Here is a 51,533-nt window from a genome sequence, read left to right on the forward strand (position 1 = left end):
ATCGCCGCCGCCGCGCAGTTCGACGCGGCCGTCGCGATGTGTGAGCTGCCACAGCGGCTGGCCGAAATAGTGCAGCGGCTCGGCCTCGACGACGTCGCCATCGAAGCGCGGCAAGGAGAAGTCGCCCGGCGTCAGAGGCTTGCCGCTGAAAACCTGTTGCTGCTCCGGTGAGGGTGAACGCGGCGGATTGAGCTTGCCCGGGTTCATCGACAACAGGCCGCTGATCACCCAGGTGAGCGTCACCATTCCGAACGCCAGCCCGCCAATGTGGTGCCAGCGCATCAGTCCCTTGTATGGAATCGACGACTTGCCCGGCCTGGGCCGCCGCTTCCAGCGCAGCAGGCCGATCCAGAGGCCGGACAGGGCCAGCACGCCGCCGGCGGCGGAGAGGATATCGACCATCCACGCCCAGGCATCCGGGTAGCGGCGGATCGCCGTCGGGTATAGCCAATGCGTGACGGCGGCCGGGTAATTGAGCCAGCGCTCGACGCGCACGCTGTCGCGCACCACTTCGCCGGTGCTCGAAGATACGTACAGCTCGGTGCCGGCCGCGTCATCGAGCGCGAACAGGTGCAGTGGCCGGTGCGCATTGAGGCTGGACGACACCGCCCACTGATCGGTCTGCAAGGTCTGCAGATAGCGTGGCTGCGGTGCACCGCCATAAGCGCGTGCTGCGAAGTCAGCGGCGATTGCGCCGGCTTCGTCGACGCCTACGCGTGGCAGTACCGCACCGCTACGGGCATCGACGACCCGCGGTTGCGCCTGGCCGTGCGCCTGCACCCGATACAGCGGCCGGCCGAGCCGCATCAGCGGCGTGACAGCGCCAACCTCGACGGCCGCGTCGCCGTTCTCGACAGCCAGCGTCTGGTTACGGGACGGGCTGCCGACCGTGTCGAAGTCGGCGGCGCGCAGCCGCGCCACGGCTGCTCCCGGATGCAGCGTCGCCGCGTGGAAATCCAGTGCCGGCAGGCCCGCCAGCCGCTCCTGCCGCGTCAGCTGCGGAAACTCCACGTACATCATGAATACGCCGCTGAAGAACCACAGCGCGAAGAACGCGCACAGCACGATTCCAGCCCAGCGATGTAACAGGTACAGCGGGCGCTTCCATTTCAGCTGCATCGCCGGGTTCCGGGACGTTTAGAACTCGATCCGCATGCCGAGCTCGGCCGAGCGCGGATCGGCGAGGCGGACCATCAGGCCGCCGCCGGACGCCCATTCGGCGTACTGCTCGTCGGTGAGGTTGCGGCCGCGCAGCGTGACGCTCAGGCGGTTCCAGCGGCGCGTGACGGCGGCGTCGACGGCGGTATACGCGTCGAGTTGGATGCCGTTGTTGTTGTTGGCCTCGCGCTCGCCGACATAGCGCAGGCCGGCCTGCGCGCTCCAGTCCTGCCAGGTCCGCAGCAGGTACAGGCCGGCGACCAGCTTCGGCACGTTCGGCGGCGTGTTGCCATCGCGCGCGATCACGCCGGTGCCAAGGTTTTCGTTGAAGTCCCTGAACTCCGCCGTCCAGGTCGGCGCGACGTTGGCGTCGATCTGCCAGCCCGGCAGCGGCTGGACGCTCAGCGCCAGCTCGGCGCCCTGCGAGACCTGCGCGCCGATCTGCGAGTTGATGCGCGTGCCGTCGACGATCGCCGAGGTCAGCAGATCGTTCTTCTCGATGTCGTACAGCGCGAGGGTCAGGTTGGCGCGGCCGTCCCACAGCGTCGCCTTGGCGCCGGCCTCGTACTGCCGGCCCTTCTGCAGGCTGAAATCGTCCTGTGCCGCCGTCAGACTGACCAGCTGCGAGACCGGCTGCGCCGCCCTGCTGTAGCTGACATACAGATTGAGCTGCGGCGTCACCGACCACACCGAGCCGATGCGGCCGGTCAGCGGTTCGTAGCGCTTGTCGTAGGGTTCGGCGCCGAGATACGAGCGGCGTTCGACCTCGATATGGTCGTAGCGCAGACCGCCGACCAGTGTCAGCGTGTCGGCCAGCGAAAGCACGTCCTCGACGTAGACCGCGTTGCTCTTGGTGACGATGTTGACGGTCTTGATCGCGCGCACCGAGGGGCCGAAGCCCTGATCGAAACCGGTCAGCGGAACGCTCGCCGGCGTCGGCGACGCCGGCACGTCCGGCTGGCCGCTGTTGCGATCCTGATCGTTGTGATCATGGAGGCCGCCGATCAGGAATTTGTTGGGCCGGCCGAAAAGCGTGCCGCTCCAGGTCAGGTCGAGTCGATTGCCGAGCTGCAGATCGTCGCGGTAGATCAGGAAGAAGCTGGCGCGGTCAACCATCTGCGTGGTCGGGTTCCACACCGTGCTTTCGGTGTTGCGCCAATCCAGCCGCTGCGTGGCTGCATAGGTCTCATTGCGCAGCGTCCACTGCGACGACAGCCGCGTCTCGCCGATGATCCGCCAGAAGCTGTTGCTGCCGTCGGCGAAGTTGTCCCAGTTGTTGTAGTTGAGGCGCCGTGTGCCGGGGGCAATGCGCGCGTTGACCAGGCGGTCGGTCGCGGTGCTGGCCTTGCGTACAGCTTCGACGCCGTCCTGGCCGATCACCGCGTCGTAGACCAGCGGCGTGCCGTAGTAACTCCTGGTGCTGTCATCGAGCACGGTGCCCGTGACGCGCACGCGGGTGTCTTCGTTGTACTGCCAGCGCAGCTCGCCGGCGATCGCGTCGTAGCGCGAGTCGCTGTTCTCGACGTAGCCGCCGCGCCGCGAGGTCGAGGCGTCGGCGCGGAAGTACAGTTTCTGCACGCCGGTCTGGCCGCCCGCACCGACCGCTGCGCGGTAGCTGTCCCAGGAACCCGCGCTGATCTGCGCTTCGCCTTGATGTTCGTCGGGTGCCTGCTTGGATACATAGTTGACTGCGCCGCCAACTGCACCTTCGCCGTACAGCAGGGAAGCCGGTCCTTTGAGCACTTCGATGCGGTCAAACAGAAACGCGTCGAGCGGACGCGCCGATTGCGAGGCTGTGTTCTGGCGAATGCCGTCGCGCATCACGGTAATGTCGTTGCCGGTGAAGCCGCGCGTGGCGTAATTCGGAATCGAGCCTACCGACGTTCCGCCGCTCATGCCGACCGCCGATTCGATCGCTTCGAGCGCGGTGCGCGCACCGCGAATTTCAATCGTCTCGTGCGTCACGACCGAGACACTGGCCGGCAATTCACGCGCTGACAGTCCCAGCCGCGAGCCGGTGTAGAGGTTTTCGTCGAGAGACAGGCTATCGGACTCGGTGAGCCGTCCTTCTACGACGATGGTCTCCAGCTGTGTGGGCTGGTTGGCTCCATCTTCACTCTGTGTTTGCCCCATCGCCATCGGGGCTGCGACGCAAGTCAGAAAGGCGGCTGCGGACGCGAGCCTCATGATCAAATGCATGGACGTACAAATCTCTATACTCATATGTAGTAAATGTTATAACATAACAATCTCTCCTCAGGCCACACTGCGTGGAATTGATCGATCACGTCGAGAAATCACTCATGCCAATGACTTGGGTGTTATTGCGCGGCCTCATGCGTGACCAGCGGCACTGGGGTGAATTTCCGCAGCTCTTGGAGCAGCAACTGGTTAATAGCCGCGTCGTCACGCTCGATTTTCCGGGCAACGGTGCTTTGCATACCGAGCGCAGCCTGGAGACCATAGAGGAAATGGCGCACTGGTGTGGGACGCAATTGCGGGAGCGCAACGTGCCGCCGCCGTACTGCGTGTTGGCGAATTCACTTGGTGCAATGGTGGCCGTGGCTTGGGCTGTCGCACAGCCTGCGGACTTGGCCGCAGCGGTGCTCATCAACACCAGCATGCGTCCCTACGGCGCTGCTCATCAAAGAATGCGGCCGGCTGCCTGGCCGACACTGCTGCGCGTGGCGTTCGGGTCACCCGATGCGCGCACGACTGAAAGCGCCATTCTGCGCTTGACCAGCTTTCGCCAAGCGGAGAACGCACAATTGCTGGAACAGTGGGTCGCCTGGCGCGAGGCGGCACCCGTCAGCCGCGCCAATGCACTACGCCAGTTGATCGCGGCAGCCCGCTTCCATGGGCCACCTGTTGCACCCAGGTCACCAGTGCTGTTGCTTGCTGGCGTGAGGGACCGGCTGGTCGATCCACGCTGCAGCCAGCGCATGGCGCAGGCATGGAACACAACTCTTGTCCTGCACGCGGACGCTGGACACGATCTGCCGCTCGATGATCCGCATTGGGTGATTCAGCAAGTTCAGGCTTGGCTGGCGCGTCAACCCCTGCTCCTGCAAGCAGCCGCAAAGGCTCACCGGTAGTTGCTGCCGCGGGGTTGGGTTCCGCAATGACGGTCTCGCAGATACCTTGCCGGCTCGGACGGTGCCGCTATCGGCCAGAACGTTTCGGTGCGCGTTTCTCGGAGTTTTTCGCTGCTTGCGAATGACGCCGAATAATGTAACTGTATAACGTATCTACATTACCAACGCCAAGCGCAATGGACTCACTGTCACTTTCGGGCATATCTCTGATGCTGCTGCTCGGCCTTCGCCATGGCCTGGATCCGGATCACATCGCGCTGATTGATGGACTCACCTTGCGGGCGCACCAGCAACGCCCTTCCATGGCTCCCTGGGTCGGCACCTGGTTTGCGCTGGGGCATGGCCTCGTGGTGACGCTGATCGCAGTGGCGGTCAGTCTGGGTGCCGGGCGCATCGATCTGCCTGCCGCGGTCACCGGTATCGCCGAGTGGGTTCCGGTGGCCCTGCTGTTCGCGGTGGGCACCGGCAATCTGCGGTCGCTGCTGCGCGACGCCGACTATCAGCCCGCCGGCTGGCGCACGCGCCTGATTCCACCGCCCCTGCGCGGTAGCACCAGCCCGCTCGGTATCTTCCTGATCGGAGCGCTCTTCGCCGCGATATTCGACACCATCACCCAAGCCGCCGCCTGGGGCTACGTGGCCACGCAGCAGGGCGGCGTGATGGCCGCGCTGGCCATTGGCCTGACCTTCACGCTCGGCATGCTGGTGACGGACACCTTGGACGCGCGCCTCCTATGCCGTCTGCTGCGCGACCCACGGCCGGAGGTGGCGCGCCGCCGACGCCGTGCGCTGGGCTGGGTAATCGTGCTGATGGCCTACGCGGTGGTGCTGTACGCCCTGCTCAGCCGGCTCACGCCGGCGCTGCAACTCTCCGACGCTGTCTACACGGCGTTGGGGGTGGCGATGGTGGCCCTGCTCGCCGGTCTGATCGTGATCGCCACGCTACGTGAAACCCGCTCGCAACCCACTCCGGAATCCGCACCATGACCCGTCCCGAACCGATCCCCGTCACCGTCCTCACCGGCTTTCTCGGCAGTGGTAAGACCACGCTGCTCAACCTCATCCTCACCGAGCAGCACGGCCAGCGCATTGCCGTCATCGAGAACGAGTTCGGCGAGATCGGTATCGATCACGAACTGGTCATCAACGCCGACGAAGAAATCTTCGAGATGAACAACGGTTGCATCTGCTGCACCGTGCGCGGCGATCTGATCCGCATTCTCGGCAATCTGGTCAAACGCCGCGACAAGTTCGACCGCATCATCGTCGAGACCACCGGCATGGCCGACCCCGGCCCGGTGGCGCAGACCTTCTTCGTCGACGAAGACCTGAAGCGCCAGTTCACGCTCGATGGCGTGGTGACACTGGTGGACGCCAGGCATGCGGCACTGCATCTGGACGACTCCGAAGAATGCCGTCAGCAGATCGCCTTCGGCGACGTCATCCTGATCAACAAGACGGACCTATCCACCCCGAAAGAACTCGATGCGCTGGAAGCGCGCGTACGCGGCATGAATGCCCTGGCCAAAGTCCTGCGCACGGAGAATGCAGCGGTGCCCCTGGATGTGATTCTCGATGTCGGCGGCTTCGACCTGGAGCAGGCGCTCAAGCAGAAGCCGACGTTCCTCGAACCCGAATACCCCTTCGAGTGGGGCGGCATCTTTGACTTGCGCAGCGGTGAAGTCCTCGTGCTGAACGACGGGCCGGATGCGGCAATGAAGATGGCCTTGGTCCCGGTCGCCGAAGCAGGAACGGAGGCGCTTGCGCAGGCCGCCGAGCAGGCGCTGCGCCTGTATTCGCACAAGCTCGCGCCTGGCGACGAGAGCGTGGAACTGGACGGCCTGGGCCAAGTACAGAATCTGCTGCTGGCGCTGCCGGGTCGCAAGCGCGTGCCGCTGCGTCCCACGCAACTGGGCCTGCATGCGCTGTTCACCCAGCATCTGCCAGAGGAGTTCGATGCGCAGTTTGAAGACGCCGCCGGGAAGACGCTGCCGGCGCTACTGGAGCACACCTACGCCGCCGGTCACAGCCACGACGACAGCATCGGCTCGGTAGGTATCCGCGCCGAGGGCGTGGTCAATCCCTCTATTTTCAGCACCTGGCTTCGCGCCCTGCTCGGGACTTACGGCAACGATATCTTTCGTAGCAAGGGCATCCTCAACTACGCCGGTGCCTCGCGCCGCTATGTGTTCCAGGGTGTACACATGCTGGTGGATGGCGGACTCGAACGCGAATGGCCGCCGGGGCCGCGCGAGAACCAGCTGGTGTTCATCGGCCGCAAGCTGGACCGCGCGCTGCTGGAAAGCGGCTTTCGCCAATGTCTGCTTTGACTTCCACCGCAGCCGGCCTGTCCCCGATCTGGGAGGTGCAGCTTGCCGAGCACCCGGTCGCGTTGTGCGTGGCGCGCGACGGCACGCGCGTGGTGGCAGGCGGTCTGGGCGGCGAGTTGCTGAGCCTGGACGCTGCGAGCGGACAGCTGCGAGCCCGCTGGAACGCGCACCCGTCTGGATTGTGCTGCGCGGCATTCGGTGCCGGGGTTCTGGCGAGCGGTGGTCAGGACGGTTGCTTGCGCTTGTGGAACGCGGACGGTGTATCGGCTGCCGAAACGCGTATCGATGGGCGCTGGCTTGAGCAGCTGGGCTGGTCCGTGGACGGCGCGCACCTGGCGGCGGCGGCCGGCCGCACCGTCGTGCTCTGTAACGCGAGCGGCGTCGAGCGGCATCGCTATATCCACGCCTCCCCAGTGCGGGCACTGGCGTTTTCGGCCAATGGCGGCTTTCTGGCCGTGGGTGGCGGTGGCGGTGTGAGCCTGCTGCGCACTCGGGACGGACAGCTCGATCGTCGTTACGACAACCGCTCGCCGCTGCTGTCGCTGGCCTTCTCGCCGGACGGCCGCATCCTCGCCAGCGGCACCGGCGACAACGAGGTCCGCTTCTGGCGGCTGGGCTCCGGCGAGTCCTCGCAGATGTCCGGCTTCAAGGGGCCGCCGTTCAGGCCGATGGCGCTGGCCTGGAACGGCCACACGCTGGCCAGCGGCGGAGATCAGTCCATCGCGCTGTGGAAATTCAGCGGCAAGGGCCCCGAAGGACGGCAGCCCGAGATGCTGCATGGCCATTGGGGTCTGGTCACCCACCTCCAGTACAGCGCGGACGGCGCCTGGCTCGCCAGCAGCGGGCGCGACGGCACCCTGATGCTGACCGAAGTCGCCAGGCCGGCCGCGCCGCGCCTCGGCGCCGAGCTAGAGGACGAGGCCTGCGCGCTCGCCTGGCATCCCCGCAAACCGCTGGTCTACGTTGCGGATGCCAGCGGTCGCGTCGCCGCGTATGCCGCGCATCGCTGAAAACACGGTTATGAACGTCGACATCGACACCGCCTCAACCCGGCTCCCCGTCGTGCTGCTCACCGGCTTTCTGGGTGCCGGCAAGAGCACGCTGCTGAACTTCGTCCTGCGTCATCCGCAAATGACGGGAACTGCCGTCGTCATCAACGAGTACGGCAGCGTCGGAATCGATCATCACCTGGTGGAATCCGCATCGGACGATATGGAACTGATCGCCGACGGTTGCCTGTGCTGTACTGCGCGCGGCCAGTTGGCGGACGCGCTGATGAGCCTGTTCAAGCGCGCGCAGCAACGTCAGTTCACGCTCAAGCGCGTGATCGTGGAGACCACCGGCCTGGCTGAGCCCGGATCGATCCTGCAGCAGTTTCTGAAACACCCGCAGCTCGCCGAACGCTTCGTGGTGGACACCGTCGTCACCCTGGTCGATGCGCTCAATGCGCCGGCGACGCTGGATACCCATGACATTGCCGTGCAGCAGATCACCGGGGCCGATGTCTTGCTGGTGACCAAGACCGATCTCGTCGCGAGCGACGACGCGCAGGCGCTCGAACAACGCCTCGCCACGATGAATCCGGATGCCGTGATCGAGCGCGTAAGGTCCGGCGCGGCACAGCCCAGTCAACTGTTCGCCGGCCTGCATCGGCGCGCGTCTTCGGGTGCAGGTCTCGGCGCACTGTTCGCCGATGCCGACCGGATTCGCTTCACGCCGATGAAAACGCCACTGGGCCGACTGATCGCCCCGGCGGCGGCGACGCGCACGCCGGCGGATCAGGAGATTCAGACGTTCAGCCTGATCTTCGACGAGCCGCTGCCGGCGGGCAGCTTCTACAGTTGGCTGGATTTCGTCCGCACACTCTGCGGCCCGACGCTGCTGCGCATGAAGGGGCTGGTGAACCTGAAAGGACAGGACGTGCCAACGGTAATCCACGGCGTGCAGAAAACCTTTCATCCCGTCCAGCAATTGCCGTCCTGGCCCAGCGACGATCAGCGCACACGGATCGTCTTCATCACCCGCGGCTGGGGCCAGGACGTCGTGGCCTCGACCATGGACTGGCTGCGTGCACGATTGCCGCAGGCCCAAGCAGCCGGCAATGACGCCTAGAACCTCCGTCGCGCTGCTGGTTGTCATCGGCATCGCCGCGGGCGCGCAGGCCACAGCGGCGGAGCAGCCGGCGACACGGGCCACTCCGGCGCCGGATACGGACCCGGTACCGGCACCACAGCCCCGGCGCTTCGACAGCTTCGACGGAAGCCTGCCGGACGGTGACGGACCGCTGATGTACCGGGGCCCCTGGGCCGGGCGCATGGGTCGTGGTGGCTGCTGTCACGAAACGCGGGACGGCCAAATCTACTGTCACGGAGTCCGATCGTGAGCGCGCCGGTGCTCGACATCCCGTCGCTCGAATTTGCCTACGGCGAGCACGTCGTCTTGCGGATGGGCGATCTGGCGCTGCAGGCAGGGGACGCCTGCGCCGTGCTGGGGCCGTCGGGTTGCGGCAAGACCACCCTGCTGCACCTCGTCGCCGGGCTGCTGCGTCCCACGCAGGGTTCGGTCACGGTCTGCGGCCAGCGCCTAGCGGATCTCGATCACGCCGCTTGTGACCGCTTTCGCGGACGTCATCTCGGCATCATTTTTCAGCGTCTCCACCTGCTGCCAGCACTGAGCGTGCTCGACAACCTCCTGCTCGCCCAGCACCTCGCGCGAGTGCCGCGCGATGCCAACGCCGCAAGGGTACTGCTGACGGAGTTGGGTATCGAAGCGCTGGCGCGCGCAAAACCATCGATGCTCAGTCAGGGACAGGCGCAGCGTGTGGCCATCGCCCGCGCGCTGGTGCATCGTCCGCGCCTGCTGCTGGCGGACGAACCCACGTCCAGCCTCGATGAGGCCAACGCGCAACGGGCGATCGAACTGCTGCGTGCGCAAGCGGCATCGGCCGGTGCGGCGCTGCTCGTCGTCACGCACGATCAGCGCATCCGCGGTCAGCTCGGCCGCGAACTGACCTTGGCCCCACCATGAACCTGCCGAAGCTGGCATTCGCCAACCTGCGCGCCTCGCCGCTGACCTCGCTAGTCAACGTGCTGCTGCTCGGCCTGGGTACGGCGAGCATCGTGCTGCTGATGCTGATCGGCGATCAGTTCGCCTCCACGCTGGCGCGCGATGCGCGCGGCATCGATCTGGTGCTGGGCGCCAAGGGCAGTCCGGTGCAGCTCGTCCTGTCCAGCGTGTATCACGCCGACATCCCCACCGGGAATATTCCGCAGGCCGAGGCGGATCGCTGGGCCGCCGACCCGAGAGTGGAGAAGGCCATTCCGCTGTCGCTGGGCGACAGCTTCAGGGGCTTTCGAATTGTCGGTACCACGCCCGATTACGCGGCGCTCTATCAAGCGCAGCTCGGCGATGGCCGCTACTGGAACGCGCCGATGGAAGCGGTCGCCGGCGCCGCCGTCGCGCGCGAGGCCAAGCTGGCGCCCGGTTCGATCCTCGCCGGCGCCCATGGCCTGGTCGGCGGCGGGCATGAGCATGCGGGTCATCCGTACCATGTCGTCGGCGTGCTCGCCCCTACCGGCACGGTGCTGGACCGGCTGATCCTGACCTCGCTGGACAGCGTGTGGAAGCTGCATGAGGAGGAGCACCACGAGCATGAACATGAGGGCGAGGATCACGACGCGGGTCACCATGAAGATCACGACGAGGACCGCGAGCACGAAGAAGCCAGCTCCGGCGACCGCGAGATCACGGCCATGCTGCTGAGCTACACCTCGCCGCTGGCCGCCACCTCGCTGCCGCGCCAGATCAACATGGAATCCAGGCTGCAAGCCGCGGCGCCGGCCTTCGAGCTCAGCCGGCTGCTGCAACTCGTCGGTCTGGGCCTGGACGGCCTGCGTGCGTTTGCCGCGGTGCTGATCCTCACGGCGGGCCTGTCGGTGTTCGCCGCGCTGTATGGCGCGCTCAAGGCGCGTCGCTTCGACCTGGCAATGCTGCGCTGCCTGGGTGCGACGCGCTTCGAACTGTTGCTGAGCCTGTTGCTGGAAGGCCTGATGCTGGCCGCGCTCGGCGCCTTGCTGGGCTTCGCGCTGGGCCACGGCGCCATGGAACTGCTGGGCCGCTGGCTGCATTCGGCGCGCGGCGTTTCCGCCAGCGGCTGGGTCTGGCTGAGTTCCGAAACCCTGCTGCTGATCGGCCTGCTGATCGTGGGCTTGCTGGCATCCGCACTGCCCGCGTGGCAGGCCTATCGCGCCGACGTCGCGCGCACGCTGGCGCAGGGATGAGGCGTATGTCGCGAATCGCAACGCTGCTGTTGTGGTGCCCGCTGGTATTGGCCGGCTGTGATCGCAACAAGGAGGCGCCTGCACTGGTAGCGGCCCAGGCCGAACCGACACCCCGCACCGCGACGCTGGACAATCCCGGGACGCTCACGGACGCCGAACTCGCCGTGCAAGCGCCGATCGATTTGTCGGGCACCCCCTATGCGGACAGCGAGCCGGCAGAACCGCCACCCCAGCCCATCGCCGCCGACAAGGCCACCGCCGTGCGTCTGGAATTCATGTCGGAGACCGGCTATCTCGACGAGCAGAGGCGCTACGTGGTGGACCTGCTGGAACGCGATCTGGCCTACATGACCGTGCAGGTGCAGACGCCGGACGGTCGGCCGGTGATCGGTGCCAAGCCCAAGCTCGAAATCGTCGGGAGCTCCAAACTCACGGCGGTCGATGCCGGCGAGACCACCGACGACAGCGGCATGATGTCTTTCGGCATCGTCGGCGGAAAAATGGGCTCGGACCGCGTCACGGTGAGCTACCGCGATCAGCGTCTGGAGATGTTGGTCAACGTCATCAGCCTCAAGGCGGCGGGCTATCCCGGCCTGGACGAGGTCAGCGGCGCGCTGCGCTGGGAAAATCTGATGCAGGCACGGTTGCGCTTCACCGATGACCGGGTGCAGGCGGATTTTCCGCAGGACATTGCGGCCCAGAACGGCAAGACGGTGAAGCTCGTCGGGTTCATGATGCCGCTGGAGCCCGAGCAAAAACAGAAGCACTTCCTGCTCACCTCCAATCCGCCGAGCTGTTTCTTTCACATTCCCGGCGGCCCGGCCGGTGCCGTCGAAGTATTTGCACCCAAAGGCGTCACCGCGTCCTGGGACCCCATCACTCTCGAAGGTCGCTTCGAGACCGTCATTCGCAACGAGGAGATCGGTGTGATCTATCGACTACGCGACGCACGGCAAGTCAAACCATGACGCGCCGAAATCCGCTGGCAACGGTATCCTTTGGCCATGCCTATCCAGACTGCCGACAAGAAAAGTCGACATGCCGACTTGCCCGCTCAGGCCCGCCGGCTGGCCGAGAAACTGAGCGCCGATGCCGGCGAGCGGCTGACGCCCGCGCGTCTGAACGCCTACGCGGAACTGGTCGCCCAGGGGCGGCCCGTCTCCGCTTACGAACTGATGGCGCTGCTGGAAAAGCGGGAGAAGCGCAGGCTCGCGCCGCTGACCGTGTACCGCCAGCTTGAATTTCTGACCCGCATCGGCCTGGTCCACAAGCTGGCCTCGGCACAGGCCTTCCTCGCCTGCGATCACCCCGACCATCCCCACGATGGGCTCTACCTCGTGTGTTCCACCTGCGGCCATGCCGACGAGCTTGAGTCCACGGCGCTGACGCAGTTGCTCGGCAAGGCCGCCAGCAGCCGCGGGTTCAAATCGAACCGTCGCATCGTCGAACTTGAAGGCACTTGCAAGAACTGCGCTGACGATCCGCCGAAGTCCTGATCCTTGCGCTATGTCCAACTCGACCAGGGCGTACAGAGATTGGGCGTGGCGTGCGGGATGTTCGGAGATCGAGAACAGGAGTTGCCAGCCCAGATTGGGCAGGTCCGGGCCGCGTGCGGCTGGTGGTTGGAGTCAGCGCCCCATGGGCGGCGCTCCAAATGGCTTTGTCGTTGACTTCTTCGATGAAGATGTAATGTTATAACATTTATATATTAAAGACACGATCATCAATCATTGCGTGCTGACCGCTGGCGCCAACTTTCGAGGGAGATCGCTCATGCAGTACGACGTGATTGTTGTGAGTGGCAACGACGCTGGTCTCGCAGCCGCGACACGGGGCGCTGCCCACCACACATTGATCTTTGGCCGCCCCTAGTCCTATTACAGGGTGCGCGACATGGAAATGCGTCATCTACGTTACTTCATCGCCGTGGCGGAGGAACTGCACTTCGCCCGTGCAGCCGAGCGTCTGCACATAGAGCAATCGCCGCTATCTCGCGCCATCAAAGAACTGGAAGAAGATCTCGGCGTTCGTCTGTTCGACAGGACGACCCGCAGCACGCGATTGACGCGCGCTGGAAGACTTCTACTTGAGCATGTGCCACGCGTCTTCGCGGCTCTGGAGCAGGCACGCGCCAGCGTGAGGGCTGCGGCTGCCGGGTATCAGAATCAATTGCGCGTCGCCTTGTCCGACGGCATCACGCCGCCGCGTTTCACCACTTTATTGGCGCAATGCCGGCAGGACGAACCGGAAGTCGATATCCGGTTGTATGAGGTGTCGTTGTCGCAGCAGATCAGAGGACTGCATGATGACCTCTATGACGTGGGCTTCGCACAGTCCGCCGAGGTCGGTAACGGTATCCTCGCCGAACCGGCCTGGAACGATCCGCTGGTAGTTGCCGTACCCGCACGGCATCCATTGCTGACGTACAAGTGCATTCCGTTGGACGAAGTGCTGCACTATCCCTTGGTGATGTGCGATCCGAAACTATGCGAGGGCTATGCCCGGCAGATCGCGCGGGTTCTTCGTGCCGTGGATGCGGAACCGCTTGTCGCGGAGGAAGTGGCGTCGCTGGACCTGATGCTGGCACTGGTGGCGGCGGGATACGCTCTGGCGCTGGTGGGATCGTCGCAAATCGCTGCCTGCCGGAACGCTGATGTTATCGGCCGACCTCTGGCGGGACGTTCGCCGATGCTGACCACCTACCTGCTGCGGCGCGATGTCGAGCCATCCGAGACCTTGAGCCGCTTCATTGATCGGGTCAGTCCGATCAGCGCGGAAGTCCCTTCGACATGGGCCTCCTCGCATATCCCTGACATCACGAACGAGATCAATTCATGAGAATACTCGCCACGCTATTGCTCACGCTGATGATGACTGCTTGTGGTGAATCGGCGCCAAAGGATACCGTCGAGTCGCTAGTCGCCAATCCCGAACGCCTGAAGGAATTGCGCGAACAGTGCCGCGCCGACCGCACCAAGCTCGGCGACGATGTCTGCAAGGCGGTGGCAGAGGCTACGCGCCGTCGCTTCATGGGAGACGGCCACGTACCCTATACGCCGCCGAAGGAAGCGCCAAAGTTCTGAATCGGCACTTCGCGTAAGAGAATTCCATCCGATTGCTCCGCACGCCGCAACGCGCTTTCGCTTGCAGAAATTCTCCCGCTTTCGCCTCTGCGGGAAGTCTTGTTTTTTCCTTCTGAATTGTGCCGATAACAGTCTTTGACCGGCACTGATCTCGCACCGACTCTGACTTGCGCGGCACTCGTTTCGCCGCGTGATGTACAGGAGCGATTCGGAGGCCAGGATGCAGGCGACGGGCGTGCTGTTGGGTCAGGTGCTGACGGTATTCGGCATCGTGGTCGCCGGCGTGTGGGGTGCCACACAATGGACCGCCGCCGCTCTGGGCTATCAGCCACGCCTAGGCTCGCCGTGGTTCGATCTGTTCGGTACGCCGGTGTATCACCCGTGGCGGCTGTTCGAGTGGTGGTTCTTCTTCGACGCGTACGCGCCTGACATCTTCACCACGGGCGGCGCCATCGCCGGTTCCAGCGGCATGGTCGCCGTGGTGGTCGCCATTGCCATGTCAGTGTGGCGCTCGCGGCAGTCGCGCCTGGTCACGACCTACGGCTCAGCACGCTGGGCCGGTGCTTCTGAAATCCGCAAGGCCGGGCTCACCGATCCGGCCGGTGTCTTCCTCGGCCGGATCGAGCGCCAGTACCTGCGGCATGAAGGACCGGAACACGTATTGACGTTCGCGCCGACACGCTCAGGCAAGGGCGTCGGTCTCGTGGTGCCCACACTGCTGTCATGGCCGGCGTCCGCCGTGATCCACGACATCAAGGGTGAGAACTGGAATATCACGGCCGGCTGGCGCTCGCGCTTCTCTCACTGCTTGCTGTTCAACCCCACCGACGCGAAGTCGGCCGCGTACAACCCGCTGCTCGAAGTACGTCGCGGTACGCATGAAGTGCGCGACGTGCAGAACATCGCCGACATCCTGGTCGATCCCGAAGGGGCTCTGGAGCGACGCAATCATTGGGAGAAGACTTCGCACGCGCTGCTGGTCGGCGCGATCCTGCACGTGCTCTACGCGGGCGGCGACAAGACGCTGCGCGGCGTCGCCAACTTCCTGTCCGATCCGGCGTGTCCCTTCGAGGTTACGCTGCATCGGATGATGAGCACGCGGCATCTGGGTGATGCGCCGCATCACGTCGTTGCATCCGCCGCACGCGAAGTCTTGAACAAGAGCGACAACGAGCGCTCGGGCGTGTTGTCCACAGCGATGAGCTTTCTCGGTCTGTACCGAGACCCCACGGTGGCCGAAGTGACCTCGCGCTGCGACTGGCGCATCGCCGATCTGATTTCCGCCGCGCATCCGGTGTCGCTGTATCTCGTTGTGCCGCCTTCAGACATCAGCAGAACGAAACCGCTGATCCGGCTGATCCTCAACCAGATCGGACGGCGCCTCACCGAATCGCTCGACGGCAGCGACGGCGTGGAGCGCAAGCACAGGCTGCTGCTGATGCTCGACGAGTTTCCTGCGCTCGGGCGCCTCGACTTCTTCGAGAGCGCCCTGGCGTTCATGGCGGGCTACGGCCTGCGTGCCTTCCTCATTTCGCAGTCGCTCAACCAGATCGACAAAGCCTACGGGCAGAACCATTCGATTCTGGACAACTGTCATGTGCGCGTGACCTTCGCGACCAATGACGAGCGCACCGCCAAGCGAATTTCCGAAACGCTGGGCACGGCGACCGAGCTGCGAGCGCAGCGCAACTACGCGGGCCATCGGCTCGCGCCTTGGCTCGGACATCTGATGGTGTCGCGGCAGGAGACTGCGCGGCCGTTGCTCACGCCCGGCGAGGTGATGCAGCTTCCGCCGGACGAGGCCGTGGTGATGATCTCCGGCCATCCGCCGATCAAGGCGAAGAAGCTACGCTACTACGCCGACGCCAACTTCAAGCACCGCGTCCTGCCGCCACCCGCTCTGTCGCTGGACCGCTACGCCGATGCGCCGGCCTCGCGTACGGACGACTGGAGCGCATTGGCGATTCCCGCCATTCCTGCCACCGCTGCGTGCCTCGGCGATGCCGACGACGGCGGTCCGCGGCGGCAGCCCGAGCTGTCCGAGTCCGTCGCCTACATGTCCGAGCCGGAGCACGCGCCCAGCGACTTGGCGCTGCTCGATGACGACGACATGCCGTTGCCTCTGCCGTCCCAGCTCGATCCGCGCTTGCAGCGCGCGGCGCGGCTGGCCGCCCTCGATCCCGACGATGGAATCCCGCTGTGAGTCTCCGTTCACGCTACCGCTTGAACCTGTTCATCGAGCACGACCACGCCCGGCGTCTGGACGAGCTGGCGGCAAAGAAAGGCGTCTCGAAGTCCTCCATCGTCGCCGCGGCACTCGCGTCCTGGCTGTCGCCGGACGCGGGTGACCAGCGCGAGGCGGCAATGGCCAAGCGCCTGGATCGCTTGTCGCGCCAATTCGAGAGACTGGAACGCGACCAGAACATCCTGATCGAGACCGTGGCGCTGTACGTGCGCTACTACCTCACCGTCAGCACGCCGCTGCCCGAGGCGCATCAGGAAGCCGCGAAAGCGCAGGGCAAGGCTCGCTTCGAGAAATTCATCGAACAGCTTGGCCGCCATCTGCTGCTCGGGCGCAGCCTGGTGCGCGATGTGATCGAGGAGATCCAGCCCGACACGCGGCGCTTGGATGATGCGGTACTGGCCGAGGCGCAGGAACAGGAGCGTCCCTCGTGAGCGCCGCTCCGCAATCATCGGCGTCCACCTCGCTGGATCGCCGCATCCGTATGTTGCGCACGGCGATGGGACCGCAGATCGCCGCGGCGCTGGAAGATCCGGACGTGGTGGAGATCATGCTCAACCCGGACGGCGCCTTGTGGATCGATCGCCTATCGACCGGGCGCGCCGTCACCGGCGAGTCGCTGTCTGCCGCTGATGGCGAACGCATCATCCGGTTGGTTGCGGCGCACGTCGGCACCGAGGTGCATCGTCAGCGGCCGCTGCTGACTGCCGAGCTGCCCGAAACCGGCGAACGCTTCGAGGGCATCCTGCCGCCGGCCGCGCCGGGCCCGGCCTTCGCCCTGCGCAAGCGCGCCGTCGGCGTGATCGGCCTGACCGACTACGTTAGCGACGGCATCCTGAGCACGGAACAAGCCGAGTTCCTGCGCCGCGCGGTGCGCGAGCGCCAGAACATCCTGATTGCCGGCGGCACCAGCACCGGCAAGACGACGCTCGCCAACGCGCTGCTGACCGAGATCGCCGCGACCAACGATCGCGTGCTGGTGCTGGAAGACACGGTGGAATTGCAGTGCGCGGCGCGCGACCACGTACCGCTGCGCACCCGCGCCGGTGTCGTGTCGATGACCGAGCTGGTGCGCGCCACGATGCGCCTGCGACCCGACCGCGTGATCGTCGGCGAGGTGCGCGGCGGCGAGGCGCTGGACCTCATCAAGGTCTGGGGCACCGGACATCCCGGCGGCATCGCCACGCTGCACGCGAGTTCCGCACATGGCGCGCTGCTGCGCCTGGAGCAACTGATTCTCGAAGTGGCCCTGATGCCGCCGCGAGCGCTGATCGCCGAGGCGGTGAACGTCATCGTCTTCATCGCCGGCCGTGGGCGTGCCCGCCATGTCCAGACCGTCGCCCGCGTCATCGGCTTCGATGGCAATGGCTACCGGCTCGACGACGCGGTCGCTTCGATTCCGTCCCCGACCACCCGCAACTCTGGAGAACCGCCATGACACATCCCGGCATTACGACCTTCCGCATGTCCGTAAATCCGCATCTGCGCCATGCGCTGCGAGTGTTCATGCCCGCCGCGCTGATGCTCTGCATCGTTTCGACGGCTCAGGCGGCCGGCTCCAGCATGCCCTGGGAAGAGCCGCTGCAAGCCATTCTCGATTCGATCCAGGGGCCGGTGGCGCGCATCATTGCAGTGATTGTCATCATAGCGACCGGCCTGGCGCTAGCCTTCGGCGATACCTCAGGCGGCTTCCGCAAGCTGATCCAGATTGTGTTCGGCCTGTCGATCGCGTTCGCGGCGTCCTCGTTCTTCCTGTCGTTCTTCAGCTTCTCCGGCGGGGCCGTCGTATGAGCGCACCGGATGACTTCGCCGCCGGGTTCGAGGTGCCGCTGCATCGTTCGCTGACCGAACCCATCCTGCTGGGCGGCGCGCCGCGCACCGTGGCGATTGCCAACGGCACGCTCGCCGCCGCCGTGGGTCTGGGCCTGCAACTGTGGATTCCTGGCTTGGTGCTGTGGATCGTTGGCCACTCGCTCGCGGTATGGGGTGCGCGGCTGGACCCGCAGTTCATGCAGGTGTTCGCGCGCCACATCAAGCACCGGCCGCTGCTGGACGTGTGAGGGCGATGCGATGTTGAACCTCACCGAATACCGCCAGCGTCCCGCACTGCTCGCCGACTGGCTGCCCTGGGCCGGGCTGGTCGCGCCCGGCGTAGTGCTCAACAAGGACGGTTCGTTCCAGCGCACCGCGCGCTTTCGTGGACCGGACCTGGACAGCGCGACGCAGGGCGAGCTGATCGCCACGTCAGCACGCTTGAACAACGCGCTGCGCCGCCTGGGATCGGGCTGGGCCTTGTTCGTAGAGGCCGAGCGGCGGGCCGCCGCCGGCTATCCGCAGTCCGAGTTTCCGGAAGCCTTGTCCTGGCTGGTGGACGAGGAGCGGCGCGCGGCCTTCGAGGAAGACCAGAGCCATTTCGAGAGCGGCTATCACCTGACGCTGGTGTACCTGCCGCCGGCAGAGTCGCGCGCGCGTGCCGCCAAGCTGATCTACGAGAACACGTCGCGGCGTGGAGTGGACTGGCGCGAGCGTCTGAATGCCTGCGTTGCGGAGACCGACCGGGTGTTCGACCTGCTCGACGGCGTGATGCCGGAGATTGCCTGGCTCGACGATGGCGAGACGCTGACCTATCTGCACGGCTGCATTTCCACGCGCCACTACCGCGTCAGCGTGCCCGAGGTGCCGTTCCATCTCGATGCGCTGCTGCCCGATGCGCCACTGGTCGGCGGCCTGGCGCCGATGCTGGGCAACCAGCACTTACGCGTGGCGACGGTACGCGGCTTCCCGACGCCGACGTGGCCGGGACTGCTCGATGACCTCAACCGCCTGGGCTTCGCTTACCGCTGGTCCACGCGCTTCATCTGCATGGACAAGGCGGAAGCCGAGAAAGAACTCGGGCGGCTGCGCCGGCAGTGGTTCGCCAAGCGCAAGAACGTGGTGGCGCTCTTGCGCGAAACCATCTTCCAGCAGGAATCGCCGCTGGTGGATACCGACGCCAGCAACAAGGCGAGCGACGCCGATGCGGCCCTGCAGGAGCTCGGCAGCGATCAGGTCGCCTACGGCTACGTGACCACGACCGTCACGGTGATGGACACCGATGCCAGCGCGGCCAACGAGAAGCTGCGCGGGGTGGAGCGCGTGATCCAGGGCCGTGGCTTCGTCACGATTCCGGAAACGCTCAATGCCGTGGAGGCGTGGCTGTCCTCCGTTCCGGGCAACGCCTACGCCAACGTGCGCCAGCCGAGCATTTCGACGCTGAACCTCGCGCACCTGATGCCGGTGTCGGCGGTGTGGGCCGGCCAGGAGCGCAACGCGCATCTCGACGGCCCGCCGCTGATCGTTACGCGCACCGATGGCGCGACGCCGTTCCGGCTGGTCACGCACATCGGCGACGTGGGCAACACGCTGGTGGTCGGCCCCATCGGCATGGGCAAGTCGGTGCTGCTGGCAACGATGGCCTTGCAGTTCCGCCGCTACGCCGGTTCGCGCATCTTCGCCTTCGACATGGGCCGCTCGATCCGCGCCGCCATCCTTGGGCTGGGTGGCGAGCACTACGATCTGGGCAGCGACGACGACATCGCCTTTCAGCCGCTCGCGCGCATCGACCATGAGGGCTACCGCACCTGGGCCGCCGAATGGATCGAAGGTCGCCTGATCCACGAGGGCGTCGCCGTCGGCCCGGCCGAGAAAGAGGTGGTCTGGTCGGCACTGGCGAGCCTCGCCAGTGCGCCGGTCGAACAGCGCACGATGACCGGGCTGTCGGTGCTGTTGCAATCGAACACGCTGCGCCAGGCGCTGGCGCCTTACGTGCTCGGCGGCACGCACGGCAGGCTGCTGGATGCCGACTACGATCGTTTGGGTGCGGCCGACGTGCAGGGCTTCGAGATGGAGGAGCTGATGCACAGCAAGGCTGCGGTGCTGGCCGTGCTGCGCTACCTGTTCGCGCGCTTCGAAGAGCGGCTGGATGGTGCGCCGACGCTGTTGATCCTCGACGAAGCCTGGCTGTTCCTCGACGACCCGGTGTTCGCGGCGCGCATTCGCCAGTGGCTGAAGACGCTGCGCAAGAAGAACGTCAGCGTCATCTTCGCCACGCAGTCGCTCGCCGACGTGAAGGATTCCGCCATCGCGCCGGCGATCATCGAGAGTTGCGTGAGCCGCATCTTCCTGCCCAACCCGCAGGCCACCGAGCCGCAGATTCGCACGATCTACGAAGGCTTCGGCTTGAACAGCCGGCAGATCGAGATCGTCGCGCAGGCCATTCCGAAGCGCGACTACTACTACCAGTCGCGGCTGGGCAATCGCCTGTTCGATCTCGACCTGGGGCCGGTCGCGTTGGCTTTCGCCGGCGCTTCGACGCCGCAGGACCAGCGCGACATCGATCGCGTGCTGCGGGATGCCGGCCGCTCCGATTTTGCAGCCGCCTGGCTGCGCCATCGCGGTCTCGACTGGGCCGCGCAGTTGATCGACCGCCACTCACTCGCAGGAGAAATGCCATGAAGCGCAAGTCTCGTCTCAAACCCAGGATCAGGGCGCTCGCCGCCGCGACTGCGATGGCCTTCGGCATCGCGCAGCCCGCGCATGCGCTGTTCGGTGTCGGCGATGTCGTGCTCGATCCAACCAACCTCGTGCAGAACACGCTGACCGCCGCGCGCACGCTGGAGCAGATCAACAACCAGGTGCGGCAACTCCAGAACGAGGCGCAGATGCTCATCAACCAGGCGCGCAACCTGACGAGCCTTCCGTTCAACGTGGTCAGCCGCCTGCGCTCGACGCTGGCGACCACCGAGCGCCTGATCGCCGAGGCGCAGGGGCTGGCCTACGACGTGGCGAGCATGGACCAGGAATTCGCACGGCTGTATCCGCACGAGTACGCCGCAACCATCGGTGGTGATCGCATGGCGCAGGATGCGCGCGAGCGCTGGAAGCACACGCTCGACGGCCTGCACACTGCGATGCGGATGCAGGCGCAGGTGTCGCAGAACCTCGGCGATGATGAAGGCGTGCTGGCCGATCTGATCGGCCAGAGCCAGTCGGCCACCGGCGCACTGCAAGCCATGCAGGCGACGAATCAGTTGCTCGCCTTGCAGGCCAAACAGGCGATACAGGCGCAGCAACTCCAGTTGACTCAGGATCGCGCGGCGTCGCTGGAGCTGGCGCGTCAGGCAGCGGCGACCGAGCGTGCCCGCGAGGTGCGGCGGCGCTTCCTTGGCGAAGGCACGCCATACACGCCGCAGGCCGTACAGTTCTACGGCCACTGAGGCGCACGCCATGAATGACGTGGCGGTGATCGACCGCTTCCTCAATGTCTTCTCTGCCTATATCGACTCAGGCTTCGGCCTGCTCGGTGGCGAGGTTGCGTTCCTCACCGCCACGTTGGTGGTGATCGACATGACCATCGCTGGCCTGTACTGGGCGATGGGCCATGCCGCGGGCCAGGGCGATGACGTGATCGCCAAGCTGCTGCGCAAGGTGCTGTACGTCGGTGCCTTCGCCTACATCATCGGCAACTTCAACTGGCTGGCCAGCATCGTATTCCGCTCCTTCGCAGGACTGGGGCTGATGGCGTCGGGTTCGGCGATCACACCGGCCGAGTTCCTGCAACCGGGCCGGCTCGCCAAGGTCGGCATCGACGCGGGCGCACCGATCCTCGAACAGATCGGCGACATGGCGGGCTTCCCCGAAGTGTTCGTGAACATCGACGCCATCGTGGTGCTGTTCATCGCCTGGCTCGTGGTGATCGTCAGTTTCTTCGTGCTGGCGGTGCAGCTTTTCGTGACGCTGATTGAGTTCAAGCTGACCACGCTCGCCGGCTTCGTGCTGGTGCCGTTCGCGCTGTGGAACAAGACCGCGTTCCTCGCCGAGAAGGTGCTGGGCAACGTGGTGTCGTCCGGCATCAAGGTACTGGTGCTGGCGGTGATCGTCGGCATTGGCACGGGCCTGTTCGCCGAATTTCAGGTCGCGCCCGCAGAGCCTTCGATCGACTTCGCGCTGGTCATCATGCTGGCGTCCCTGGCTTTGCTGGCGCTCGGGATCTTCGGGCCAGGCATTGCGACGGGGCTGGTGTCCGGCTCGCCGCAGCTCGGCGCGGGCGCCGCGGCGGGAACGGTTCTCGGTGTCGCCGGTGCAGCGGTCGCCACGGGCGCGGTGGTGGCTGGCGCAGGCAGCGCCGTCGCGGCCGGTGCGCGCATGGCACCGGGTGCAGCGCGCATGGCGGTCGGCGGCGCGCGCTCGATGGCGTCCACCGCCAGCAGCGCGAAGTCGGCGTTCGATGCGGGTTCCGCTGCCGCTGGCGGCGGTCTCGAAGGCGCCGCCGCAGGTCTGGGCAACGTCGCCAGGACCGGCGCGCAGTCGGTCGGGCAGAAGGTCGCCGCCGGTGCTCGCTCGCTGAAGGCGCGCGCGGCCGCTGCTGTTGATCCTGATGCGGCCGCACCCGCGAGCGGCGCTGCCGGCCAGGGTGGCGCGGGCGCCGCGTCCGCCAGCGCGGCGCAACCCGCCTGGGCCAAGCGTCTGCATCGTCGTCAGCAACTCACCCATGCCGCCACCACCGTCGCCCACACGCTGCGCGGTGGCGACGGCGGTGGCTCCGGCAGCGGCCCGAGCCTGGGCGATTCCTCGAATCCATAAGGAGAACCCGCCATGCGATTCAAGCGACCACAGGTGCGCTATTCCGACACGCCCCAGCCAGCCACGCCGTACCAGGCGGCCGCGCAAGCCTGGGACGAACGCATCGGCTCGGCCCGCGTGCAGGCGAAGAACTGGCGGCTGATGGCCTTCGGCTGTCTGTCGCTGGCCTTGCTGATGGCTGCGGGCCTCGTCTGGCGTTCCGGGCAGTCTCTGGTGACGCCCTACGTGGTGGAGGTGGATGTTGCGGGCGAAGTGCGTGCCGTGGGCGAAGCTGCAACGCCCTACCGGCCGACCGATGCGCAGATCGCCTATCACCTGGCGCGCTTCATCACGCTGGTGCGCTCGCTGTCGATCGACCCCATCGTCGTGCGCCAGAACTGGCTCGACGCCTACGACTACAGCACCGACCGCGGCGCGGCGACGCTCAACGAGTACGCACGCGCGAACGATCCGTTCGCGCGCATCGGCCAGAACTCCATCGCCGTGGAAGTGACGAGCGTGGTGCGTGCCAGCGACAGCAGCTTCCAACTGCGCTGGATCGAGCGCCACTACGTGAACGGTTCGCTGTCAGCGACGGAGCGCTGGACCGCCGTGCTGTCCGTCGTGCTGCAAGCACCCCGCAACGAGGAGCGCTTGCGGCGCAACCCGCTGGGCATCTACGTCAACGGTCTCTCATGGAGCCGTGAACTCGACGCGACTCAAGGAGCAAAACCATGAAAGCAGTTTTCCGCATTTACGGATTAGCGGTGATCCTGATCGGCGTTTGCGGATGCGCGTCGCACGGTACGCCGCCGCCCGCGATCACGCTGAACGAGCCGGGGCCTGCCGAACCGATCCCGGAAGTGCCAAAGCCCATCAAAGTGATCGAAATCCCCAAGCCCTTGCCGCTGCCGTGCCAGCTCAAGTCTCTGGCGCCGGTACCGCGTCAAATGCCGGAACCCGCCGATCCTGGGCATAGGGTCGCGTCCGCGAACGAAGCCGCGCGCATGGAGCCGACGCGCGATGGGTACGTCAACGCCATCCAGGTGTGGCCGTACTCGGACGGCGCCCTCTATCAGGTCTACACCAGCCCTGGTCACGTCACCGTGATTGCCTTGCAGGCGGGCGAAGAGTTGCTGACGGTCTCAGCCGGCGACACCCTGCGATGGATCGTCGGTGATACCAGCAGCGGTAGCGGTGCGGATCGAAGGGCCAGCGTTCTGGTGAAGCCGGCCCGGACCGATCTGAATACCAATCTGGTCATCACGACGAACAAACGCACCTACCTGCTCGAACTGCGTTCGACGGAACAGACGTGGATGGCTTCGGTGTCCTGGACCTATCCGCAGGACCAACTGCTTTCACTGCGGAAAACGGCATCCGTGACACAGGCGCTCGCCCCAGCACCGTCGGAATCCGGACTGGTGCTGGAAGACTTGCGCTTCCGCTACGCGATCCGCGGCGACGATCCACCGTGGAAGCCGCTGCGCGCCTTCGACGACGGCCAGCGCGTCTACATCCAGTTTCCGCGGCAAATCGCCCAGGGCGAACTGCCGCCGCTATTCGTGATCGGCCAGCAAGGCGATGCCCAGCTCGTGAACTATCGCTATCGCGCGCCGTACTACGTCGTCGATCGCCTGTTCGGTGCAGCGGAACTGCGGCTTGGCGGCAAGGGGGCTTCGGTGGTGCGCATCGAGCGTGTCGATAGCCCTTCGCGGTGGCAGGGATCATGAACGCGGCCGCCGCCCCCAAGGCGAACCCGGAGACGCTGACGCTCCGCGCTTCGCCTCGCCCGGTGACGCGTCTCAATCGGCGCATGCTCGCCGTGATCGCCGGCGCACTGGCGACGGCTGTTCTGGGCGCGACGCTGTGGTCGCTGCAAGCCCCGAAGCGCTCGCGTGCAACGTCGGCGAGCGAGCTTTACAACGTCGATCGCGTGACGCGATCGGAAAACCTTACGCGATTGCCGGCGGACTATTCGCAGTTGCCCGTGCCGCCGGAACGTGAAGAAGTGGAGGATTGGCCGCCGATTCTCGGAGAACCGCTGCCCGGCGATCTTGGCGGGCCGATCGTCCGCGCACAGCGCTCAGGCGGAATGGATTCCTATGGCTACGCCGATCCGGCGGAGACCGAGCGTTTGAACGCGGAGCGTGATGCAGAGGCGGCCGCGAAGTCATCGGTGTTCTTCCGCAGCGGACAGCAGGCTGTCGCGAGAGCGGATGCCGCGCCGGCGGAAGCGATGCCGGCATCGCAGGGTTTCGGTAATGCTGCCTTCGAGCCGGCAGGGCCGGCGCTGGTCGCCGCGCAGCCCGCCGACCCGATAGCAATACAGAACCGCCAGGATCAGAAGCAGGGTTTCATGGAGCGCGCAGGTGACACGACGACGCGCAACCCTGCCAGCGTTCAGCTCCCGACTTCTCCGTACCAGGTCATGGCGGGCACCATCATTCCGGCGGCGCTCGTGACCGGCATCAATTCCGACCTTCCGGGCCAGATCATCGCCAACGTCACCGAGGCCGTGTACGACACGGCGACCGGGCAGCACCTGCTGATCCCGCAGGGCTCGCGCTTGATCGGCCGGTACGACAGCCAGATCGCGTTCGGCCAGCGTCGCGTGCTGCTGGTGTGGACCCGGCTGATCCTGCCGGACACGTCCTCGATTTCGCTGGACCGCCTTCCCGGCGTCGATCCAGCCGGATACGCCGGCCTGGAGGATGGCGTCGATTGGCACTGGGATCGCATCCTCGCCGGCGCGGCACTGTCCACGCTGCTCGGTGTCGGCGCGGAACTCGCAGCGCCCGAACGCGACGGCAGCGACGGCCGCGTCATCGTCGCCACGCGAGAAAGTGCGCAGGAGACGATCAACGAGATCGGCCAGGAGATCACGCGACGCAATCTGAGCGTGCAGCCGACGCTGACCGTCCGCCCCGGTTTCCCGATGCGCGTGATGGTCAACAAAGATCTTGTTCTGCGGCCGTACCAGCCGCTGTTCTTTCAGAGGGGATCGTCGCCATGATCACGAACAAGCTGCGGCTCGGGCCGCTGCCCAAGACCGAGAGCGTCAAGCTGACGTTCGCGTGCCCGGTCAGCCTGAAGGCCGACCTCGACCGCTATGCCGCGCTGCACGCGCAGACCTATGGCGAGGCGGTCGATACGGCGACGCTGATCCCGCACATGCTGGAGGCGTTCATGGCGCGGGATCGGGGGTTCAGGCGAGTCGTCAGGGCGCCGCGTGCTCCCACATTGGGGCAGTAACAGCTTCGGCATCCGTCACCGCGAGCCATGAAACAGCGGGTGGTGGCGAGACGCCGGCATGACGGTCAATCTCGAAACCATGCAGGGCATTGAAGCCCAGCTTTGTGGCCGAGGCGACGATGAGTTCGATCCATCCACGTGTCCAATTGTGTCCGGCAATGGTTTGCTGGACGTCGTGCGGCACCCCCTTGAACTGCTTGGCGTAGCGGTCGAGATGCAGCGAGAACCTTGGATCATCGGAGGCGAATCGCAATACCTCGCCTGTCCGCCAGGCAGACACCCACGCTTGAGGGGTGCGTGCATAGATGCACATCCTGGCGATCTCGTTTTCGATCACCACTCGGCGGAGTTGCTCGGTATCCGTTGACGGCTGGGTGGCATCGAGGATTCGGGTCTTATCCGTAAGCCGGACTGAGCAGACGTAGGGGCCGACTTTCCGGGCCGCGTCGAGATCTTTCGTGAAAAAGATTCCGGTGTGAGGAACACGCAGTTCCTCGCCTGGTACGGGCGGTGGAGGAACCTGCCATGTTGAGAACCTGGGGCCGGTCGTTCCGTGAAACCATCTTTCAGTCTGAATCAAGGCTGCTCCCATCAAAAAAGCCGCTTCTGTCTGAACAGAAGCGGCCTTGGTATTGGTGCCCGAGGCCGGAATCGAACCGGCACAGCCGTGAGGCCGAGGGATTTTCTTACCACTTCGGCTTTCGCCGCCAGCGCTGGCGCTGTTCGTGGTCTGGAGCACGCCTTCACCATGGCTTTACAGCCTTAGGTGCCCGCCGTCTGCTCTCTACACCTTCCCAGCCGTGTGGCCTGGGCTTGGCTCGGCGTTGGCTCAGATGTCGCGACATCCAGGGCTTTCGCCGAATTTGACGGGCGTCACCTCAAGGGTTTCCCCAGGAGGGCCCAAATTGTTTAAGTCCCTTGTGTCTACCGATTTCACCACTCGGGCGTGGTGCTGCGCCTTGGAGTCTATTCCTTCTTAAAATCTGCTGACTCCTAGCTGGCCCCTGCTCACCAAAGCGAAATTCAGAAGCAAGTCTAAATAACTTGCAACTGATTGTCTCACTTGGATTTCCACTTCAGGGAAAAGAGGGAGCGGGACTTGACAAAACAGATTTTAAGTCCCCGGCGTCTACCGATTTCGCCATTCGGGCCATGCGTCGGCGCAGCAATCAGAAAGGGCATTGTTGCAGATCGGGGTGAGATCGGAATCGCCGCGAAGTGAGCGCCTTCACCGTGCGATCCGCAGCGGAATCCGCAACGCGCTGCCGGGGGCAGGCCCATGATTCGGAACGGCGTCATCGCGTCTGCAAGCGGCGACGGATTGTAGCCCAATCCTCCCGCGGTTCCCGCGCTCCGGCCCGGGATCACCCAGCACAGGCGTGTCTTTCCCCGATCGGGCGGGCGCCGGGTTGCCGATCGATCAGATTTCGGCGGCAGCCGAAATCATCTGCAATTCCGCGATCTCGAAGCCGGCACGCGCACGCGCCTCCAGATTGAACGGTGGGTGCAGTCGCATGCGGTGCTCGCGCAGCAGGCGGGTAAACGTGGACGCGGGTGGCAAGCCGCGTTGCGCGCATAAATGACGAAACCAGCGCGTGCCGATGCGCACGTGTCCCACCTCCTCGGCCAGGATGACCTTGAGTACCTCAGCGCTGTCCGCGTCGCCGGCCTCGCGCAGGCGCTGCATCATCGGTGGCGTCACATCCAGACCACGTGCCTCCAGCACCCGCGGCACCAGGGCCATTCGCACGAGCGCGTCGTGGGCGGTCTTTTCGGCCGCCTCCCACAGGCCGTTGTGGGCGCAGAAATCGCCGTAGGCATGGCCCAGGTCGGCCAGACGCCGGGTCAGCATGGCGAAGTGCCGCGCCTCGTCCTGCGCCACGCTCAGCCAGTCGGCGTAGTAATCGTCCGGCAGGCGGCGAAATCGCCACGCGGCGTCCAGCGCCAGGTTGATGGCGTTGAACTCGATATGCGCCACCGCGTGCATCAGTGCCGCGCGCCCGGCCACCGAGCCGAGGGCGCGGCGTGGCACCTTGGCCGGATGCACCAGCTCCGGCCGCGCCGGTCGGCCGGGAATCCGTTCCGGGTCGGTCGGCGTTGCAGGCGCTGCCGACCGCACCTCGCCCGGCGTCAGCGCCGCGACCCGCGCACACTTGTCGGCCGGGTCGGTGGCGCACAGGGCGGCGAGCAGCGCCCGGCTCACGGTTGCGGCAGACCTCGCAGCAGGTCGGCCTGGAGATCTTCCAGGTCCTCCAGGCCGACCGCGACACGCACCAGTCCGTCCCTGATCCCCGCGGCCGCGCGCGCCTCGGCCGAGATGCGCCCGTGGGTGGTGGTGGCCGGATGGGTGATGGTGGTGCGGGTGTCGCCCAGGTTGGCGGTGATGGAGATCAGCCGCGTCGAGTCGATCAGCCTCCACGCCGCCTCGCGCCCACCCTCGACCTCGAACGACACAATCGCGCCGTAACCGCTGCTCTGCGCCCGCGCCAGTTCGTGCTGCGGGTGACTGGCCAGGCCCGGATAGAACACACGGTCGATGCCGACCTGCTCATTGAGCCAGGACGCCAGCCGCCGCGCGTTGTCCTCGTGCGCCTTCATGCGCACCGCCAGGGTCTCCATGCCCTTGAGAAACACCCAGGCATTGAACGGACTCAGGCAGGGGCCGGCGGTGCGCATGAAACCGAACACGTCCTTGCCCACCTTGTCGGCGTCACCCACCACCGCACCGCCCAGGCAGCGTCCCTGGCCGTCGAGGAACTTGGTGGCCGAATGGATCACGTAGTCGGCGCCCAGCGCCAACGGCTTCTGGAACACCGGGGTGAGAAAACAGTTGTCCACCGCCAGGGTGGCGCCGTGCGCGTGGGCGATGTCCGCCAGCGCGCGCACGTCGGCGATCTCGGTCAGCGGGTTGGACGGCGTCTCCACGAACAGCATCTTCGTGTTCGGGCGCAGCGCCTGCTTCCAGGCACCGACATCGGCCAGCGGCGCGTAGGAGACCTCGATGCCGAACTTGACGAAGTAGTTGTTGAACAGATTGATGGTGGCGCCGAACAGCCCGGCCGACGCCAGCAAGTGATCGCCGGCCTTCATTGTCGCCAGCACCAGCGACAGGATCGCCGCCATGCCGCTGGCGGTGGCCACGCAGGCGTCGCCGCCTTCCATGCGCGCCAGGCGCTGCTCGAAGGCGCGCACGGTGGGATTGGTGAAGCGGCCGTAGACGTTGCCGGCCTGCTCGCCGGCAAACACGGCGGCGGCCTCGGCGGCGTTGCGGAACACGAAGCTGGAGGTCGGATAGATCGACGGCGAGTGCTCCATCTCCGGTCCGCGCAGTTCGGCGGCGCGGATACCGAGCGTGGCAGGGCCCCACAGGGCGGTCGGATCTTCTTCTGGTGTGTCTGGCGTGTCGGTCATGTCAGTCTCCCGTCACGCGGGCATGAAAAAGCCCGCGTCGAATGGCGGGCCGATTGCTCATCGGTTCCGCTTAGCTGGTTGAAGCCCGCAAGCGGAGGAAATCGGCGCGACGTGGAGTTTAAGGACCCTGCCAAGGATGGGTCAACGAATCGGGCGACAGACGACTGCCGGCGCTCAGTCGGTTTCGCCGACGCAACTGCGCCGAAACCGCAGCGGCGTCATCCTGATGATGTGACCAAACGCATCGGCTGGAGCTTTTGGGCAAGTGGCGCACCCAGTGATCAGTGCGCAGCTCTCTGAGGCACCAGGGGAGGGCCGGCACGTGCCAAGAGCCCTCGCCAACTGAGGCTTTGCGAAAACCCATCGGCCACACGTTGGCGCCCGGCCAACGGCTTTGTGTCAGAGGCGGACTTCCCACCTGGCATCGAACAGACCAGCGGGATAGGGCGCTGCTCCCCACACGCTCTGGCCACCCGCTGTCACGCACGCACCGGCTTGCGATCAAAGATGCCGATTGCCGGCGTGCCATGCGCGCGCAAGACCGGTTCGATCTGGCGGTACAGCGCGTGGTAACGATAGAACGGCACGCGGGGAAACGCGTGGTGGATCGAGTGCAGGTTCTGACCGAGCCAGAACCACTCCAGAGGTTTCATCCAGACCGGCATGATCAGGCTGTTGGTATTGCGATAGCGCGCCGAATCTTCGTACGGCAGATGCGGGCGGTAGGCGAACCAGTAGACGGTGAAGAAGGCGCCGGCCAGATAGCCCGCGAGCAGCAGGATGAGGGTCGACGTGGTCGGGATCAGCGCGAAGAAAGCCACTCGCCAACCGATCGCCAGCGTCACTTCGGCGAAGTAGATCGCACGCTCGCGCCGCGGCGCCGTCGCCCAGTAGTCGCGGAACAGGAAGGTGTTCTGCATCCAGAGGAACTTGACCCCGCAGACGATGAAGGCCAGGAAGCCGTGACGGCTGCCGACGATGAGGTAGTCAGGGTCCTTGTCCGGCTGGTTGGTATAGCGATGGTGGGTGAAGTGCTCCACCGTGTGCGTGGAGTAGGGAATCATGATCAGTGGCGCGACCAAATAGCCGCAGAGATCGTTGAGCCATTTCAGCCGTTCGCGCCCGCCGTGGATGTTGCCGTGGGCGGCCTCGTGCAGCGGCGTGTACGACATGTAGGTCAGCACGGCGTAGATCGCAGTCGCCGCCCACAGCGGCACAAGACCGGCCGCGAACAGCCAGAAGTTCGCGACAAAGGCACCGATCACGACCGCCACCAGGAGGACCGTCGGCCACGCTACTGCGCCCGTATACTCTTTCGAGACGGCGATGGCCTGCTTGTTCAGCGCGATCAGATCCTGCTCCATGGGTCACTCCGGGTTCGGCTTGTCGAGTCTCGAATCTACGCACAAGCAGCGACACGCGACAGCGCATTCCAGGCCTGTTGCAGGGCATATCTGGCCAGGCAGGGAGCGGAGAACCACTGATAGAAGCCATGTCAGCTCAGACCAGCGTTCTGCATCCTGTCGCCATTGCTCAGGTGATGGTCAACTTCGCCGCGCGTCAGGGCGTCGATGCCGAGACTTGCCTGCTGGGTACTGACATGACTGCGGCACAACTGCGCGACGCAGAGGCACTGATCACGCGCGAGCAGGAGATGCGTCTGATCGAGAACCTGATCCTGGCGCTGCCGCAGGTGCCGGCGCTGGGCTTCGAGCTGGGCCTGCAATACAACGTGGCCACGTTCGGCATCTGGGGATTTGCGCTGCGCACCAGTCGCACGCTGCGCGAGGCGCTCGAGCGATGCCTGCGCTACCTGCCGCTGAGCACCGCCTACTGTCGCTTCTGGTCGGAAACCGACGAACGCGAGTTCGCCCTTTGCGCCGACCCCGGTGCCATTCCGCAGCACCTGCGCCAGTTCCTGCTGGAGCGCGATACCGGCACAGCGGTCAATCTCGTCAAGGAACTCAGCCTGTCCGGTATCAGTTTGCGAGGCCTGGAGTACGCAGGGCCTGCGCCGGCGCACGCTGCGCGCATCGAGGCCTTGTGCGGCATTGCGCCGCGCTACGGCGGCGCTCGCAACGCCATCGTGCTGCGGCGGGAGGATGCCGAGATCCCGTTGCCGATGTACGACGCCAACCTGGCCCGCCTGTTGGAGGATCAGTGCCGCGCCCAGCTCAAGCGGCGCCAGGTCAGCGGCGTCACCGGCCAGGTCCGCCAACTCGTCCTGGGGCCGCTGGGTCTGGTCGCGTCCATCGAAAATGTTGCGCAGCACCTCGCCGTGGCGCCGCGCAGCCTGCGGCGCAAGCTTGAAGCCGAAGGCACCAGCTTCCGCGACATCGTTGAAGACGAGCGCCAGCAACTGGCCGCGCAACTGCTGCAGGGCACCCAGATGAAGCTCGACGAGATTGCGCTACAGCTCGGCTACGGCGACACCGCCAGTTTCACGCGTGCGTTCCGGCGGTGGTTTGGGCAGGCACCGGGGGAGTACCGCAAGTTGTCTGGAAAGTGAGCGTTGCACCGGGCCGATCGAAATCAATCTCGATGTGCGGTTGAACACTGACATTGGCCAGAGGCGGAGGTGGCGACCCGCGACACCGATCTGGGCGGCCGCCACATCAAGGCCGGCCACCGCGTGGTGCTGTGGGTGGGCTCGGCCAATCGCGACGAGGACGTGTTCGAGCAACCCGAGGTGTTCGATGTCACCCGCCACCCCAACCGCCACCTGTCGTTCGGCGCCGGGCCGCATTTCTGCCTGGGCGGGCCGCTGGGCAAGATCGAGCTCCACTGCGCGGTCGAGGAACTGCTGCGCCGCTACGACGGCATCGAGATCATCGGCAAGGTCGAACGCGTGCATTCGAGCTTCGTCACCGGCCTGAAACACATGCCGGTGCGGCTGCGCAAGCGCGGCAGCACGGCCGCGCCGCGGGCGGCGGCGGTCGCCTGATTTCCCTGCCCGAGAACGGGCGATTGACAGGGGTTGCTGCGATCAACACGGACATCGCGTGCTGAACCGTGCCAGCACTTCCGGCGACTCGCTGTTGTGAGCCACGCCGCGTGGGCAAACCCGGTTAAATGCGAATAGTTGGCGGCTTCCGCTTCGGCAGCCGGGATGTTGCCGATGGGTTCCAGCAGTCGGCAGGCCAAGCTTGGTGGAGGATCGGTTCTGCCTGGGTGGGTTCAGGCCGTGGGCGCGCCTAGCAACCTCAGAGTGCCGGTGATCAGGGACCCAGCCTCGTCAAGCGGGCCGTCGGTGACCACGGTGCGGTCAGGGCGCAGCACCGCGCACCAACCGTAGGGAGCAGCGCCGGGCACCAGCGCGCCACTGAGGTCTTCGAAGGCGCGCTCGCCGCGATACAGGGCTTCGCCGCGCTGGCAGAACTGCACGATGCGACCGCCGCGCCGTACCCAGTCCGCGCGCATCTGCGCCGACAGATGCGTAGCCGGATCCAGGCCGAAGCCGACCAGCGTGAGTGCGGCACCGAGCGCATCGTCGCTGAGCAGGTGACGACCCTGGCCGTCACGCACGAGCGCCTGAGGCAGAGTGCCGCCCCGGACCAGCCGCGACCGTCCTTTCGCGAACAGCCCGGCCGAGTACTCGTTCTTCGGCTTGACACCCAGTTCGTCGAAGTACGTGCGCAGCCCCGGAACGCGGCGCAGCAACATCATCGTGCCGTGAACGAGGATCGCCATAAGCCGGCTGCTCGGCATGACCAGGCTTCCCATGAACCGGGCCAGCGCGATCATCTTGGTCGCGTGCGGGCGACGCTCCTGGTCGTAGCTGTCGAGAATCGCGGGCGCGGCGCGATCCTTCACCACCCACGCGATTTTCCACGCGAGATTGGCCGCGTCGCGCAGCCCCGCGACCAGGCCCTGTCCCACGAAGGGCGGAGTGATATGCGCCGCATCTCCAACGAGAAACACATGGCCCCGGCTGTAGCGCTCGCAGGAGCGCGCGTGAAAGCGGTACACCGCCTTGCGCTCGATCTTCAGCTCACCGGCCTTGGCCCAGGGCGCGAGCAGGCGCGCGATGGTTTCGTCCTGTTCCATCTCCTCGCGCGTCTCGCCGGGCTGCAGCATGAATTCCCAACGGATGCGTCCGCCCGGCGCGACCATGTGCGGCGTCGGACGCTTCGGATCGCAGATGAACTCCACGTGGTCGAAGTTGCCGGGCACGTCCTGCGCATCGACGATCAGCCAGTCTTCCGCGTAGGTCTTGCCCTCGAAGTCCTGGCCGATGGCCTTGCGCACCTTGGAGCCCGCGCCGTCCGCACCGACCAGGTAGCGCGTGCGCACCGTCACCTCGCGTGCGTCCGCCAGCCTGAGCCTTACGTGGATGCCATCGCTGTCCTCGACGAAATCCAGCATCTCGGTGCTGCTCAGCGTTGAGATACCCGCATGGCTTTCGGCCTGCTTGCGCAGCGCACGTTCCAGGTCCGGCTGGTAGAACGTGACCAGCTTGGGATGGCCGTCGACGCTGCCGCTGGTGTTGACTCGCGCGAACTCGCCGACGTGGGGGCAGTGCATGCGCACGTGCGGGATCGCGACCTTCTCGAAGGCGTCCTCCGCGAGCCCGACCATCTGCAGGATACGCAAGGCCTCGTTGTCGAGCGCGATGGCGCGCGGCGCCAGCAGGATGTCCGGCGCCTTGTCGATCACCAGGGTCCGCACGCCGTAGCGGCCGAGCAGCGCCGTCACCGCGGCGCCGACCGGGCCGTAGCCGACGACGAGCACATCGACCGATTCGGGAATGGAGGGGTTCATCGGATCAATCCGCCGAGTTCAGACCGAAGCGCCGCATCAGCAGGCGGTCCTTCACCGAAATCGGCAGGCGCGCGAGCAACGGCAGGCCGGTGCTACCCGCGCCGAGCCGGATCACGGGCTCCGGCTTGTCAGCCAGCACGGCGCGCACGAAATCCTTCGCGAACACGGTCGTCGGCGTCGCGTGTTCCTGCGAGGCGCCGGCGCGCTTGGCAATGCCGTCGGCGAAGCGTGCGTATAGCTGCCACTGGTGTTGCCCGGTCTGTGCCTTGGCACCGGCACCGAAGTTGGACTGCACCCCGCCCGGCTGCACCATCAGCACCTCGATGCCGAAGGGCTTGAGTTCCATGCGCAGTGCATCGCTCAGGCTGTGCAGCGCGGCTTTGCTGGCGCAGTAGGGCCCGGCGAAGGGCGTGGTGAGCAGGCCGGAGACGCTGCCCAGGTTCACGATGCGGCCGCTGCCGCGCTTGACCATGGCGGGCACCACGGCCTGCACCATCGCAATGGGCGCGGTGAGATTGGTTTCCCACTGCAGACGAAGCTCGTCCAGCGACAGCTCGGCGGTTGGGCCCATCACCGGAATGCCGGCGTTGTTGACCAGCACGTCCACCGCGCCGTGCTGAGCCTCGACGGCCGCGACGCCGTTGCGGATGGATTCGGCGGAGGTGACGTCGAGTGCCAGCGTGTGGACGCCCTGCGCGGACAGGGCCGCGAGCGACTGCGGCTTGCGCGCGGTCGCCACCGCGATGCAGCCGCGAGCATGAAAGGCCTCTGCCAGCGCGTAGCCAATGCCGCTGGAGCAGCCAGTGATGAGAACAACGGGAGACTTCTTCATCAGGCCTCCGCGACGATGCGGTTGCGCTGCACGCCGAGGTCCACGCTGCCATCCGCGCTGCTAATGCTGGCCTCGACCACGTCACCGTTTCGGAGGTACTGCGTGCGCTTGGCCTGCACCTTGAAGAAGATCTCCCACTTCTTTTTCTCCGGCAGCAGCGCGCCGAGCTTCTGCTTGGCCGGCGACGGGACGGACAGCGCGCAGCCTGCGGGCGTGCCGGTGGCGAGCAGATCACCGGCCTCGAAGTCCTGCACGCTCGAGAGCTCGGTCAAGGTCTCGGCCGGTCCATAGACGAGGTTCGCGGTCGTGTCGTTCTGGCGCACGTCGCCGTTGACGGTGAGCTTCAGTTGCAGCGCCTTGAGCGCGGCGATGCTCGACGCGTCCAGCAAGGTCAGCCAGGGCCCGACCGGCCCGAAGGTGCGAAAGGACTTGCCCTTGTAGAACTGCATCTGCGGAATCTGCACGTCGCGCGCGGAGTAGTCGTTCACGATCACCGCGCCGGCAACGTACTCGTGCAGATTGGCGTCGGTGATCGTGGTCGCGCCGTGGATGGACTTGCGCAGCACAAGGCCCAGTTCGATCTCGTAGTCGAGGAACTTCACGACGTGCGGCTTGATCACGTCGGTGTCGGCGGGCGCGATGCAGCTCTGCGCCTTGGTGAAGATCATGTTGTAGCTCTTCACATCCGGGTCCATGCCGGACTCGATCATGTGCTGGCGGTAGTTCGCGCCTTGGCAGACGAACTGCTGGTTCTGCGTCACCGGCGAGAGCAGCTTGACGGCGGCCAGTTCCAGCGTCGCGCCACTAAGCTTGCTCAGCTCGGGCAGCGAAGAGCCGCGGATGAAGTCGCCGGTGGTGGCTAAATCACCCGGAACCGGGGTGATCTGGCTACCGCGGATCACGCCCCACTGGGCGCGGCCTTGGTGTTCGTAGCGGACGATGTTGAGGGACATGGCGGGAACTCGTTCGGTGGGAATGGGGGTCGGTACGGGATTCGGGACTTCTTCGTACGGCGGCGTTGCATCGCAGGCGGTGATCGCAAATCCGCTGCCTGCGACCACCGCCGTTGCGGCACCGGCCTGGATCAGGCGACGTCGCGTGAAATCGGTGTGCGAGGCGCTCATCAGCCGAAGAGCTTGGCGAGCGTGATCAGCTTGCTCACGCTGAGATCCGGACTACGCCGCAGGTTGCGGATCAGCGCGACGATCGCCGACGGCGTGAGCTTGGGCTTGGTGAAGCTGGCCGGCATGGGCTGACCCCACTGCGCCATCGCGTCGCGACTGACCGGGTGCACACCGGTCGGGCGATCCGCGGTGAACAGATCGCCATCGCAGTAGTGCTCGTGCTTGGCGCCCCAGGGATCGTTCCAGTAATCGAAGATCTGGCTGCCGAAAATGTGGCGGCCGATGCCCCAGGCGTGCTTCCAGCCTTTCTCGCGCAGCACGCGCTGGCCCATGCCGACGGCATCGGCGTCCACCACCTCGAAGGCACTGTGGCTGTACGTCGGCATGAAGCCCTGCGCCATCGCGAGCGTGTGATGGTCGGCCGGTGTGTCGCCGAGATCTAGGCGGAAGAACGTCACCGCAGGCGAGCCGTCCGGCAGCACCTGCACATCGCTTGGGATCAATCCGAGATGCTGCGTGTACCAGGCGCTGGTGGCCTGGTAGTCCGCCACTTCGATCACGCAGTGGCCGAGACGGATCACTTCCGGCGGTTCCGGTGCCGGCCGCTGCGTGCCGTTGATGCGTACCGAAGCGCCGACCGAATTGAAGCGCAGCGGGCCGCGATGCGGCAGTTCGTCGACCGAGGTCTGGCCGTGGATGACTTCCACTGTGAATCCGGAAGGATCGGTGAGAACAACGCGCTCGCCGCCGCCGGGATGCGTGACGCGCTCGATGGCGCCTGCGCCTGGAAGTGCGGCGAGCTGTTCAAGGTCGGCGCGGCTGGCGACGGTGAACCCCATGCCGACGAAGCGCGCCTTCGCGGCGCGATGCACGCGATGGCAGTACGGCGCGCAGCCGGCGCCGCGCAAGTACAGCGTCTCATCCCTGCGCTGCGCGACGGCCAGGCCGAAGTCGGCGAGGAAGTGCTCGGCGCGGTTCAGGTCCGGGCGCTCGAACACGAGGTAGGCGAGCGAGGTCGCCTTCACCGTCGGGTTCGGGTGACGCGCCGGCTGGGCGGTGAGGAGTTCGGTCATGGTCGTGGCATCAGCAGGTGATCAGGAGCGGGCGACGATGGTTTCGGCCAGGGACGGGAACAGCCGCAGCAGCAGCGGCAGGAAACGCGTCTGGCCGGGATAGACGTAGGGCTTGCCGGCGCGCGCGGCGCTCAGCGTCTGGCGCACCACGGACGCGGGTGCCAGCTTGTTTTTCACCGCGCGGTGCGCGACGGCCGGTGTGTTCACCACGGGCGGCGCAACCTCGGTCACGCTCATGCCGAGCGGCGCGAGTTGCCGACGCAGCGCCTTGCTGAAGCTGCGCAGTCCCGCCTTGGACGCCGAGTAGATCGGCGCGCGCTGCGCTGGCGCCAGCGCGTAACCGGAGGTGACGAACACGATGCTGCTGTTCCGCGCCTCGCGCAGCGCCGGCAGGAATGCGGCCGTCAGGTGGATTGCGCCTTCGAGATTGATGCGCAGCTCGGACGTGAGGTCCGCGGTCTCCAGGTTGGCCGATGCAAAGTCCAGCTCGCGCAGCCCGCCGGCGTTGCTGACCAGCAACTGCACGGCGCCGTACTGCTGCGTGATCTTGCGCGCCAGCGCGAACACCGCGGCGCGGTCCGACACATCGCAGGATTCGGTGTGCACGCCCTGCAACTCGTCCGCGAGGCCTTGCAGCTTGCCGGCATCACGTCCGAGCGCGACGACGCGATAGCCCTCGCCCACCAGCTGTTCCACAAAGGCGCGGCCGATGCCCGAGGACCCGCCGCTGACCACGGCGACCGGCGGATTCGCGGCGCTCACGGCTGCCCCCAGGTCTGCTGCAGCTTGAGCGGCTGACTGGACGCGCGCAGTTTCAGTCGCGTCGCGGCAACGAGGTTGTTCCAGCCGGAGGCCAGCAACTGGATCTTGCTCGGCGCTTCCGGTGCGCGGCGCGCCTCGCGCTCGGCCGGAACCGGCTCCGGCAGGATGCGCGGGAAGGCCGCGCCGCTGAGCGCGCCGCCGACCTTCGAGTCGTGCGGAAAATGCACCGGCATGCGCTTGGACGAGGGCGCCCACACCACGTCGTCACCGGTCCAGCGCAGCGCCAGCGCGCGGCGGCGGCGCGTGCGGTGCGTGTTGCCGTAGCTGCCGTGCAGGGTCAGCGGGTGGAACATCAGGAGGTCGCCCGGTTCCATGTCCCAGTTCAGCAGCTCGTACTGCTCCGGATTGGCGTTGATGTCCGGGATGTCGTCCATCTGCTCGTCGATGATCGCGGCCACGTAGTCCGGCGAGATCGCCTTGAAGCGTTGCGGCCATTGGTGCGAACCGCGCACGTACATCAGGCCGCTGCTCTCGCGCGTCACTACGTCCATCGGGATCCAGAACGAGGTGATCTGCTCGCCGCGAATCGGCCAGAACGACAGGTCCTGGTGCCAGGGCGTGGGCGCGTTGGTGCCCGGCTCCTTGACGAACATCTGGTCGTAGAAAAAGCGCACTTCCTTCGAACCCATGAGCTGCTGTGCCCAGTGCGCGAAGGGGCCGTAGTAGATCGCGTCGCGCAGCTCGTCCACGCGCTTCCAGAGAAACGTGTCCATTTGATAACCGGCGGTCTTGCGCGACATGAAGCGGCCCTGGACGGACAGATCGCCGCGCGCCTTCTCGATACCGGCCTCGATCAGGCGCAGCCAGTTGGAGTCGATCGCCTGCTTGATCATCACGACGCCGTCGTCGTGGTAGCGCTGGATCTCCTCGGCAGTGAGGGCGCGGCTGGGAACGCTGGCAAAGCTCATTGGAACCTCCTCATCGGCGCCGCTCGCTTGCGGCACAGGAGATACTCTGGTCGTTTCTGATGATTTTGTCAATATTGATTTATATGTCTATACTGCCCGCGCTTTCCATCGATTAATCCACACCCCCGCACCCATGCCCTCTGCACCCAAAACCCCGCTCAAGCCGGCCAAGACCGTCTCCAGGCCCTCCCGCGTAAACAAGGCGGCCGATGCCGGGGAGGACCGCGAGCCGCGCCAGGCACGCCGCAAGCGCGAGACGCGGGACCGACTGGTGGACGCGGCGTTCCGCCTGATGGCCGAGCGCGGCATGGCGGGTGTGGCGATCAACGAGATCACCGAGGCGGCCGATGTCGGCTTCGGCTCGTTCTACAACCACTTCGAATCGAAGGAGGCGATCTACGACGCGCTGATCGATCGGGTGTTCAACGACTTTGGCGATGCGCTGGATCGTCTGGTCAAGGACGTCGCCGACCCGGCGGAAATGATCGCCTACTGCATCCGCCACGCGCTGCTGCGCGCGCGCCGCGAGCCCCTATGGGGACAGTTTCTGCTGCGCGAGAGTTATTCCTCGCTCGCGATGACCAAGGGTCTGGGCCAGAGGCTGCTGCGCGATATCGGGCGCGGTGTCGCGGCCAAGCGCTTTCATGCGCCGGATGTGTTCATGTCCTTCATCGCCGCCGGCGGCATCGTGCTCGCGGCCGTTGCGGCGGAGCAGATGGCAGGGTCCGAGACCAGTCCGCAGGCCGCCTTGATCAAGGGCATGGGCATGACCGTCGGCAACATCCCCGAGCGCACCGCGGCCCTCGTGCTGACTACGCTCGGCGTGTCGGCCAAGGAAGCCGCCGCCATCGCGCGCAAGCCACTACCGGTCACCGAACCGCCGCAGGCCGGCGCGTAACGCACCCCCTTGCTGGAGAATCCGATGTCCGCCGTTGCCGATGTCACCGCGTTCGCGCCGCCCTCCCCCAACCAGATGCGCCGCTTCTTCCGCGCCGCGCGCTGGTACTTCAATCCGGAATTCCTTGGCCTGTGGGAGCTCGATCTGAAGCGCCCGGCGCTGTTCGTCGGCATCGAGATCATCGGCAAGGTCGAACGCGTGCATTCGAGCTTCGTCACCGGCCTGAAACACATGCCGGTACGGCTGCGCAAGCGCGGCAGCACAGCCGCGCAGCGGGCGGCGGCGGTGGCCTGATTTCCTGTCCCACGCGCCCCGGAGCGTCCGATGAAAAAACTGCACCGCATCGTGGTGGCCGTACGCGACATCGACGAAGCTGCCAGCCGCTACGAGGCCCTGTTCGGCGTTCCCTTCAGCCGCAGCGGTCCGGTAATCGCCACCATGGGCCTGCGCGTGGCGGCCGCCTGGGAACTCGGCATCGAACTGCTGCAACCCATCGCCGGCAGCGACGGCGAGCTGGCCCGCGACGTACAGAAGTTCCTCGGCGAGCGCGGTGAGGGCATCTGCGGCGCCGCGTGTTGGGTGCGCGACATGAAACAGGACGTTGGCACGCACAAGCCAACGACCTGACCGCCTACGGCCCCACCTTCGGCTTCCCGCCGGAGGTACTGGAGAGCGAATTCGACGGTCAGTTCAGCCGCTTCGAGGAGACCGTCTACGACTTCACCGGCCTGGGTTATCTGCTCGCTCTGGTCGACGCCGACGGGCGTCGCTGATCGGGCGATCTGGGACTACAGGTCATAGCGGCCGTTCGAAGTCGACTGCCTCGCACATGCAGGCGTCGTCCCTGTGTGATGCGGTGGGCCTCGCCCGCAGGCTGGAGCAGGCGTTTCTGCGGGTCGCGGGTGGAGCAGTCGGTTCGATCAGACCAAGTGGCCCCAACGTCGAGGTCAAGCCGCCGATGCGCCTGAGCGAGGCGAAGGCTTGGCGGTCGGCTTGGGCCGTTTTTCAGTTCGGGAATTCCGAACGAACTTGACTTGAAGGTCGCAGCCTACCGCCTCCGCGTAACGTTTCAGGGTGTCTATGGACGGAGAATGCTTGCCGCTACCGAGCGCCGACTCCAGCCGGGTAATGGCGGGCGCGTGAGTGCCCATGCGCGTTGCCACATCCGCCTGGCTCAGACCTGCCTTGGTACGCGCGCCGAGCATCTGCCGAAGCAACTCGAACTCCGGGCCGAGGGCTTCGTATTCCGCTCTGACGCCGGCCCTGCGCAGTGCCTGATTCTTGAGATCAGCGTGCTTCATGACTTCTTTACCTCCGCGAGCCGTTCTCTGGCCAGCTTCAATTCTTTGGGTGGTGTCTTCTCAGATTTCTTGACGAAACCGTGCAGCATGACAATCCGCTGGCCAACGAGCGTGCAGTAAAAGACCCGAGCGATCCCTTCTCTGTTCTTGATCCGAAGCTCAAAAAGGCCGTCGCTCATGGCGCGCGTATGAGGCATACCGAGATTGGCGCCGAACTCCAGCATCATGTCGGCGAGGCGCAAGTACCGACCCAAAAGCCCATCGGGAAGCCCCAAGACGAAGGATTCGACTGCTTCAGTGTGGTACGTGATGCTCCATGGCATGTTCGGACGATAACATATTTGTTATCTTTCGCGCATGTCTGCGTTTGAACCTTGAAACCAAGGACGGAAGGCCAGCACTCCACCGATTGCACGCGGCTTTCACCTGCAAGCTGCAGCAAGCGCTGCTCCGCGTCGCAGGCTGGACTCGCCTACAACCCGCCGCCGTCACCCAGGTTGATGGTGCGACGAATCTCCTCGGTCTTGAAGCCGAGCGCCGCCGGCATCCGGCAGTCGGGGATCACGGCGACGTCGTAGAGTTCCTCCACCACGCCTTCGGCAGTCAGGCTGTGCACGATGTCGCCGCTGCGCAGGTCCACCACCGCCAGGCCGCAGCGGGCCGATACGCCCTGGGTGTCCAGGCGCTCCTGAAGTTGCAGGCCGTCGAAGGTCTTGACGCCGCGCGGCTTGGACAGACCCACGATGGCGAAGGGGCCGACAAAGGCCAGCCCGCGCGCGTAGCCGGGCAGGAAGCACAGCGGCACGAAGCGACGCTGTTCGAGGTCCACGTGGCCGAAGTCGCCGGTGCCGGAATTGAGCACCCACAGCCGGTCCTGGTGCCAGCGCGGAGAGTGCGGCATCGACAGCCCTTCGCACACCACTTCGTTGCTGCGCACGTCGATCACCACGCCGCCGTTACGGCGGTGTTCACGCCAGCCTTCGTAGAGGTCGGTGCGCGACACCGCGCTCACATAGGCCGGCGATCCATCCCGCATCGCCAGGCCGTTGAGGTGGCAGCGGTCCTCGGCGGCGAGCTTGCTGATGTGGGCCGGCTGCCACAGCGGCACGAAGCTGGACTGGCCATCGACCGTGGCCAGGCAGGAAAACAGGGTATTGACGAACACCAGCCGGCCGTTGGCGTCCACCGCCACGTCGTGGATGTCTACATCGCCGGTGACCCAACTCATCTGCGGCACGTAGAGCCGATCGCAGCCGTCGGGCGTGTGCCCGCCCGGCGGCAGCACATTGTTGAAGCGCCAGAGCTGGTAGAGGTTGGCCAGGTACAGGGCGTTGTCGGCCACCGCCAGCCCCATGCAGCGCTCGAAGCTGCGCTCGTGCACCCACAGCTTGTCGTTGTCGGTCCGCGCGCCGATGAAGAACAGCTTGCCGGCCTGGTAGGTAGTGAAGGCCAGCGACATGCGCTGCTCACGCAGCCAGGAGATGAACTGGCGCGAGGTGTCGATCTCCAGGCGGGGCTTTCCAGCGACGGATTCAGCTGTGGGTGCGGCCATTTCAGCTCCTCAGGTATCAGGCCCGTCAATCAGGGCCGTTGATGATGGTCAGGCCCTGCACCCGACCGAAGTCCCAGGCATGCTTCGAAAGCGTATCGGCACCCGGCGTCAGCGCCGTGGAAAATTGCAAGGCGTCGGGCAGCTTGAGTCCGTATCGGGCGCGAAGGCCCGGCCAGCGCTTTCACGATGCACGCAACTCCTGCCGCAGGACCTCACGCAGCTTGCGCACGGTGAGCGGGGCATCTTCCCTGCCCGCCAGGCCAATGTGCGCCTTCAACGCCTCGTTGATGAGCGTCTGGTAGTTGCCGCCGCCCTTGACCTGATCACGGAACCACGCCAGCACGTCCGCATCGAGCCGGATCGTGATGCGCTCCTTGCTCTCGTTTTCCTTCTGGATGCGGGCAAGCGCTGGAAGCTCCCTGGCACGCTTGGCGTTGCTGAAATCGTAGTGGTCTCTCATGACTCATTCTCCGTGGTAGCGGCGGGCTTCGCCTGGGCTGGCTTTGCGGGCCGAGATGATTCGCACGCAATCCGCAGAGCGCTCTGTCCACACCACGAGCAGGACACGCAGCGTCACGTTCATGCCCAGAGTGACAAAGCGCGCCTCGCTCTCGGCGTCCGGGTCTTCGGCCGTGAGGTTCGCGGGGTCTTCCAGCGCGCCCACCGCATCGGCGAAATCCACGCCGTGCTTGCGTAGGTTCTCCTGGCGCTTGGCTTCGTCCCACTCGTAGTTCATCGGCGAATCGTATGCACATCGTGCATACGATTCAAGACACCTGCCTCGGATTCAGCGCGGGTCGGCAACACGTCGTCACGCACAGCGCTCATGCCGCGCTGCGCGCGGCCCCTCACCCCCGCCCTCTCCCAGAGGGAGAGGGGGTCGCTTTGTCATGGATTCATGGAATTCTCGATGGCGACAGCGGATGGGCACCCACTACAGATCCACCGTCATCGCCGGATCCACCAGCACCACGGCGTTGACCCCCATGACGGTGTAGGCGGAGTAGTCGGTCGCGCCGATGTTCTGGTCCGCGTCCATGTCACGAGCAAAGCCCTCGCCCAGATTCAGCACGTCATCGGCGGTGCCATCGACGATCAGCCGGTGCTCGCGCTCGGTGATGTCGAGCAGGTCCAGCAGATCCAGCGTCACCGTGTTGCTGGCGCTGGCGCCTTCGGTGCTGTTGGTGAGGTCGAGTCGTTCGATGCTGCCGAACAGGCCCTCGCGCAATGCAGTGAAGTCGATGTTGTCGCTGCCGGTCGCGCGCAGGGTATCGAAGCCATTGCCGCCGTCCACGCGCAGGGTGTCGTTAGCGTCGTACACCAGCACATCGTCGCCTTCACCGCCGATGAGGACGTCGTTGCCGCCAGCGCCGTCGAGGGTGTCGGCGCCCTGGCCGCCGACCAGCGATTCATCGGCCGCGGTGCCGGTGAGCGAGTCGTCACCGTCGGTGCCCAGCAAGGCCGCGTCGATCTGGTCCAGGAAATCCCCGCCGTACACCAGATAACTCTGGCCGGAAGATTCGCCGTTCGGGTCGGCGTAATGAGCCCCGATCAGCAGATCATCAAAACCGTCGCCGTTCACATCGCCCGCACTGGAAACCGAACGGCCGCTGTAGTCACCCCCCGCAATGCCGTTCAGCGCGAAGCCACCCGGGTTGCCCGGCGTGCCCAGCATGCCCAGCTCCACCGTTGACCCCGACAGACCCGACCCGCCAAACACCACGTAGCTCTGGCCGGCGGACAAATCGCCGTTCGGGCCGGCGCCCTCGGCCCCGATCAGCAGATCATCAAACCCGTCGCCGTTCACATCGCCCGCACTGGAGACCGAACGGCCGCTGAGGTCAGCTTGCGCAATGCCGTTCAGGGTGAAGCCACCCGGGTTACCCGGCGTGCCCAGCGCGCCCAGGTCCACCTCTCCCGACAGACCCGACCCGCCAAACACCACGTAGCTCTGGCCGGAACTAGCGCCGTTCGGGTCGGCGCGATCGGCCCCGATCAGCAGATCATCAAAACCGTCGCCGTTCACATCGCCCGCACTGGAGACCGAACGGCCGCTGAAGTCATTTTGCGCAATGCCGTTCAGCGCGAAGCCACCCGGGTTGTTCGCGGTGTTCAGGTCCGCCAGGTTCACCGGCCCCGATAGACTCGACCCGCCAAACACCACGTAGCTCTGGCCGGAATTCAAGCCGTTCGGGTCGGCGCCAAAGGCCCCGATCAGCAGATCACCAAACCCGTCGCCGTTCACATCGCCGGCACCGGAGACCGAAAAACCGCTCAAGTCACCACCCGCAATGCCGTTCAGCGTGAAACCACCCGGGTTGTTCGGCATCCCCAGCATGCCCAAGTCCACCTCTCCCGACAGGCCCGACCCGCCAAACACCACGTAGCTCTGGCCAGAATTAGGGCCGTTCGGGTCGGCGCCAGAAGCCCCGATCAGCAGATCATCAAACCCGTCGCCGTTCACATCGCCCGCACTGGAGACCGAACGGCCGCTGTAGTCACCAACCGCAATGCCGTTCAGCACGAACCCGGTGCTGCCGTCGCCCTGCTCCAGAGTCCCGAGATCGAAGACGGTGGGATCGACAACGTTGATGGAGATTTCGGTGGTGGTGGTCCGCTGACCACCGGCTCCGGTGTTTCCAAGGTCAATGACGGTCATCGACAGCGTTTCAATGCCGTCGAAATCCGTGGCCGGGTTGTAGCTGAGGCTGGCCAGGGCGGCGTTGACGTCGGCTACCGTGCCGGTGAAGTTGACCAGATTCGAATTGTTGACACTGACCGACAGGCCGTCGGTCTGGCTGATGCTCAGGGTGCCTTGCTGGTCCACGCGGACCAGAACCTGAAGCAGCCCGGTCGTCGGTGCGTCCGGATCTTCATCCACATCCACATCCGCCACGCTGAGGTTGGGAATGGCCAGCGCGGTGTTTTCCAGGGTGCTCAGCACCGGGTTGTCGCGACTGACCTGCAGGGTGTAGGTGCCGGTGTCGTTACCGCCCTTGTCGAACACCGGGTTGCCGTTGGCGTCAGGGCTGTTCGCTACAGGGTCGTTCTCAAAATCCGCCAAGCTCAGCACGTAGGTGCCGGCGGTGGGCGCGGTGAATTCCAGGTAGGGGTCACGGACCGACTCCGAGCCGGCGCCGCCGAGCGTTATGGAGTCGTCATCATTCACGTCCAATTGAACGCCACCGGCATCAAACACGCGGATCTCGGTGTCGATGGAATCGCCTTCAGAGGTGCCAAAGATGTGGCCAAAATCCACATCGAAGGTGATGTTCTCGCCCGCGGCCAGCTCGAAGGCGTAGTAGTCCACATCGTTGTTGCCGTTGGGGCCGCCGATCTCGCCTTCGATGCTGATGCGTGGCAGGCTCTGGGCGGTCACCAGATCGGTGGGGCTGACCTGGAATTGCGCGCGGCCGATGGGGTTGTCCAGCGCATTCCGGAAGCCGCCATTGGCCGGCTCGTTCTCCGGCGTCACCGCAAAGGCGGTTGCCGTAGCCCCGAACGTATTGATCACCGGCGCATCGTTGATGGCGGTGACTTCAATGCCGAGGGTGGTGGTGGTGATCAGCGGGCCCGGCGTGCCGGTGGCGCCCTGGTCGTTGACCGTCAGGGTCAGGGTGTCGGAACCGTTGAAGTCGGGGTTGCCCTGGTAGACCAGACCGTTCAGCGCGGCGTTGACCTGTGTGGCGTCCCCCTCGAGGGTGACGGTTGCGCTGCCGTCATCGGTGATCGTCGCGCCGCTGCCAGCGGCGACAGTCAGGGTGCCGTTGTCCACGCTGACGGTGGTCAGCAGGGTGGCATCCGGGGTGTCGGCCAGATCCGCATCCGCCACGCTGAGACTGGTGAGGGTGAGCGGGCTGTCTTCAGCGATGGTGAGCGGGGCCGTCTGCAGGCTCAGTTGCAGGGTGTAGGGGCCGCTGGCATTCGCAACGAAATCGTTGACGCGGACGTAGTAGGTGCCCGCAGTCGGCGCCGTGAACTGCAGGAAGGAATCCAGGGTTGAACCAGGCAATCCAATGGTTGCCGTCGAACCTTGCCCGCCGTCAGACACAGCGGAATCGTCATTGGACGCAAGCTCCGCGCCGCTGCTGTCCAGAACGCTAAGAAGCGAGTCCACACTGGTAAAGTTGTTTCCATCAGATGCATAGTCGACGTCCACGGTCAGGGTTTCGTCGGCGCGCAGGTCAATCGCGTAGAAATCGAAGTCGTTGTCTGGATTGATGGCAGCCTGAATCTGCACCCGCGGCAGGCTGTCATCACCGACGTCCACACTGTCCTGCACCTGGAAGGCGGTGCGGTCGATCAGAGTGGCGTTGGCAATAGTGTCATTGGGCTCGGTTTCGCCGATCGGCACCACCGGTGCGGCAATGCCGCCGGTGACGTTGATCACCGGGGCGATATTCTCGCCAATGACGTTGATGCGGATTTCGGTGGTGGTGGTCCGCTGACCACCGGCTCCGGTGTTTCCAAGGTCAATGACGGTCATCGACAGCGTTTCAATGCCGTCGAAATCCGTGGCCGGGGTGTAGCTGAGGCTGGCCAGGGCGGCGTTGACGTTGGCCACCGTGCCAGAGATGTTGACCAGATTCGAATTGTTACTGCTGACCGACAGGCCGTCGGTCTGGCTGATGCTCAGGGTGCCTTGCTGGTCCACGAGGACCAGGACCTGAAGCCGCCCGGTCGTCGGTGCGTCCGGATCTTCATCCACATCCACATCCGCCACGCTGAGGTTGGGAATGGCCAGCGACGTGTTCTCGCTTGTGCTCAGCACCGGGTTGTCGCGGCTGACCTGCAGGGTGTAGGTGCCGGTGTCGTTGCCGCCGTTGTCGAACACCGGGTTGCCGTTGGCGTCAGGGCTGTTCGATACAGGGTCATTACCCAAATTCGTCACGCTCAGCACGTAGGTGCCGGCGCTTGGTGCGGTGAATTCCAGGTAGGGGTCGAGGCCCGATCCCGAGCCGGCGCCGCCGGTCCCTGAAACGACGTCATCATTCGTCGCCAATTGAACGCCACCGGCATCAAACACCCGGATCACGGTGTCGATGGAGTCGCCTTCAAAGGTGCCAAAGATGTGGCCAAAATCCACATCGAAGGTGATGTTCTCGCCCGCGGCCAGCTCGAAGGCGTAGTAGTCCACATCGTTGTTGCCGTTCGGGCCGCCGATCTCGCCTTCGATGCTGATGCGTGGCCGGCTCTGGTCGGTCACCCCAACCAAATCAGTGGGGCTGACCTGGAATTGCGCGCGGCCGATGGGGTTGGCCAATGCGTTCTGGAAGTCGTCGTTGACCGGCTCGTTTTCCGGCGTGAGTGTGAAGGGCATGGCCACAACCGGCGGCATGGCGGCCGGGTCGCTGGCGGTGTTGATCACCGGGGCGTCGTTGACGGCGGTGACCTCGATGCCGAGGGTGGTGGTGGTGATCAGCGGGCCCGGCGTGCCGGTGGCGCCCTGGTCGTTGACCGTCAGGGTCAGCGTGTCGGAACCATTGAAGTCGGGGTTGCCCTGGTAGACCAGACCGTTCAGCGCGGCGTTGACCTGCGCGGCGTCCCCCTCGAGGGTGACGATTGCGCTGCCGTCATCGGTGATCGTCGCGCCGCTGCCAGCGGCGACGGTCAGGGTGCCGTTGTTGACGCTGACGGTGGTCAGCAGGGTGGCGCCGGGGGTGTCGGCCAGATCCGCATCCGCCACGCTGAGACTGGTGAGGGTGAGCGGGGTGTCTTCAGCGATGGTCAGCGGGGCCGGCTGCAGGCTCAGTTGCAGGGTGTAGGGGCCGGTTTGGTCCGCTATTAGTTCGCTGTTGTCGACTTCGATGAAGAAGTTGCCGTCGCTGGGGGCGGTGAAGACCAGGAACGAATCCAAGGTGCTGGCGGAGCCATTGTCTGGAGCATTCGGGCTGTCGTCGTTTTCTGCTCCGACGATCAAATCCCCATTGCCATCACGCACGCGCACGAGGCTGTCAATACCGCTGACCTGCTCAATTCGCGCACCATCGATATCAATGGTCAGCACGTCGCCTTCCCGCAGTTCGACGCCGTAGAGGTCCTGATCGTTGTCCGGGTCGATCGCGCCCACGATCTGCACCCGCGGCTCGCGGCCGGTGCCCACATCGGGTGAGGGGTCCACATTGAAGCTGTCGCGCGCGATGAACTGGACGCCCGCATCGTTGAAGAGGTTGTTGGCGTCGGTGGTTTCCGGAATGGCCTGCACTGGCTGTGCGGTGCCGCCGGTGACGTTGATCACCGGGCCATCGTTGCCGCCAATGACGCTGATGGGAATGGACCGGTTGTCGTTGGCGCTGCCGTTGGGGAAGTTGCCCAGGTCGCCGAGGTTCAGGTTCAGGCTGTCGTTGCCTTCGAAGCCCGGGGCCGGGGCGTATTCCAGCGTGGCCAGTGCCGCGTTGAGATCGTCCACACTGCCCTGAACCGCGAAGCCCGTGCCGCCGTTGGCGCCGCCAACGAAGCTGAGGCCGGTGACGTCACTCAGAGTGAGGGTGGCCGTGCCGCTGGTGGTGGTGATGCCCAGGCGCAGTTGCGCGCTGCCGCCGTCTTCGAGGTCGGCATCCGCCACGGTGATGCCGCTGATGCTGAGCGGGCTGTCCTCGTTGGTGACCTGGGGATCGGTGGGTACGGTCAGCCCCGGGGCGTCGTTGACCGGGACGATGTTGATGAAGACATCCTCCATGGCATTGGTCTGCGGCGCGGGGTTGTTGCCCTGGTCGTTGACGAACAGGGTCAGCGTGTCTACACCGCTGGGGTTGGAGCCGCTGCTTTGGCTGGTGCTGTTGACGTTCGGGTTCGGCCGGTAGATCAGACCATCCAGCGCGTTGTTGATGGCGGCCTGGGTGCCGGTGAATTCCAAGGTGTTTTCGGTGCCGTTGTTGCTGGTGCCCACACCCAGAGTCAGGCCCTCGGTGCTGGCCAGGGTCAGGGTGCCGAAGAACACGCGCAGGCTGACACTGGCCTCGCCGCTGCCTTCGCCGCGCGCCAGGTCCGCATCGCTGATCGACAGCGCCTGCGGGCCATCGGCGGCAAACACCAGCATGCCGTCTTCTTCGACGCTCAGCCTGGGATTGAGGCTGAGGCGCAGGGTGTAGTCACCGGTGTCGGTGCCGTTGCCGCTGTAATCGGGTTCACCGCCAGTGACCGTTCCGAGGGGCCGGTTCTGGTCGTTGCTGATGGCGAATGCATACTCGCCGGTGGTCGGTGCGACGAAATGGGTGAAGGGGTCGCGGTGGAATATGCTGCCGTCCCCGCCCGCCAGAACCGAGCCTGCATCCTCGTCCAGCAGCAGATTCCCATTGCTGTCGAATACCGAAACGCGAGTGAGAACGTCGTTCGCGCTGCCGCCGGAACCGCCGTCCACGTCCAGGGTCAGCGCCTCGCCCTGGTTGAGCTGCACGCGGAAGAAGTCGATGTCGTTGTTGCTGTTGATGTTGCCGGTGATGGTGTGCAGCGGCAGGCTGTCGTCACCGACGTTGGCGTTCGGCTCAACGCCGATCAGGAAATTGCCGCGAGAGAGCTCGAACGCCCCGGCGAGGGTGTTGGAGACCTGGTCCATCGCGCCTTCAGACGTATCCGCAGACCCCAGGCCAAAGCTGTCATCCGGCACCGGCACCGTGACCATGATCGGGTCGTTGACCGCATTGACGGTGATGTCCACCGTGGCCATGTCGGTTGCACCCGGTGCCGGGCTGTCGCCCTGATCGTCGGAGGTGATGAGGAGCTGGTCCGTGCCGTTGAAGTTGGCGTCCGGGGTGTAGAGCAGGCCCGCCAGATAGGTGTTGATGTCGTCCTGCGCGCCGCTCAGGGTGAGCATGCGCACTTCGCCATCGGGGCCGAGGTCCATGCCCGGGTCCACGGTCAGGTCCATCGGGGCCGTTGCGCTGGAGCCGAGACCGCCGTTGCTGACTTGCAGGGTGACGCTGATGTCGGCGGCGCCGGCATCCGGGTCGTCGATGCTGATCAGGCTCTGGCCGGAAAAAGCGAACGCGTTGTCTTCGTCCGTGGTGGCGGTATCCGGCGCCTCGATGGCCGGCGGCTCGCTGAGGGCTACGACGTTGAGGGTCAGGCGGGTGGTGGCGCTTTGCTGCCCACCGGTGCCGGTGTTGCCCTGGTCGTTGACGGTCATCGAAAACGTGACCGGGCCGCTGAACCCGTCCGCGGGCGTGAAGCTCAGATTGGCCAGGCCGGCGTTGATCTGCTCCAGCGTGCCAATGAGGACCCGACCCTCCGTACCGTCGCCAAAGTCCATCATGAAGACCTGCAGGCCGGGGTGCACTGGTGTTCAACTCGCCCGTGCCGCTGTCCACCGCCACGTTGACGGACAACATGTTGTCGCCGCCGGGCTCATTCGCATCCACGTCGGCCACGCTGAGACCGGGAATGGCCAGCGCGGTGTTTTGGGCGGTGGTCAGCACCGGGTTGTCGCGACTGACCTGCAGGGTGTAGCTGCCAACTGCGAATTCCGGCCCTTCAAGAGAGTCACCATTCACGCCAAAAACGTAGGTGCCGTCCTCGGGCGCCGTGAACTGCAGGAACGCGTCCAGGCGACGACCCCGGACCGCTAAAGACGACGGCTTCCGGGTCCACGGGGCGAACCGGTTCCGCCCTGGGAGGCCTGCGCATCCAAACTAGTTTGCGCAATGCCCCCCTGCGCCAGAAGGCGAAACAGTGCCGCGTCGAGTCCGTCCACGGTGTCGTCAATATCGAGCGTGATCGTTTCGCCGGCCAGCAGCTCGAAAGCAAAAAAATCGAGTTCGCCGGACAGCCCGATTTCACCCTGTATCTGTATCCGCGGAAGCTCGTCATTGCC

The 51,533-nt window shown here is 65.5% G+C and carries 48 protein-coding genes (1 of these 48 cut by a window edge); 29 read left to right on the forward strand and 19 right to left on the reverse strand.

Translation table 11 applies throughout. From position 1 onward, the window contains the following. Positions 1 to 1,119, reverse strand: partial view of a PepSY domain-containing protein gene (locus ACOOHP_RS13145; protein ID WP_420466872.1) — the 5' portion only. 444 nt of this gene lie to the left of the window's left edge; only the first 1,119 of its 1,563 coding nucleotides appear in the window; the start codon lies at positions 1,117 to 1,119; the stop codon falls past the left edge of the window. A gap of 18 nt (positions 1,120 to 1,137) precedes the next feature. Continuing rightward, the gene (locus tag ACOOHP_RS13150) at positions 1,138 to 3,345 is read right to left on the reverse strand and encodes a TonB-dependent receptor (protein WP_420466873.1); all 2,208 of its coding nucleotides are present in this window, start codon (positions 3,343 to 3,345) and stop codon (positions 1,138 to 1,140) included. Between the two features lie 83 nt (positions 3,346 to 3,428). Here ACOOHP_RS13150 and ACOOHP_RS13155 point away from each other — a divergent pair, with 83 nt between their 5' ends. The 23 genes from ACOOHP_RS13155 (at position 3,429) to ACOOHP_RS13265 (ending at position 26,042) form a co-directional block, all read left to right on the forward strand. After that, positions 3,429 to 4,253 carry an alpha/beta fold hydrolase gene (locus ACOOHP_RS13155; RefSeq protein WP_420466874.1) on the forward strand — a complete coding sequence of 275 codons (825 nt, stop codon included), beginning with the start codon at positions 3,429 to 3,431 and terminating at the stop codon, positions 4,251 to 4,253. A gap of 176 nt (positions 4,254 to 4,429) precedes the next feature. Next, the gene (locus tag ACOOHP_RS13160; RefSeq protein ID WP_420466875.1) at positions 4,430 to 5,239 is read left to right on the forward strand and encodes a nickel permease; all 810 of its coding nucleotides are present in this window, start codon (positions 4,430 to 4,432) and stop codon (positions 5,237 to 5,239) included. Then, complete coding sequence (locus ACOOHP_RS13165) at positions 5,236 to 6,582, forward strand: CobW family GTP-binding protein (RefSeq protein ID WP_420466876.1); 1,347 nt, start codon at positions 5,236 to 5,238, stop codon at positions 6,580 to 6,582. The genes ACOOHP_RS13160 and ACOOHP_RS13165 overlap by 4 nt, the downstream gene beginning before the upstream one ends. Continuing rightward, positions 6,570 to 7,592, forward strand: coding sequence for a WD40 repeat domain-containing protein (locus ACOOHP_RS13170; protein ID WP_420466877.1), 1,023 nt, complete (start codon positions 6,570 to 6,572; stop codon positions 7,590 to 7,592). The genes ACOOHP_RS13165 and ACOOHP_RS13170 overlap by 13 nt, the downstream gene beginning before the upstream one ends. A 10-nt stretch (positions 7,593 to 7,602) precedes the next feature. Continuing rightward, positions 7,603 to 8,694: a CobW family GTP-binding protein gene (locus ACOOHP_RS13175; protein ID WP_420466878.1), complete on the forward strand. Its 1,092-nt coding sequence runs from the start codon at positions 7,603 to 7,605 to the stop codon at positions 8,692 to 8,694. Positions 8,695 to 8,961: 267 nt separating this feature from the next. Beyond that, positions 8,962 to 9,609, forward strand: a complete 648-nt coding sequence (locus tag ACOOHP_RS13180; RefSeq protein WP_420466879.1) for an ABC transporter ATP-binding protein — start codon at positions 8,962 to 8,964, stop codon at positions 9,607 to 9,609. Further along, the gene (locus ACOOHP_RS13185) at positions 9,606 to 10,862 is read left to right on the forward strand and encodes an ABC transporter permease (protein WP_420466880.1); all 1,257 of its coding nucleotides are present in this window, start codon (positions 9,606 to 9,608) and stop codon (positions 10,860 to 10,862) included. Before ACOOHP_RS13180 ends, ACOOHP_RS13185 begins: the two co-directional genes overlap by 4 nt. Positions 10,863 to 10,867: 5 nt before the next feature. After that, complete coding sequence (locus ACOOHP_RS13190) at positions 10,868 to 11,830, forward strand: DUF3299 domain-containing protein (RefSeq protein ID WP_420466881.1); 963 nt, start codon at positions 10,868 to 10,870, stop codon at positions 11,828 to 11,830. 36 nt (positions 11,831 to 11,866) lie between these two features. Then, positions 11,867 to 12,358, forward strand: coding sequence for a Fur family transcriptional regulator (locus tag ACOOHP_RS13195; RefSeq protein WP_420466882.1), 492 nt, complete (start codon positions 11,867 to 11,869; stop codon positions 12,356 to 12,358). A 397-nt stretch (positions 12,359 to 12,755) separates the two neighbouring features. Continuing rightward, positions 12,756 to 13,700 carry a LysR family transcriptional regulator gene (locus tag ACOOHP_RS13200; protein WP_420466883.1) on the forward strand — a complete coding sequence of 315 codons (945 nt, stop codon included), beginning with the start codon at positions 12,756 to 12,758 and terminating at the stop codon, positions 13,698 to 13,700. After that, entirely contained in the window at positions 13,697 to 13,945 is a 249-nt protein-coding gene (locus tag ACOOHP_RS13205; RefSeq protein WP_420466884.1) for an EexN family lipoprotein, read from the forward strand. Before ACOOHP_RS13200 ends, ACOOHP_RS13205 begins: the two co-directional genes overlap by 4 nt. Positions 13,946 to 14,165: 220 nt before the next feature. After that, positions 14,166 to 16,148 (forward strand): conjugal transfer protein TraG, encoded by a 1,983-nt coding sequence (locus ACOOHP_RS13210; RefSeq protein ID WP_420466885.1) that lies wholly within the window; start codon positions 14,166 to 14,168, stop codon positions 16,146 to 16,148. After that, complete coding sequence (locus ACOOHP_RS13215) at positions 16,145 to 16,621, forward strand: CopG family transcriptional regulator (protein ID WP_420466886.1); 477 nt, start codon at positions 16,145 to 16,147, stop codon at positions 16,619 to 16,621. Before ACOOHP_RS13210 ends, ACOOHP_RS13215 begins: the two co-directional genes overlap by 4 nt. Further along, positions 16,618 to 17,625 (forward strand): P-type conjugative transfer ATPase TrbB, encoded by a 1,008-nt coding sequence (gene trbB, locus ACOOHP_RS13220; RefSeq protein WP_420466887.1) that lies wholly within the window; start codon positions 16,618 to 16,620, stop codon positions 17,623 to 17,625. Before ACOOHP_RS13215 ends, trbB begins: the two co-directional genes overlap by 4 nt. Then, positions 17,622 to 17,978 (forward strand): TrbC/VirB2 family protein, encoded by a 357-nt coding sequence (locus ACOOHP_RS13225; RefSeq protein ID WP_420466888.1) that lies wholly within the window; start codon positions 17,622 to 17,624, stop codon positions 17,976 to 17,978. Before trbB ends, ACOOHP_RS13225 begins: the two co-directional genes overlap by 4 nt. After that, the gene (locus ACOOHP_RS13230; protein ID WP_420466889.1) at positions 17,975 to 18,247 is read left to right on the forward strand and encodes a VirB3 family type IV secretion system protein; all 273 of its coding nucleotides are present in this window, start codon (positions 17,975 to 17,977) and stop codon (positions 18,245 to 18,247) included. Before ACOOHP_RS13225 ends, ACOOHP_RS13230 begins: the two co-directional genes overlap by 4 nt. Positions 18,248 to 18,257: 10 nt before the next feature. After that, positions 18,258 to 20,681 (forward strand): conjugal transfer protein TrbE, encoded by a 2,424-nt coding sequence (gene trbE / locus ACOOHP_RS13235; protein ID WP_420466890.1) that lies wholly within the window; start codon positions 18,258 to 18,260, stop codon positions 20,679 to 20,681. Next, a complete protein-coding gene (gene trbJ, locus ACOOHP_RS13240; RefSeq protein ID WP_420466891.1) occupies positions 20,678 to 21,442 on the forward strand; it encodes a P-type conjugative transfer protein TrbJ in 765 nt (254 codons plus the stop codon). The genes trbE and trbJ overlap by 4 nt, the downstream gene beginning before the upstream one ends. 10 nt (positions 21,443 to 21,452) lie before the next feature. Next, a complete protein-coding gene (trbL, locus tag ACOOHP_RS13245; RefSeq protein ID WP_420466892.1) occupies positions 21,453 to 22,808 on the forward strand; it encodes a P-type conjugative transfer protein TrbL in 1,356 nt (451 codons plus the stop codon). Between the two features lie 12 nt (positions 22,809 to 22,820). Further along, entirely contained in the window at positions 22,821 to 23,525 is a 705-nt protein-coding gene (gene trbF, locus ACOOHP_RS13250) for a conjugal transfer protein TrbF (RefSeq protein ID WP_420466893.1), read from the forward strand. After that, a complete protein-coding gene (trbG, locus tag ACOOHP_RS13255; RefSeq protein ID WP_420466894.1) occupies positions 23,522 to 24,520 on the forward strand; it encodes a P-type conjugative transfer protein TrbG in 999 nt (332 codons plus the stop codon). Before trbF ends, trbG begins: the two co-directional genes overlap by 4 nt. After that, complete coding sequence (locus ACOOHP_RS13260) at positions 24,517 to 25,803, forward strand: TrbI/VirB10 family protein (RefSeq protein ID WP_420466895.1); 1,287 nt, start codon at positions 24,517 to 24,519, stop codon at positions 25,801 to 25,803. Before trbG ends, ACOOHP_RS13260 begins: the two co-directional genes overlap by 4 nt. Further along, positions 25,800 to 26,042 (forward strand): DUF2274 domain-containing protein, encoded by a 243-nt coding sequence (locus ACOOHP_RS13265; protein WP_420466896.1) that lies wholly within the window; start codon positions 25,800 to 25,802, stop codon positions 26,040 to 26,042. Before ACOOHP_RS13260 ends, ACOOHP_RS13265 begins: the two co-directional genes overlap by 4 nt. On the opposite strand, the gene ACOOHP_RS13270 is transcribed toward ACOOHP_RS13265, so the two are convergent. The 4 genes from ACOOHP_RS13270 to ACOOHP_RS13285 form a co-directional block, all read right to left on the reverse strand. Then, positions 26,008 to 26,781 (reverse strand): hypothetical protein, encoded by a 774-nt coding sequence (locus ACOOHP_RS13270; RefSeq protein WP_420466897.1) that lies wholly within the window; start codon positions 26,779 to 26,781, stop codon positions 26,008 to 26,010. The genes ACOOHP_RS13265 and ACOOHP_RS13270 overlap by 35 nt on opposite strands. 681 nt (positions 26,782 to 27,462) lie before the next feature. Continuing rightward, positions 27,463 to 28,245, reverse strand: a complete 783-nt coding sequence (locus tag ACOOHP_RS13275) for a ferritin-like domain-containing protein (protein ID WP_420466898.1) — start codon at positions 28,243 to 28,245, stop codon at positions 27,463 to 27,465. Continuing rightward, on the reverse strand, positions 28,242 to 29,453 hold the full coding sequence (locus ACOOHP_RS13280; RefSeq protein ID WP_420466899.1) for an O-succinylhomoserine sulfhydrylase: 1,212 nt from the start codon (positions 29,451 to 29,453) through the stop codon (positions 28,242 to 28,244). The genes ACOOHP_RS13275 and ACOOHP_RS13280 overlap by 4 nt, the downstream gene beginning before the upstream one ends. Before the next feature lie 479 nt (positions 29,454 to 29,932). After that, on the reverse strand, positions 29,933 to 30,817 hold the full coding sequence (locus ACOOHP_RS13285; protein WP_420466900.1) for a fatty acid desaturase family protein: 885 nt from the start codon (positions 30,815 to 30,817) through the stop codon (positions 29,933 to 29,935). A gap of 128 nt (positions 30,818 to 30,945) precedes the next feature. On the opposite strand from ACOOHP_RS13285, the gene ACOOHP_RS13290 reads away from it, so the two are divergent. Continuing rightward, positions 30,946 to 31,962 (forward strand): AraC family transcriptional regulator, encoded by a 1,017-nt coding sequence (locus ACOOHP_RS13290; protein ID WP_420466901.1) that lies wholly within the window; start codon positions 30,946 to 30,948, stop codon positions 31,960 to 31,962. 69 nt (positions 31,963 to 32,031) lie between these two features. Next, positions 32,032 to 32,397 carry a cytochrome P450 gene (locus ACOOHP_RS13295; RefSeq protein WP_420466902.1) on the forward strand — a complete coding sequence of 122 codons (366 nt, stop codon included), beginning with the start codon at positions 32,032 to 32,034 and terminating at the stop codon, positions 32,395 to 32,397. 233 nt (positions 32,398 to 32,630) lie between these two features. On the opposite strand, the gene ACOOHP_RS13300 is transcribed toward ACOOHP_RS13295, so the two are convergent. The 6 genes from ACOOHP_RS13300 to ACOOHP_RS13325 form a co-directional block, all read right to left on the reverse strand. Continuing rightward, the gene (locus ACOOHP_RS13300; protein WP_420466903.1) at positions 32,631 to 34,214 is read right to left on the reverse strand and encodes a bifunctional 3-(3-hydroxy-phenyl)propionate/3-hydroxycinnamic acid hydroxylase; all 1,584 of its coding nucleotides are present in this window, start codon (positions 34,212 to 34,214) and stop codon (positions 32,631 to 32,633) included. Between the two features lie 4 nt (positions 34,215 to 34,218). Beyond that, positions 34,219 to 35,046: an SDR family NAD(P)-dependent oxidoreductase gene (locus ACOOHP_RS13305; RefSeq protein WP_420466904.1), complete on the reverse strand. Its 828-nt coding sequence runs from the start codon at positions 35,044 to 35,046 to the stop codon at positions 34,219 to 34,221. Beyond that, on the reverse strand, positions 35,046 to 35,999 hold the full coding sequence (locus ACOOHP_RS13310) for a fumarylacetoacetate hydrolase family protein (protein WP_420466990.1): 954 nt from the start codon (positions 35,997 to 35,999) through the stop codon (positions 35,046 to 35,048). Before ACOOHP_RS13310 ends, ACOOHP_RS13305 begins: the two co-directional genes overlap by 1 nt. Before the next feature lie 170 nt (positions 36,000 to 36,169). Further along, complete coding sequence (locus tag ACOOHP_RS13315) at positions 36,170 to 37,243, reverse strand: VOC family protein (RefSeq protein ID WP_420466905.1); 1,074 nt, start codon at positions 37,241 to 37,243, stop codon at positions 36,170 to 36,172. A gap of 21 nt (positions 37,244 to 37,264) precedes the next feature. Then, entirely contained in the window at positions 37,265 to 38,005 is a 741-nt protein-coding gene (locus ACOOHP_RS13320) for an SDR family NAD(P)-dependent oxidoreductase (RefSeq protein WP_420466906.1), read from the reverse strand. Next, positions 38,002 to 38,973: a phytanoyl-CoA dioxygenase family protein gene (locus ACOOHP_RS13325; protein WP_420466907.1), complete on the reverse strand. Its 972-nt coding sequence runs from the start codon at positions 38,971 to 38,973 to the stop codon at positions 38,002 to 38,004. The genes ACOOHP_RS13320 and ACOOHP_RS13325 overlap by 4 nt, the downstream gene beginning before the upstream one ends. Before the next feature lie 133 nt (positions 38,974 to 39,106). Here ACOOHP_RS13325 and ACOOHP_RS13330 point away from each other — a divergent pair, with 133 nt between their 5' ends. Genes ACOOHP_RS13330 through ACOOHP_RS13345 form a run of 4 tightly spaced genes read left to right on the forward strand, consistent with a single transcriptional unit; the run spans position 39,107 to position 40,644 of the window. Continuing rightward, complete coding sequence (locus ACOOHP_RS13330; RefSeq protein WP_420466908.1) at positions 39,107 to 39,871, forward strand: TetR/AcrR family transcriptional regulator; 765 nt, start codon at positions 39,107 to 39,109, stop codon at positions 39,869 to 39,871. Positions 39,872 to 39,895: 24 nt separating this feature from the next. After that, positions 39,896 to 40,165, forward strand: a complete 270-nt coding sequence (locus tag ACOOHP_RS13335; protein WP_420466909.1) for a hypothetical protein — start codon at positions 39,896 to 39,898, stop codon at positions 40,163 to 40,165. Between the two features lie 30 nt (positions 40,166 to 40,195). Then, complete coding sequence (locus tag ACOOHP_RS13340) at positions 40,196 to 40,498, forward strand: VOC family protein (RefSeq protein ID WP_420466910.1); 303 nt, start codon at positions 40,196 to 40,198, stop codon at positions 40,496 to 40,498. Continuing rightward, on the forward strand, positions 40,447 to 40,644 hold the full coding sequence (locus tag ACOOHP_RS13345) for a hypothetical protein (RefSeq protein ID WP_420466911.1): 198 nt from the start codon (positions 40,447 to 40,449) through the stop codon (positions 40,642 to 40,644). Before ACOOHP_RS13340 ends, ACOOHP_RS13345 begins: the two co-directional genes overlap by 52 nt. Before the next feature lie 174 nt (positions 40,645 to 40,818). Here the strand turns inward: ACOOHP_RS13345 and ACOOHP_RS13350 are convergent, their stop codons facing one another. The 7 genes from ACOOHP_RS13350 to ACOOHP_RS13380 form a co-directional block, all read right to left on the reverse strand. Further along, on the reverse strand, positions 40,819 to 41,172 hold the full coding sequence (locus ACOOHP_RS13350; RefSeq protein ID WP_420466912.1) for a helix-turn-helix domain-containing protein: 354 nt from the start codon (positions 41,170 to 41,172) through the stop codon (positions 40,819 to 40,821). Further along, positions 41,169 to 41,495 carry a type II toxin-antitoxin system RelE/ParE family toxin gene (locus ACOOHP_RS13355; protein ID WP_420466913.1) on the reverse strand — a complete coding sequence of 109 codons (327 nt, stop codon included), beginning with the start codon at positions 41,493 to 41,495 and terminating at the stop codon, positions 41,169 to 41,171. Before ACOOHP_RS13355 ends, ACOOHP_RS13350 begins: the two co-directional genes overlap by 4 nt. A 149-nt stretch (positions 41,496 to 41,644) precedes the next feature. Beyond that, positions 41,645 to 42,724, reverse strand: a complete 1,080-nt coding sequence (locus ACOOHP_RS13360) for a TIGR03032 family protein (RefSeq protein ID WP_420466914.1) — start codon at positions 42,722 to 42,724, stop codon at positions 41,645 to 41,647. Positions 42,725 to 42,905: 181 nt separating this feature from the next. Next, complete coding sequence (locus ACOOHP_RS13365; RefSeq protein WP_420466915.1) at positions 42,906 to 43,184, reverse strand: BrnA antitoxin family protein; 279 nt, start codon at positions 43,182 to 43,184, stop codon at positions 42,906 to 42,908. A gap of 3 nt (positions 43,185 to 43,187) precedes the next feature. After that, positions 43,188 to 43,460: a BrnT family toxin gene (locus ACOOHP_RS13370; RefSeq protein ID WP_420466916.1), complete on the reverse strand. Its 273-nt coding sequence runs from the start codon at positions 43,458 to 43,460 to the stop codon at positions 43,188 to 43,190. A gap of 198 nt (positions 43,461 to 43,658) precedes the next feature. Next, a complete protein-coding gene (locus ACOOHP_RS13375) occupies positions 43,659 to 50,999 on the reverse strand; it encodes a beta strand repeat-containing protein (RefSeq protein WP_420466917.1) in 7,341 nt (2,446 codons plus the stop codon). A 285-nt stretch (positions 51,000 to 51,284) separates the two neighbouring features. Beyond that, positions 51,285 to 51,533: hypothetical protein (locus tag ACOOHP_RS13380; protein ID WP_420466918.1), on the reverse strand; the 249-nt coding region annotated here is incomplete at its 5' end.

Source organism: Panacagrimonas sp., assembly GCF_965216805.1.
GTDB lineage: Bacteria > Pseudomonadota > Gammaproteobacteria > Nevskiales > Nevskiaceae > Panacagrimonas.

Excerpts from the sequence above, each read along its gene's own strand:
- ACOOHP_RS13150 (WP_420466873.1), bottom strand. The coding sequence starts at position 3,345 with ATGAGGCTCGCGTCCGCAGCCGCCTTTCTGACTTGCGTCGCAGCCCCG.
- ACOOHP_RS13160 (WP_420466875.1), top strand. The coding sequence starts at position 4,430 with ATGGACTCACTGTCACTTTCGGGCATATCTCTGATGCTGCTGCTCGGC.
- ACOOHP_RS13165 (WP_420466876.1), top strand. The coding sequence starts at position 5,236 with ATGACCCGTCCCGAACCGATCCCCGTCACCGTCCTCACCGGCTTTCTC.
- ACOOHP_RS13170 (WP_420466877.1), top strand. The coding sequence starts at position 6,570 with ATGTCTGCTTTGACTTCCACCGCAGCCGGCCTGTCCCCGATCTGGGAG.
- ACOOHP_RS13175 (WP_420466878.1), top strand. The coding sequence starts at position 7,603 with ATGAACGTCGACATCGACACCGCCTCAACCCGGCTCCCCGTCGTGCTG.
- ACOOHP_RS13185 (WP_420466880.1), top strand. The coding sequence starts at position 9,606 with ATGAACCTGCCGAAGCTGGCATTCGCCAACCTGCGCGCCTCGCCGCTG.
- ACOOHP_RS13190 (WP_420466881.1), top strand. The coding sequence starts at position 10,868 with ATGTCGCGAATCGCAACGCTGCTGTTGTGGTGCCCGCTGGTATTGGCC.
- ACOOHP_RS13195 (WP_420466882.1), top strand. The coding sequence starts at position 11,867 with ATGCCTATCCAGACTGCCGACAAGAAAAGTCGACATGCCGACTTGCCC.
- ACOOHP_RS13200 (WP_420466883.1), top strand. The coding sequence starts at position 12,756 with ATGGAAATGCGTCATCTACGTTACTTCATCGCCGTGGCGGAGGAACTG.
- ACOOHP_RS13205 (WP_420466884.1), top strand. The coding sequence starts at position 13,697 with ATGAGAATACTCGCCACGCTATTGCTCACGCTGATGATGACTGCTTGT.
- ACOOHP_RS13210 (WP_420466885.1), top strand. The coding sequence starts at position 14,166 with ATGCAGGCGACGGGCGTGCTGTTGGGTCAGGTGCTGACGGTATTCGGC.
- ACOOHP_RS13225 (WP_420466888.1), top strand. The coding sequence starts at position 17,622 with ATGACACATCCCGGCATTACGACCTTCCGCATGTCCGTAAATCCGCAT.
- ACOOHP_RS13230 (WP_420466889.1), top strand. The coding sequence starts at position 17,975 with ATGAGCGCACCGGATGACTTCGCCGCCGGGTTCGAGGTGCCGCTGCAT.
- trbE (WP_420466890.1), top strand. The coding sequence starts at position 18,258 with ATGTTGAACCTCACCGAATACCGCCAGCGTCCCGCACTGCTCGCCGAC.
- trbJ (WP_420466891.1), top strand. The coding sequence starts at position 20,678 with ATGAAGCGCAAGTCTCGTCTCAAACCCAGGATCAGGGCGCTCGCCGCC.
- trbL (WP_420466892.1), top strand. The coding sequence starts at position 21,453 with ATGAATGACGTGGCGGTGATCGACCGCTTCCTCAATGTCTTCTCTGCC.
- trbF (WP_420466893.1), top strand. The coding sequence starts at position 22,821 with ATGCGATTCAAGCGACCACAGGTGCGCTATTCCGACACGCCCCAGCCA.
- trbG (WP_420466894.1), top strand. The coding sequence starts at position 23,522 with ATGAAAGCAGTTTTCCGCATTTACGGATTAGCGGTGATCCTGATCGGC.
- ACOOHP_RS13260 (WP_420466895.1), top strand. The coding sequence starts at position 24,517 with ATGAACGCGGCCGCCGCCCCCAAGGCGAACCCGGAGACGCTGACGCTC.
- ACOOHP_RS13265 (WP_420466896.1), top strand. The coding sequence starts at position 25,800 with ATGATCACGAACAAGCTGCGGCTCGGGCCGCTGCCCAAGACCGAGAGC.
- ACOOHP_RS13280 (WP_420466899.1), bottom strand. The coding sequence starts at position 29,453 with ATGACCGACACGCCAGACACACCAGAAGAAGATCCGACCGCCCTGTGG.
- ACOOHP_RS13285 (WP_420466900.1), bottom strand. The coding sequence starts at position 30,817 with ATGGAGCAGGATCTGATCGCGCTGAACAAGCAGGCCATCGCCGTCTCG.
- ACOOHP_RS13290 (WP_420466901.1), top strand. The coding sequence starts at position 30,946 with ATGTCAGCTCAGACCAGCGTTCTGCATCCTGTCGCCATTGCTCAGGTG.
- ACOOHP_RS13300 (WP_420466903.1), bottom strand. The coding sequence starts at position 34,214 with ATGAACCCCTCCATTCCCGAATCGGTCGATGTGCTCGTCGTCGGCTAC.
- ACOOHP_RS13305 (WP_420466904.1), bottom strand. The coding sequence starts at position 35,046 with ATGAAGAAGTCTCCCGTTGTTCTCATCACTGGCTGCTCCAGCGGCATT.
- ACOOHP_RS13310 (WP_420466990.1), bottom strand. The coding sequence starts at position 35,999 with ATGTCCCTCAACATCGTCCGCTACGAACACCAAGGCCGCGCCCAGTGG.
- ACOOHP_RS13315 (WP_420466905.1), bottom strand. The coding sequence starts at position 37,243 with ATGACCGAACTCCTCACCGCCCAGCCGGCGCGTCACCCGAACCCGACG.
- ACOOHP_RS13325 (WP_420466907.1), bottom strand. The coding sequence starts at position 38,973 with ATGAGCTTTGCCAGCGTTCCCAGCCGCGCCCTCACTGCCGAGGAGATC.
- ACOOHP_RS13330 (WP_420466908.1), top strand. The coding sequence starts at position 39,107 with ATGCCCTCTGCACCCAAAACCCCGCTCAAGCCGGCCAAGACCGTCTCC.
- ACOOHP_RS13335 (WP_420466909.1), top strand. The coding sequence starts at position 39,896 with ATGTCCGCCGTTGCCGATGTCACCGCGTTCGCGCCGCCCTCCCCCAAC.
- ACOOHP_RS13340 (WP_420466910.1), top strand. The coding sequence starts at position 40,196 with ATGAAAAAACTGCACCGCATCGTGGTGGCCGTACGCGACATCGACGAA.
- ACOOHP_RS13350 (WP_420466912.1), bottom strand. The coding sequence starts at position 41,172 with ATGAAGCACGCTGATCTCAAGAATCAGGCACTGCGCAGGGCCGGCGTC.
- ACOOHP_RS13355 (WP_420466913.1), bottom strand. The coding sequence starts at position 41,495 with ATGCCATGGAGCATCACGTACCACACTGAAGCAGTCGAATCCTTCGTC.
- ACOOHP_RS13360 (WP_420466914.1), bottom strand. The coding sequence starts at position 42,724 with ATGGCCGCACCCACAGCTGAATCCGTCGCTGGAAAGCCCCGCCTGGAG.
- ACOOHP_RS13365 (WP_420466915.1), bottom strand. The coding sequence starts at position 43,184 with ATGAGAGACCACTACGATTTCAGCAACGCCAAGCGTGCCAGGGAGCTT.
- ACOOHP_RS13370 (WP_420466916.1), bottom strand. The coding sequence starts at position 43,460 with ATGAACTACGAGTGGGACGAAGCCAAGCGCCAGGAGAACCTACGCAAG.